Annotated in this window: 52 protein-coding genes (1 of these 52 cut by a window edge); 36 read left to right on the forward strand and 16 right to left on the reverse strand. The window is 72.7% G+C overall.

The genetic code is table 11. The features are described 5' to 3' along the window. Positions 1-89: 89 nt before the first annotated feature. Positions 90-1,217: a hypothetical protein gene (locus ACFVFQ_RS26255; protein ID WP_383420279.1), complete on the reverse strand. Its 1,128-nt coding sequence runs from the start codon at positions 1,215-1,217 to the stop codon at positions 90-92. Positions 1,218-1,393: 176 nt separating this feature from the next. Here ACFVFQ_RS26255 and ACFVFQ_RS26260 point away from each other — a divergent pair, with 176 nt between their 5' ends. Continuing rightward, complete coding sequence (locus ACFVFQ_RS26260) at positions 1,394-2,554, forward strand: cystathionine gamma-synthase (protein WP_383420281.1); 1,161 nt, start codon at positions 1,394-1,396, stop codon at positions 2,552-2,554. 168 nt (positions 2,555-2,722) lie between these two features. Here ACFVFQ_RS26260 and ACFVFQ_RS26265 read toward each other — a convergent pair whose 3' ends face one another. The 3 genes from ACFVFQ_RS26265 to ACFVFQ_RS26275 all read right to left on the reverse strand — a co-directional run bounded on the left by ACFVFQ_RS26265 (position 2,723) and on the right by ACFVFQ_RS26275 (position 4,409). Beyond that, on the reverse strand, positions 2,723-3,100 hold the full coding sequence (locus ACFVFQ_RS26265; RefSeq protein WP_383420283.1) for a hypothetical protein: 378 nt from the start codon (positions 3,098-3,100) through the stop codon (positions 2,723-2,725). After that, positions 3,097-3,558 carry a sigma factor-like helix-turn-helix DNA-binding protein gene (locus tag ACFVFQ_RS26270; RefSeq protein WP_383420285.1) on the reverse strand — a complete coding sequence of 154 codons (462 nt, stop codon included), beginning with the start codon at positions 3,556-3,558 and terminating at the stop codon, positions 3,097-3,099. Before ACFVFQ_RS26270 ends, ACFVFQ_RS26265 begins: the two co-directional genes overlap by 4 nt. Positions 3,559-3,905: 347 nt before the next feature. After that, on the reverse strand, positions 3,906-4,409 hold the full coding sequence (locus ACFVFQ_RS26275; RefSeq protein ID WP_383420287.1) for a MarR family winged helix-turn-helix transcriptional regulator: 504 nt from the start codon (positions 4,407-4,409) through the stop codon (positions 3,906-3,908). A 160-nt stretch (positions 4,410-4,569) separates the two neighbouring features. Between ACFVFQ_RS26275 and ilvA the strand changes: the two genes are divergently transcribed. From ilvA to ACFVFQ_RS26295, 4 genes are all read left to right on the forward strand, one after another. Then, positions 4,570-5,844, forward strand: a complete 1,275-nt coding sequence (ilvA, locus tag ACFVFQ_RS26280; protein WP_383420289.1) for a threonine ammonia-lyase — start codon at positions 4,570-4,572, stop codon at positions 5,842-5,844. Between the two features lie 303 nt (positions 5,845-6,147). Beyond that, positions 6,148-7,161 carry an ATP-binding cassette domain-containing protein gene (locus tag ACFVFQ_RS26285; protein WP_383420291.1) on the forward strand — a complete coding sequence of 338 codons (1,014 nt, stop codon included), beginning with the start codon at positions 6,148-6,150 and terminating at the stop codon, positions 7,159-7,161. After that, entirely contained in the window at positions 7,158-7,385 is a 228-nt protein-coding gene (locus tag ACFVFQ_RS26290) for an integral membrane transport protein (RefSeq protein ID WP_383420293.1), read from the forward strand. The genes ACFVFQ_RS26285 and ACFVFQ_RS26290 overlap by 4 nt, the downstream gene beginning before the upstream one ends. After that, positions 7,382-8,185: an ABC transporter permease gene (locus ACFVFQ_RS26295; RefSeq protein ID WP_383420298.1), complete on the forward strand. Its 804-nt coding sequence runs from the start codon at positions 7,382-7,384 to the stop codon at positions 8,183-8,185. Before ACFVFQ_RS26290 ends, ACFVFQ_RS26295 begins: the two co-directional genes overlap by 4 nt. Positions 8,186-8,269: 84 nt before the next feature. On the opposite strand, the gene greA is transcribed toward ACFVFQ_RS26295, so the two are convergent. Both greA and ACFVFQ_RS26305 read right to left on the reverse strand, forming a co-directional pair. Further along, positions 8,270-8,767, reverse strand: a complete 498-nt coding sequence (greA, locus tag ACFVFQ_RS26300; RefSeq protein WP_383420301.1) for a transcription elongation factor GreA — start codon at positions 8,765-8,767, stop codon at positions 8,270-8,272. 246 nt (positions 8,768-9,013) lie between these two features. Beyond that, the gene (locus tag ACFVFQ_RS26305; protein ID WP_383420303.1) at positions 9,014-9,430 is read right to left on the reverse strand and encodes a DUF4307 domain-containing protein; all 417 of its coding nucleotides are present in this window, start codon (positions 9,428-9,430) and stop codon (positions 9,014-9,016) included. A gap of 132 nt (positions 9,431-9,562) precedes the next feature. Between ACFVFQ_RS26305 and mca the strand changes: the two genes are divergently transcribed. Beyond that, positions 9,563-10,435, forward strand: a complete 873-nt coding sequence (mca, locus tag ACFVFQ_RS26310; RefSeq protein WP_383420305.1) for a mycothiol conjugate amidase Mca — start codon at positions 9,563-9,565, stop codon at positions 10,433-10,435. Positions 10,436-10,439: 4 nt separating this feature from the next. Then, entirely contained in the window at positions 10,440-10,688 is a 249-nt protein-coding gene (locus ACFVFQ_RS26315) for a hypothetical protein (protein ID WP_383420307.1), read from the forward strand. Between the two features lie 153 nt (positions 10,689-10,841). On the opposite strand, the gene ACFVFQ_RS26320 is transcribed toward ACFVFQ_RS26315, so the two are convergent. Beyond that, on the reverse strand, positions 10,842-14,123 hold the full coding sequence (locus tag ACFVFQ_RS26320; protein ID WP_383420309.1) for a tetratricopeptide repeat protein: 3,282 nt from the start codon (positions 14,121-14,123) through the stop codon (positions 10,842-10,844). A gap of 221 nt (positions 14,124-14,344) precedes the next feature. Between ACFVFQ_RS26320 and ACFVFQ_RS26325 the strand changes: the two genes are divergently transcribed. The 4 genes from ACFVFQ_RS26325 (at position 14,345) to ACFVFQ_RS26340 (ending at position 19,443) form a co-directional block, all read left to right on the forward strand. Continuing rightward, positions 14,345-16,393: a thioredoxin domain-containing protein gene (locus ACFVFQ_RS26325; protein ID WP_383420311.1), complete on the forward strand. Its 2,049-nt coding sequence runs from the start codon at positions 14,345-14,347 to the stop codon at positions 16,391-16,393. Positions 16,394-16,501: 108 nt separating this feature from the next. Continuing rightward, positions 16,502-17,506 carry an MDR family NADP-dependent oxidoreductase gene (locus ACFVFQ_RS26330; protein ID WP_383420313.1) on the forward strand — a complete coding sequence of 335 codons (1,005 nt, stop codon included), beginning with the start codon at positions 16,502-16,504 and terminating at the stop codon, positions 17,504-17,506. Positions 17,507-17,659: 153 nt separating this feature from the next. Continuing rightward, positions 17,660-19,003 (forward strand): amidase, encoded by a 1,344-nt coding sequence (locus tag ACFVFQ_RS26335; RefSeq protein ID WP_383420315.1) that lies wholly within the window; start codon positions 17,660-17,662, stop codon positions 19,001-19,003. 29 nt (positions 19,004-19,032) lie between these two features. Beyond that, on the forward strand, positions 19,033-19,443 hold the full coding sequence (locus ACFVFQ_RS26340) for a MerR family transcriptional regulator (RefSeq protein WP_383420317.1): 411 nt from the start codon (positions 19,033-19,035) through the stop codon (positions 19,441-19,443). On the opposite strand, the gene ACFVFQ_RS26345 is transcribed toward ACFVFQ_RS26340, so the two are convergent. Next, a complete protein-coding gene (locus ACFVFQ_RS26345) occupies positions 19,440-20,066 on the reverse strand; it encodes a TetR/AcrR family transcriptional regulator (protein WP_383420319.1) in 627 nt (208 codons plus the stop codon). The two genes, ACFVFQ_RS26340 and ACFVFQ_RS26345, sit on opposite strands and share 4 nt — an antisense overlap. A 356-nt stretch (positions 20,067-20,422) precedes the next feature. Continuing rightward, the gene (locus ACFVFQ_RS26350; RefSeq protein WP_383420321.1) at positions 20,423-21,148 is read right to left on the reverse strand and encodes a hemolysin III family protein; all 726 of its coding nucleotides are present in this window, start codon (positions 21,146-21,148) and stop codon (positions 20,423-20,425) included. 237 nt (positions 21,149-21,385) lie between these two features. Here ACFVFQ_RS26350 and ACFVFQ_RS26355 point away from each other — a divergent pair, with 237 nt between their 5' ends. Then, positions 21,386-23,203, forward strand: a complete 1,818-nt coding sequence (locus tag ACFVFQ_RS26355; RefSeq protein WP_383420323.1) for a phosphoenolpyruvate carboxykinase (GTP) — start codon at positions 21,386-21,388, stop codon at positions 23,201-23,203. A gap of 200 nt (positions 23,204-23,403) precedes the next feature. Here ACFVFQ_RS26355 and ACFVFQ_RS26360 read toward each other — a convergent pair whose 3' ends face one another. From ACFVFQ_RS26360 to ACFVFQ_RS26375, 4 genes are all read right to left on the reverse strand, one after another. After that, positions 23,404-23,820, reverse strand: a complete 417-nt coding sequence (locus tag ACFVFQ_RS26360; protein ID WP_383420325.1) for a hypothetical protein — start codon at positions 23,818-23,820, stop codon at positions 23,404-23,406. An 84-nt stretch (positions 23,821-23,904) separates the two neighbouring features. Next, a complete protein-coding gene (locus ACFVFQ_RS26365) occupies positions 23,905-25,116 on the reverse strand; it encodes a pyridoxal phosphate-dependent aminotransferase (protein WP_383420327.1) in 1,212 nt (403 codons plus the stop codon). A gap of 122 nt (positions 25,117-25,238) precedes the next feature. Next, positions 25,239-26,873 carry an amidohydrolase family protein gene (locus tag ACFVFQ_RS26370; protein ID WP_383420329.1) on the reverse strand — a complete coding sequence of 545 codons (1,635 nt, stop codon included), beginning with the start codon at positions 26,871-26,873 and terminating at the stop codon, positions 25,239-25,241. Between the two features lie 232 nt (positions 26,874-27,105). Beyond that, positions 27,106-28,395: an amino acid deaminase gene (locus ACFVFQ_RS26375; RefSeq protein ID WP_383420331.1), complete on the reverse strand. Its 1,290-nt coding sequence runs from the start codon at positions 28,393-28,395 to the stop codon at positions 27,106-27,108. Positions 28,396-28,627: 232 nt separating this feature from the next. Here ACFVFQ_RS26375 and ACFVFQ_RS26380 point away from each other — a divergent pair, with 232 nt between their 5' ends. The 5 genes from ACFVFQ_RS26380 (at position 28,628) to ACFVFQ_RS26400 (ending at position 33,984) form a co-directional block, all read left to right on the forward strand. Beyond that, positions 28,628-29,896 (forward strand): sugar kinase, encoded by a 1,269-nt coding sequence (locus ACFVFQ_RS26380; protein ID WP_383420333.1) that lies wholly within the window; start codon positions 28,628-28,630, stop codon positions 29,894-29,896. A gap of 91 nt (positions 29,897-29,987) precedes the next feature. Continuing rightward, positions 29,988-30,755 (forward strand): IclR family transcriptional regulator, encoded by a 768-nt coding sequence (locus tag ACFVFQ_RS26385; protein WP_383420335.1) that lies wholly within the window; start codon positions 29,988-29,990, stop codon positions 30,753-30,755. Between the two features lie 20 nt (positions 30,756-30,775). Next, positions 30,776-31,186, forward strand: coding sequence for a RidA family protein (locus ACFVFQ_RS26390; protein ID WP_274913613.1), 411 nt, complete (start codon positions 30,776-30,778; stop codon positions 31,184-31,186). A 139-nt stretch (positions 31,187-31,325) separates the two neighbouring features. Further along, positions 31,326-32,840 (forward strand): GntP family permease, encoded by a 1,515-nt coding sequence (locus ACFVFQ_RS26395; protein ID WP_383420337.1) that lies wholly within the window; start codon positions 31,326-31,328, stop codon positions 32,838-32,840. Between the two features lie 265 nt (positions 32,841-33,105). Continuing rightward, positions 33,106-33,984 carry a serine protease gene (locus ACFVFQ_RS26400; RefSeq protein ID WP_383420339.1) on the forward strand — a complete coding sequence of 293 codons (879 nt, stop codon included), beginning with the start codon at positions 33,106-33,108 and terminating at the stop codon, positions 33,982-33,984. A 153-nt stretch (positions 33,985-34,137) separates the two neighbouring features. Here the strand turns inward: ACFVFQ_RS26400 and ACFVFQ_RS26405 are convergent, their stop codons facing one another. Then, a complete protein-coding gene (locus ACFVFQ_RS26405) occupies positions 34,138-35,169 on the reverse strand; it encodes a chitinase (RefSeq protein WP_383420341.1) in 1,032 nt (343 codons plus the stop codon). A gap of 315 nt (positions 35,170-35,484) precedes the next feature. Between ACFVFQ_RS26405 and ACFVFQ_RS26410 the strand changes: the two genes are divergently transcribed. From ACFVFQ_RS26410 to ACFVFQ_RS26475, 14 genes are all read left to right on the forward strand, one after another. After that, a complete protein-coding gene (locus tag ACFVFQ_RS26410; protein ID WP_383420343.1) occupies positions 35,485-36,828 on the forward strand; it encodes a hypothetical protein in 1,344 nt (447 codons plus the stop codon). 122 nt (positions 36,829-36,950) lie between these two features. Continuing rightward, on the forward strand, positions 36,951-37,670 hold the full coding sequence (gene cpaB / locus ACFVFQ_RS26415; RefSeq protein WP_383420345.1) for a Flp pilus assembly protein CpaB: 720 nt from the start codon (positions 36,951-36,953) through the stop codon (positions 37,668-37,670). A 13-nt stretch (positions 37,671-37,683) separates the two neighbouring features. Then, entirely contained in the window at positions 37,684-39,126 is a 1,443-nt protein-coding gene (locus ACFVFQ_RS26420; RefSeq protein WP_383420347.1) for a CpaE family protein, read from the forward strand. 3 nt (positions 39,127-39,129) lie between these two features. Continuing rightward, positions 39,130-39,564, forward strand: coding sequence for a TadE family protein (locus ACFVFQ_RS26425; RefSeq protein ID WP_383420349.1), 435 nt, complete (start codon positions 39,130-39,132; stop codon positions 39,562-39,564). Continuing rightward, complete coding sequence (locus ACFVFQ_RS26430; protein ID WP_383420352.1) at positions 39,561-40,052, forward strand: TadE family protein; 492 nt, start codon at positions 39,561-39,563, stop codon at positions 40,050-40,052. Before ACFVFQ_RS26425 ends, ACFVFQ_RS26430 begins: the two co-directional genes overlap by 4 nt. Beyond that, on the forward strand, positions 40,049-41,389 hold the full coding sequence (locus tag ACFVFQ_RS26435; RefSeq protein WP_383420354.1) for a CpaF family protein: 1,341 nt from the start codon (positions 40,049-40,051) through the stop codon (positions 41,387-41,389). The genes ACFVFQ_RS26430 and ACFVFQ_RS26435 overlap by 4 nt, the downstream gene beginning before the upstream one ends. Beyond that, positions 41,386-42,333, forward strand: a complete 948-nt coding sequence (locus ACFVFQ_RS26440; protein ID WP_383420356.1) for a type II secretion system F family protein — start codon at positions 41,386-41,388, stop codon at positions 42,331-42,333. Before ACFVFQ_RS26435 ends, ACFVFQ_RS26440 begins: the two co-directional genes overlap by 4 nt. Positions 42,334-42,391: 58 nt before the next feature. After that, positions 42,392-43,285, forward strand: a complete 894-nt coding sequence (locus tag ACFVFQ_RS26445) for a DUF5936 domain-containing protein (RefSeq protein WP_383420358.1) — start codon at positions 42,392-42,394, stop codon at positions 43,283-43,285. A 419-nt stretch (positions 43,286-43,704) separates the two neighbouring features. Continuing rightward, positions 43,705-43,872: a hypothetical protein gene (locus ACFVFQ_RS26450; RefSeq protein WP_274913598.1), complete on the forward strand. Its 168-nt coding sequence runs from the start codon at positions 43,705-43,707 to the stop codon at positions 43,870-43,872. A gap of 17 nt (positions 43,873-43,889) precedes the next feature. Further along, positions 43,890-44,576, forward strand: coding sequence for a pilus assembly protein TadG-related protein (locus ACFVFQ_RS26455; protein ID WP_383420361.1), 687 nt, complete (start codon positions 43,890-43,892; stop codon positions 44,574-44,576). Between the two features lie 92 nt (positions 44,577-44,668). After that, positions 44,669-45,253: a hypothetical protein gene (locus tag ACFVFQ_RS26460; protein ID WP_383420363.1), complete on the forward strand. Its 585-nt coding sequence runs from the start codon at positions 44,669-44,671 to the stop codon at positions 45,251-45,253. Positions 45,254-45,263: 10 nt separating this feature from the next. After that, a complete protein-coding gene (locus tag ACFVFQ_RS26465; protein ID WP_383420366.1) occupies positions 45,264-45,866 on the forward strand; it encodes an OmpA family protein in 603 nt (200 codons plus the stop codon). A gap of 76 nt (positions 45,867-45,942) precedes the next feature. Then, a complete protein-coding gene (locus ACFVFQ_RS26470) occupies positions 45,943-46,527 on the forward strand; it encodes a TetR/AcrR family transcriptional regulator (protein WP_383420368.1) in 585 nt (194 codons plus the stop codon). 153 nt (positions 46,528-46,680) lie between these two features. Further along, positions 46,681-47,883 (forward strand): Cmx/CmrA family chloramphenicol efflux MFS transporter, encoded by a 1,203-nt coding sequence (locus tag ACFVFQ_RS26475; protein ID WP_383420370.1) that lies wholly within the window; start codon positions 46,681-46,683, stop codon positions 47,881-47,883. On the opposite strand, the gene ACFVFQ_RS26480 is transcribed toward ACFVFQ_RS26475, so the two are convergent. Next, positions 47,880-48,239, reverse strand: a complete 360-nt coding sequence (locus tag ACFVFQ_RS26480; RefSeq protein ID WP_383420372.1) for a DUF192 domain-containing protein — start codon at positions 48,237-48,239, stop codon at positions 47,880-47,882. The two genes, ACFVFQ_RS26475 and ACFVFQ_RS26480, sit on opposite strands and share 4 nt — an antisense overlap. 133 nt (positions 48,240-48,372) lie before the next feature. Here ACFVFQ_RS26480 and ACFVFQ_RS26485 point away from each other — a divergent pair, with 133 nt between their 5' ends. Then, positions 48,373-49,110 (forward strand): prepilin peptidase, encoded by a 738-nt coding sequence (locus ACFVFQ_RS26485; RefSeq protein WP_383420374.1) that lies wholly within the window; start codon positions 48,373-48,375, stop codon positions 49,108-49,110. Positions 49,111-49,637: 527 nt separating this feature from the next. On the opposite strand, the gene mgrA is transcribed toward ACFVFQ_RS26485, so the two are convergent. After that, positions 49,638-50,672: an L-glyceraldehyde 3-phosphate reductase gene (mgrA, locus tag ACFVFQ_RS26490; RefSeq protein ID WP_383420376.1), complete on the reverse strand. Its 1,035-nt coding sequence runs from the start codon at positions 50,670-50,672 to the stop codon at positions 49,638-49,640. Positions 50,673-50,810: 138 nt separating this feature from the next. Here mgrA and ACFVFQ_RS26495 point away from each other — a divergent pair, with 138 nt between their 5' ends. The 4 genes from ACFVFQ_RS26495 to ACFVFQ_RS26510 form a co-directional block, all read left to right on the forward strand. Beyond that, positions 50,811-51,590, forward strand: a complete 780-nt coding sequence (locus ACFVFQ_RS26495) for an isoprenyl transferase (RefSeq protein WP_383420378.1) — start codon at positions 50,811-50,813, stop codon at positions 51,588-51,590. 740 nt (positions 51,591-52,330) lie between these two features. After that, positions 52,331-53,668: a PhoH family protein gene (locus tag ACFVFQ_RS26500; RefSeq protein ID WP_383420380.1), complete on the forward strand. Its 1,338-nt coding sequence runs from the start codon at positions 52,331-52,333 to the stop codon at positions 53,666-53,668. Between the two features lie 410 nt (positions 53,669-54,078). Next, on the forward strand, positions 54,079-54,774 hold the full coding sequence (locus ACFVFQ_RS26505; protein ID WP_383420382.1) for a transglycosylase SLT domain-containing protein: 696 nt from the start codon (positions 54,079-54,081) through the stop codon (positions 54,772-54,774). Between the two features lie 126 nt (positions 54,775-54,900). After that, positions 54,901-56,350, forward strand: partial view of an AI-2E family transporter gene (locus ACFVFQ_RS26510; RefSeq protein ID WP_383420384.1) — the 5' portion only. The gene runs 185 nt beyond the window's last position; only the first 1,450 of its 1,635 coding nucleotides appear in the window; it begins with the start codon at positions 54,901-54,903; the stop codon falls past the right edge of the window.

Below are 56,350 nucleotides of genomic sequence, written 5' to 3' on the forward strand. Positions count from 1 at the left end.
CATAGCTCCGCTATGAAGCCATCCCGGCGCCTTGCGATCGCACGCACCAGACGCCGCTCCTTCCTCCACGGAGATCCGTCAGAAGCGCCCTAGCCCTGGGCGCGGAAGTTGGCCGAGGTGCCGCCGAGTTGTTCCCAGCCGGCGATGGCCAGGGCGCGGTAGGCGGCGTACTCGGCGGCCGGGCTGCGGCCGTAGGACCAGGGGACGGCCCCCACGTGGCCGTCGACGAGTCGGAGCTGCTCCATCGCCTCGGCGTAGCGCTCCGCGCGAACCAGGAACCAGACGAGCAGGTGGCGGACGTGCGGCGCCATGGGGTGGTCGGCGGGGGCCTGTTGGAGGGCGAAGTGGGCGCCCTCTATGGCGCGTTCGACGACGGCGCTCTGGAAGAGACTGCGGACCATGTTGGCCTCGGGCAGGTGCTCGTAGACCGCGAAGAGCGGGAGGGCCGGCAGCAGGCTCTTGGCCGGGGCCGCGGCGGCCGCGCGCGCGGCGAACTCCTCGGCCTCCTTACGGGAGCCGTGCCACTTCTGCGACCAGTACGGGAGCGCCGCCAGGTGCGCGCCCATGTGGTGCGGCGCCCGTCGGTGGACCTCGGCCCACAGCTCCTCGTAGTCGGCGGCGCGCTCGCCCAGGCCGCGGGCGACGGCCAGCTCCGTGATGTGGGCGATCGGGCTGCCGGGCGCCAGCAGTGCGGCCTCCCGGCAGACCGTACGGGCCTCCTCCAGGATCATGCGGAAGTCCTGCGAGCCGGGGTCGCGCAGCGCCTGGAGGACCAGGAACTGGGCGTGTGTCTGCGCGCCACCGGGGTCCTTGGGGGCCTCCGCGCGCCAGGTGCGCAGCCAGATGCCGCCGGTCCGCGCGCCCCCGGCGGTGGCCTGGGCGCTCTCCGCCAGCTCGAACGCGGCCGCGCCGGCCAGCGTCTGCACCCGCTGCCAGCGCAGCTCCCAGTCGTCGCCGGTGGACCGGAGCAGCTCGGCGGCCGGGCGCCAGTCGTGCGTCCGGCGGACCTCGTCGAGCGCCCGGGCCAGCTCCTCGTCGGGGCCGGGCAGCCGGACGTCGAGCTGTTCCAGGGGGACGAAGCCGTAGCCGGCCATCGGGTCGGTGGCCACCGTCAGGCCCCGCTGGGTGTGCGCCGCGGCCCGCCGGCGCCGCATCCACGGCAGGAAGACCAGACCGCCGAGCGCGATCGCGGCGAAGAGAAGCAGCAGAGCGTCCATGTGGTGTGTCCCGGTTGGAGGGGCGGGTGGGCGGAGGGGAGGCCGTCGACGGCGGGTGGTCCGTGGGTCGGGCACCGGTCGCCGGGGCGATCTCCGTCCTCTCCTACGTATCCACTATCCAGCGAACCAGAAAGTTCCGGAAAGTTCGGCCGTGGGGCCAGCTACCCTCAGAAGATATGAGCGATCAGCGCGAGACGCGCCACCAGCACTTCGAAACCCGTGCCATCCACGCAGGTCAGGAGCCCGACCAGGCCACCGGCGCGGTGGTACCGCCCATCTACCAGGTCTCCACGTACAAGCAGGACGGAGTGGGCGGGCTGCGCGGCGGCTACGAGTACAGCCGCAGCGCCAACCCGACCCGCACCGCCCTGGAGGAGAACCTCGCCGCCCTCGACGGTGGCCGTCGCGGCCTCGCGTTCGCCTCCGGCCTCGCCGCCGAGGACTGCCTGTTGCGCACCCTGCTCGTCCCCGGCGACCACGTCGTGATCCCCAACGACGCCTACGGCGGCACCTTCCGGCTGTTCGCCAAGGTCGTCGAGCGGTGGGGCGTGGAGTGGTCGGTGGCCGACACCTCCGACCCGCAGTCCGTACGGGACGCGCTGCGGCCCCGTACGAAGGCGATCTGGGTCGAGACGCCCAGCAACCCGCTGCTCGGCATCAGCGACATCGCGGCGCTCGCCGGGATCGCCCGGGACGCCGGGGCCCGCCTGGTGGTCGACAACACCTTCGCCAGCCCCTACCTCCAGCAGCCGCTCGCCCTCGGCGCGGACGTGGTGGTCTACTCCACGACCAAGTACATGGGCGGCCACTCCGACGTGGTCGGCGGCGCGCTGGTGGTGAACGACGACGCCCTCGGCGAGGAACTGGCCTACCACCAGAACGCGATGGGCGCGATCGCCGGGCCGTTCGACGCCTGGCTGGTCATGCGCGGCATCAAGACGCTGGCCGTCCGGATGGACCGGCACAGCGCCAACGCGGCGCGCGTGGCCGAGCTGTTGACCTCGCACGAGAAGGTCACCCGGGTCTACTACCCGGGCCTGTCCGAGCACCCCGGCCACGAGGTCGCCGCCAAGCAGATGCGGTCCTTCGGCGGCATGGTGTCGTTCCAGGTGGCCGGCGGCGAGGCGGCGGCGGTGGAGGTCTGCAACCGCGCCAAGCTGTTCACCCTCGGGGAGTCGCTGGGCGGCGTGGAGTCGCTGATCGAGCACCCGGGGCGGATGACGCATGCCTCGGTGGCCGGTTCGGCGCTGGAGGTCCCCGCGGACCTGGTGCGCCTCTCGGTGGGCATCGAGTCCGTCGAGGACCTGCTGGCCGACCTCACGCAGGCGCTGGGCTGAGCCGGCTCCCGCTCGACGGACGGCCGCGGTCCGGCCCTCGACGGTCGGCTGTGACCCGTCGTCGGTGGTCGGCTGCGACCCGTCCTCGGCGGCCGGTTGAGGCGTGTTCCCGGTGGTCCGCCCCCGGCCCGTTCGGTCCTCGGTACGGGGTCGGTGCCCCGCCGTGGGTCAGTACCCCGCTACGGGAGGGGTGGTGCGGGCCGGTGGCGGGCGCCAGGGCTGCTCAACTCCCGCCCAGATGAGGAGAGTCAGCAGCGCCGCCAGGGCGAGCAGCGCCCCGGTGCGGTGCAGCAGGCGGTGCCGCAGCAGCAGCCGGCGGCCCCGGGCGGCGGCCCGCCCGCCGAGGTCCGGCGGCACCGGCGGATACGGTCCGGCCCGCAGCATCCGCCGGACCTCGCTCTCCTTCCGGTCGGGCGCCCGGGAATCCGGCCGCCCGGTCTCCTGGGGCGGGGTGCTCCAACGGGCCCCGGCCGATGGACCGTTACGGCCGCCGGACGGCGTGCCGGTCTCCGGGGCGGTCCGCTCCTGACCCTCCCGCGGGTTCACGGCAACGCGGGATGCGCGTCCGGGCGGCTGCGCAGTGCGCAGACGGCGTGCCGGCACAGGGTGCGCACCCGCTCGGCGGGGAGCCCGAGTTGGGCGGCGATCTGCTCCTCGGCGACGTCCTCGTGGAGGCGCAGCACCAGCACCAGCCGTTCGCGCGGGGTCAGGCGGCCCAGCGGACCGCCCCGCGGCCGGCGATGTCGTCGGGCGGTGCGCGCGAACCCCGCGGCCAGCTCCCGGCGGGCCCGTTCGTAGGGGTCCTCGCCGCGCAGCCGCTCCCAGCCCGCGTACGTCCGGGCCAGCGCCGTGAGCAGCAACTCCTCGGCGGCGGGGGCCGGTTGGTCCGCCACCTCGCCGGTCAGCAGTACGGCGGCGTGCAGCAGCCGCCCCGCCGCGCCCGCGGTGAACGCCGCGAACTCCCGGGCTCGGCGTCGCTCCCGTTCCTGTTGCCGCTCCCCCACCGCGCCTCCCGGATGCCGGGCGGCCGACGCCCCGGCCCCTGGGGCGGCACCCCGGCGCCGAACGGGCCAGCCCCCTGGCCCCTATTGGCACGGCAGCTCGGGGCCGGGTCAAGAGGGGCGACGCGACCGCGCGACGCCTGCGCGGCGGGCGCCCCCCGATCCGCTCACGCGAGGACGACGCCCCGTGGGCGTCACCTCACGTGGAGCCCGCCACCTCACGTGGAGCCCGCCACCTCACGTGGAGCCCGCCACCTCGCGTGGAGCCCGCCACCTCGCGTGGCGAACGCCTCCCCACGTAGCGAACGCCTCCCTACGCAACGGGGCACCCCAACACGTGGCGAAACGCCTCAAGAAGCGGCCGGCGGACCGCTCGGCGACAGTGCCGTGATGTCGGCAAGGGAGGTGTTGAAGCGCGTCAGGAGCGTGGTGAACGCCGTGCGCTCCTCCTCGCTCCACTCCTCCGTCACCATCGCCATCAGCGCCCGTCGCGAGGCCCGCACCTCGTCGAGCCGGGCGTGCCCCCGCTCGGAGAGTTCGAGGACGACGGCGCGACCGTCCTCGGGGTGGGTGGTGCGGCTGACCAGTCCGGCGTCCACCAGCGGCGCGACCTGCCGGGTGACGGTGGAGGAGTCGATGCCCATCCCACACGCCAGGGCCTTGACGCCCATCGGGCCTTCCTGGTCCAGGCGGTTGAGGAGCAGATAGGCGGCGCGGTCCATGGAGTTGCGCGCCTGCCCGACGCCGCCGAGCCGGCTCTGTTCGGCGCGGCGGGCGAAGACGGCCACTTGGTGCTGCAGCGCGTCGAGAAGGGCGGTGTCGGTGTGGGTCGTCATGTCCGGAGAGGTGGGCATGGCCGGGGCTCGCTTAATCGGGGCGGGTAATTGGGAAGACAGCGTACGCGGCGCCGGCGCCGGCCGTACCTGCCCTGTCGTGAGCGGGGTCGGCGGCACACCGGTGTCCGCCATCCGGCCGGAAAAGCCCCGTCGGTGGCCGAACTGCGACACTGACCGCATGGCCGACCACACGTCGCACGCGTCGCACCGGCCCACGGGTTCCGCACCCACCACACCGGCGGGCCCCGGGGAGATCACGGTTGACGACGTGCGCGAGGCGCAGAAGCTGCTGTCCGGGGTGTCGCGGGCCACCGCGCTGGAGGGCAGCCGCTACCTGTCGGAGCGGGTGGGCGCCCCCGTCCACCTCAAGTGCGAAAACCTCCAGCGCACCGGCTCGTTCAAGATCCGCGGCGCGTATGTGCGGATCGCCCGGCTGTCGGCACAGGAGCGGGCGGCCGGCGTGGTGGCGGCGAGCGCCGGCAACCATGCACAGGGGGTGGCGCTGGCGGCGTCCCTGCTGGGGGTGGCCTCGACGGTCTTCATGCCGGTCGGTGCCCCGCTGCCGAAGGTCGCCGCGACCCGCGAGTACGGCGCCGAGGTGCGGCTGCACGGCCAGGTGGTGGACGAGACGCTGGCCGCGGCCCAGGAGCACGCGCGGCGGACCGGGGCGGTCTTCATCCACCCCTTCGACCACCGCGACATCATCGCGGGCCAGGGCACGGTCGGCCTGGAGATCCTCGAACAGTGCCCGGAGGTGCGGACCATCGTCGTCGGCGTGGGCGGCGGCGGGTTGGCGGCGGGCATCGCCGTCGCGGTCAAGGCGCTGCGGCCGGACGTGCGGGTGGTCGGGGTGCAGGCGGCGGCCGCGGCCTGTTATCCGCCGTCGCTGGCGGTGGGGCGGCCGGTGGCGATCGAGCCGCTGACCACGATGGCCGACGGGATCAAGGTGGGGCGGCCCGGGGACGTGCCGTTCGAGATCGTGCACCGGCTGGTGGACGGCGTCCGCACGGTCACCGAGGACGAGTTGTCCGGCGCCCTGCTGCTGTGTCTGGAGCGGGCGAAGCTGGTGGTGGAGCCGGCGGGGGCGAGCCCGGTGGCGGCGCTGCTGTCTTCGCCCGGCTCGTTCGAGGGCCCGGTGGTCGCGGTGCTCTCCGGCGGCAACGTCGATCCGCTGCTGATGCAACGGATCCTGCGGCACGGCATGGCCGTCGCCGGCCGCTACCTCTCCCTCCGGCTCCGCCTCACCGACCGCCCGGGCGCGCTGGCCACCCTCCTCGGCGTCCTGACGGTGGTGGACGCCAACGTCCTCGACGTGGGGCACGTCCGCACCGATCCCCGGCTCGGGCTCACCGAGGCCGAGGTCGAGCTCCATCTGGAGACCAAGGGGCCCGAGCACTGCGCCGAGGTGCGCGCGGCGCTGCGCGAGGCGGGGTACGACGTGGTCGCGGTCTGAGCCGGCGGTGCGCGGGCGCGCATCGGGGGTAAGCGGGGTGGTGGCCGAGCGGCTGCCGCTCCGCTGCGTTGCGTCTGGGCGTCTGGGCATCGTAAAAATCCATAACGCGATGTATCGCGTCTGGAGTAGCATCGGTGGCCCGCGGGGGCGCTGCGCCACGCTGTGCCGCCGCGGAAGCGCGCTGCACCGCAGCCCTGACATCACGCGAACCACCGCAAAGCAGGGCGAACCGAACTGTTCTCCGTACCATTCGGCTCATCCGCCGTATCGACCTGAATCGACCCAAGCCATGGGGGTACCCACATGCCAGGCGCCATTTATGCCGAAGGGCTGGTGAAGACCTTCGGCGAGGTGAGGGCGCTGGACGGCGTCGACCTCGACGTCCCCGAGGGAACCGTCCTCGGATTGCTCGGCCCGAACGGTGCCGGCAAGACGACCGCCGTGCGCGTCCTGACGACCCTGCTGCGCCCCGACCGGGGCACCGCGCGGGTCGCCGGCATCGACGTCCTCGCGCACCCCGACGCGGTCCGCCGCGCCATCGGCCTCTCCGGCCAATTCGCCGCTGTCGACGAGTACTTGACCGGCCGGGAGAACCTGGTCATGGTCGGGCGGCTCTACCAGATGGGCGGCCGCGAGGCCAAGCGCCGGGCCGACGAGCTCCTGGAGCGGTTCAACCTCGCCGACGCCGCCGACCGCACCGCCAAGACCTACTCCGGCGGGATGCGCCGCCGGCTCGACCTCGCCGCCGCGCTGGTCGTCAGCCCGCCCGTGATGTTCATGGACGAGCCGACCACCGGCCTGGACCCGCGCAACCGCCAGGCGCTGTGGGACGTCATCCAGGAACTGGTCGCCGGCGGCACCACCCTGCTGCTCACCACCCAGTATCTGGAGGAGGCCGACCGGCTCGCGCACGACATCTGCGTCGTCGACCACGGCCGGGTCATCGCCCGCGGCACCTCCGACCAACTCAAGGCCCGCACCGGCGGCGAGCGCATCGAGGTCGTGGTGCACGCCGCCGAGCACCTGCCGGCGGCCGAGGGCGTCCTGCGTGCGGTCGCCAAGGGCGAGGGCACGGTCGAGTCGCACACCCGCAAGCTGACGTTCCCGGTGACCGGCGGCGCCAAGCTGCTCGCCGAGGTCATCCGCGAACTGGACTCCCGCGGCGTGGAGATCGACGACATCGGGCTGCGCCGCCCGACCCTCGACGACGTCTTCATCGCCCTGACCGGGCACGCCGCCGAGACGGCGGAGAACGGCAACGGACGCGCGGACCGGGACCGGCCCGACGCGCAGACCACGAAGGAAGGTGTGCGATGAGCGCGGTCGATCACGCGGCCGGTCAGGCCCCCGCCCGGAACCCCCGGTCGCGCGGCGGCCTCACCCGTTCCGTGCGCGATTCCCTGGTCGTCGCCCAGCGCAATCTGATCCGGATGCTGCGCATCCCGAATCGTGTTCGCCCGTCTCGACTAGGTTTCATCTCGCTGCGCGGCCGAGACCTGAACGTGAGTGGGTTGGGAGCCCGGAAGGAGCTGGCGAAGTGAGCGGCATCAGTGACTCCCTGGTCATTGCCCGCAGGAACGTCACGCGCATGCTGCGGATTCCCGAAGTGCTCGTGTTCGGGCTCATCCAGCCGATCATGTTCGTGGTGCTGTTCAGCTACGTGTTCGGCGGCTCCATCAGCGTCCCAGGTGCGGGCATCAGCCCCTCCGGATACCGAGAGTTCCTGATGGCCGGGATCTTCGCCCAGACCGTCACCTTCGCCACCGCCGGAGCAGGCGCGGGGATCGCCGACGACATGCACAAGGGCCTGATCGACCGGTTCCGCTCCCTGCCGATGTCCCGCGGCGCCGTCCTCACCGGCCGGACCCTGGCCGACCTGGTGCAGACCGCGCTGACGCTGGTGGTGCTGGCCGTGGTCGCGCTGATCATCGGCTGGCGCGTCCACGAGAACGTGGCAAGCGTGCTGGCCGGCTTCGCCCTGCTGCTCCTGCTGGGTTACGCGTTCTCCTGGATCGGAGCACTGATCGGGTTGAGCGTGCGCACCCCTGAGGCCGCCACCTCCGGCGGACTGCTCTGGCTCTTCCCGCTGACGTTCATCTCCAACGCCTTCGTGCCCAGCGCCAACATGCCAACGGTGCTTCGGTACTTCGCCGAGTGGAACCCCTTCAGCGCCACCGTGCAGGCAGCAAGGGACCTGTTCGGCAACCTTCCCAAGGGCTATCCGGTGCCGGACGCCTGGCCTATGCAACACCCGGTGCTCGCCTCGGTGCTCTGGTCCGTCCTGATCATCGCGATCTTCCGGACGCTCGCGGTCCGCAAGTACCGCTCGGCGACCGTCTGAACCACCCGCCCACACCGACGAGAAGCGGCCCGGAGCCGATTGCTCCGGGCCGCTTTCGCGTGAGGCTTCGGGGTGCCTCGCGGCTCAGCCGTTGTACGGCTTGGCGTCGAGGATCTTCACCGACGCGGTCTTGCCGTTGGGCAGCTCGTACTCCGCATCGGCGCCGACCTTCTTGCCGTTCACACCCGACCCCAGCGGCGACTGCGGGGAGTAGGTCTCGATGTCCCCGCTCGCGTACTCCCGCGAGGCCAGAAGGAAGGAAAGCGTGTCGTCCGGGTCCCCGTCGAACGCGATGGTGACGACCATGCCGGGGGCGACCGTGCCGTTGGCCTCAGGGGCTTCGCCGACCTTCGCCGACTCCAGCAGCTGCTTGAGCTGACGGACGCGCAGCTCCTGCTTGCCCTGCTCTTCCTTGGCCGCGTGGTACCCGGCGTTCTCCTTCAGGTCACCTTCCTCGCGGGCCGCCTGGATCTTCTCGGTGATCTCGGCGCGTGCGGGACCAGACAGGTACTCCAGCTCGGCCTTGAGCTGGTCATACGCCTCCTGGGTCAGCCAGGTGACGTTCTCGCTGGTCTGGGTCACAGGTGCTCCTCGTCGGTACTGGGGATAAATCAAACGCCCTACCTGGAAGGTTTGCGCCTTCACCGGTGGGCGAAACCACGAGCCTAACAATTCCGGCACAAAAGGGGGAAGAGGAATTTCACAGTGACCGGACAGGAACGCATCGCCGCTGATCAGAGGCGATCGGGCGGTGCTCAGGGCTCGTCCGAACGTGTCACCGGGGAGCCGTCGGTACCGTCGCGCGGCCCCGATCCGGGCGCCCCGGGGTCAGCTCTTGCCGGCCGCCGAGCGCGTGCAGCCGACGAGCACGGCGTTGGTCGCGCGCTTCGTCGTCCGCACCGAGACCTCGGTGTCGACCTGGCCCGAGCGCTGGTCGATGGCGACGTCCTTGCGGCCGACCTCGGAACCGTCGATGGCCTGCGAACGCAGCGTGCACACCCCGGTGTCGCCCTTGTCCTTGACCACTTCGAGGTGGACCTTGACCTCGTGGTCGGAGACCGCTTCCCAGGTGATGATCCGGCCGCTGAGGTCCTGCCCGGAGATGTAGGAGGCGCCCAGCCAGCCGACCACGCCGAGCAGCACCGCGCCCAGCACCGCGCCGACGATCTTGAGGGTGCGGTCGGCGCGCTGGTCGGCGGAGCGTCCGTAGCGTCCGTCCGGCAGCCCTTCGCGCACCGCGGCCATGATCCATCCTCCTGGTAGGGGACCGGGAACCAGCAGACCCCCGGGGGGGTCCCCGCCCCAGGGAATACAGCGCCCCCTCGCTTCGGTCACTATAGGAGGCATCTTCTCCGGCGCTTCACTGAGGATCGAGTCTTGACTGAGCAGCTGCGATTGATGGCGGTTCACGCCCACCCCGACGACGAGTCGAGCAAGGGGGCGGCCACCATGGCCAAGTACGTGTCCGAGGGGGTGGACGTGCTGGTCGCCACCTGCACGGGGGGCGAGCGAGGCTCCATCCTCAACCCCAAACTCCAGGGGGACCCGTACATCGAGGAGCACATCCACGAGGTGCGCAAGAAGGAAATGGACGAGGCCCGGGAGATCCTGGGCGTCAAGCAGGAATGGCTGGGTTTCGTCGACTCCGGCCTCCCCGAGGGCGACCCGCTGCCGCCGCTGCCCGAGGGCTGCTTCGCCCTCCAGGACGTCGACGTCGCCGCCGGGCGCCTGGTGGAGCTGATCCGCACGTTCAAGCCGCAGGTGATCACGACCTACGACGAGAACGGCGGCTACCCGCACCCGGACCACATCATGACCCACAAGATCACGATGGTGGCCTTCGATGCGGCCGGCGACCCGGAGAAGTACCCGGAGGCCGGCGAGCCCTGGCAGCCGCAGAAGCTCTACTACAACCAGGGCTTCAACAAGCCGCGCACCCTCGCGCTGCACGAGGCGCTGCTGGCGCGCGGCCTGGAGTCGCCCTACGGCGAGTGGCTGGAGCGCTGGAAGCAGTTCGAGCAGCGCGAGCGCACCCTGACCACCTATGTCCCGTGCGCCGACTTCTTCGAGATCCGCGACAAGGCGCTGATCGCCCACGCCACCCAGATCGACCCCGACGGCGGGTGGTTCCGGGTGCCGATGGACATCCAGCGCGAGGTCTGGCCGACGGAGGAATACGAGCTCGCGAAGTCGCTCGTGGACACTTCGCTCCCCGAGGACGACCTCTTCGCGGGCATCCGCAACAATTGACGCCATGATGAGCGCGACCAGCACCCTCGCCCTGACGCACTTCGTCACCCTTGCCGACAGCTTTGACAAGGACAAGGTGACGCCCGGCGTCCTCGGCTTCATCGTCTTCGCGGTCATCGGCGGTGCCGTGTGGCTGCTGATGAAGTCCATGAACAAGCACATGCGGAAGGTGGACTTCGAGGAGCCCGCCGAGGACGGTCAGGGCGGCGCCACCGCCCAGGCCGCCGCGGCCCCGGAGCCCAAGACCAGCTGACGGCCCGGTGCGCCGGAGCTCGGCGCACCGGTGCGAGGACCGGGTGACGGTCATACGGACCGGCCGTCTGGCAGCGGTCGGCCGACCGGCCCGGCGGCTCGCCGGTCCAAGCGGTCGGCGAGCCGTGCCGTGGGCCGGACGCCCGCCGGCCCGCTAGCCCGCGGTCGCCGGCTCCGTCGGCACGCCCATGACCTCCCGGGCGTGCCGGTCCGGCACCATGCCGAGCCGCCACGCCTGCCAGCCCGTCTCCGGCTCCACCCCGCGCTCCAGCAGCAGCGCGAAGGTCCCCGCGCAGTCCTCCAACTTGGCGTCCCGGCCGTCGTGCCGCTCCCGGACCAGCTGCGCCAGCTCCTCCTGCGCCACCGCCGTGCCGACCACCGAGCCGCCCGGCGACGCGAACGGCAGCAGCGTGCAGCGCAGGAACCGGGCCCAGTCCTCGCCCCGCCGGTCGCCGTAGCCGACGAAGAGCCGTGCGGCCTCGTCGGCCAGCTCCAGCGCCTGGGCCGCGCGGCCGTTGCCGGCGTCGACGACCACCAGCTCCAGCACCGACCACGCCTCGCCGTGCGCCACCCCGATCCGCTGGAAGTCCTTCCGGGCGTCCTGGAGGAGCTGGCGGGCGAAGCCGCTGTTGCGCAGCGAACCGGTCTGCTCGGCCCGCAGGTCCCGGGTCACCCGGCCCGCATGGTGCCGGGCGCAGGCCAGGCCGTAGCCGTCGTGCATCCGGCTGAACAGATTCCGCGAGCGCTCCAACTGCCGCAGCGCCTCGTCGCGCTCGCCGCGCTCCTCCAGCGCCTGGCCCAGGTAGTACATCGTCCACGCCTCGCCGCGGGCGTCCTCGTGCTGGCGGTGCAGCGGCAGCGCCTGACGGAGCTGGTCCACGGCGGGCCCCGGGTCGCCGGCCACCAGGCGGGCCCGGGCCAGCTGCGTCATCGCCCAGGCCGTACCGCGGTCGTCATGGGTACGGCCGTACAGCTCCAGCGCGGAGGACAGCGCGGCCTCGGCCTGTGGGACGTCGCCCCGCCGCAGATGGACCTGGCCGAGCTGGAAGTGTGCCCACGCCTGGCCGTGCAGGCTCTCGCTCTCCTCATGGAGCTCCACCGACTCGCGCAGCATCACGAGCGCCTCGGCGAGCCGGGCCCGGTCCCGCTCGACGGCCGCCAGCGCATGCAGCGTCCACGCCCGGTCGCCGCGCATCTCCGGGCCGGACTGGAGCTGGAGCGCCTCCCGCAGCTTGGCCGCGGCCTCGGTGAGATTGCCCTGCTGCTGGAGCGTGATGCCCAGGTCGCGCAGCGCGCGGGCCGCGCCGACCGGGTGCTGCGCCTCGAAGTAGAGGTCGACGACGGACGACAGGGTCGTCCGGGCCCGGTCCAACTCGCCGAGCTGGCGGGCCGCGACGCCGGTGCGCCACTGCACCGAGCGCACCAGCATGCCCTGGCCGGCCGCCCGGGTCAGCTCGCTCAGCTCGCCGAGGCGGTAGAGGTCGCCGCGCAGCAGGCAGTAGTCGCACAGCGCGCCCAACAGGTGCGCGACGGTGTCCTGGTCGACGTCCTGGTCGGCATGGCGCAGCGCGGCCGTGATGAAGCTGGTCTCGTCGTCCAGCCAGGCCAGGGCGGCGTCCAGGGACGCGAAGCCGTGCGGGCCGAAGCGGTCGGCGCGGGTGGAGGTGTTGCCGTCGACCAGCCGGATCACCGCGTCGGCCAGCTCCGCATAGCCGCGGATCAGCCGCTCCTGGGCCGCGGCGCGCTCGGCCGGCTCCTCCTCGGTCGCCAGCCGGTCGTGCGCGAAGCGGTGCACCAGGGGGTGCAGGCGGTAGCGCTCGCCGCGGACGTGCTCGATCAGCCCGGCACCGGCCAGCGCCGTCAACTGCCGCTTCGCCTCCGCGTCCGGGAGGCCCAGCAGCGCCGCCGCGGCGGCCACCCCCAGGCTCGCCCGGCCCACCAGGGCCAGCCGCCGCAACAGCTGCCGGGCCGGTGGCGATTGGTCGGCGTAGCGCAGCGCCAGGGCTCGGGCTACCGGGGCCGGCTCCTCGACTGCCGCCAACTCCCGGGCCAGCTCGGCGGGGGAGCGGTCGCCCAGCGCGGAGCCGACGACCCGCAGCGCCAGCGGCAGCCCGCCGCACAGCTCGGAGATCCGGTCGATGGACTGCGCGTCGTACGGGCCCGCGCCGGCGGCCGGCTCCTCGGCGGAGGCGGCCGCCGCGCGCAGCAACTCCTCGGTGCCCACGGTGTCCAGCGCGGCCAACGGGAGCTGGTGCACATGCGCCTCCAGGTCCGCGGGGAGATCGAGCGGCGTACGGGCAGTGACCAGGACCAGGCTGTCGGAGCCGTCCGGCACCAGGGCGCGCACCTGCTCGGCGTCGGAGGCGTCGTCCAGCAACACCGTCACCGGCAGGTCCGCCAGGTGCTGGTGGTAGAGCTCGGTGAGCCGCCGGACGTGCTGCTCCTGGGAGGGACGCTCGCGGAACAGCAGCTGCTCGCGGGGCGCGCCCAGGCGGTTGAGCAGGTGCAGCAGCGCGTCCCGGGTCGGCAGCGGCACCTCGCCCGGGGTGTCCCCGCGCAGGTCCACCAGGCACGCGCCGCGGAACTGGTCGCGTAGCTGATGCGCCGCCCGCACCGCCAGCGCCGTCCGCCCCGAGCCGGGCTCGCCGTGCAGCACCACCACGATCGGCCGGGTCTCCGTGCTCGCCCGGCCGGCCTGCACCCACTGGGCGAGCTGCGCCAGCTCCGCCCGGCGGCCCGCGAACCGCCCCGCGGGCTGCGGGAGTTGCGCGAACGACCGCTCCAGGACCGACCGCCGGCGGGCCGCCGCACTGCGGTCCGCACCGCGCAGCTGCGGCCCGCGGGAGCCCTTCCCCGCCGGCCGGGCGGTGGCCGCGGAGCCGCCGCGGGCGGCCGCGGTCAGCATCCGCTGCTGATCCAGGAACGGCCGGATGCCCCGCACCTCCAGCGCCGTCAACCACTGCAACCGCAGCTGCTCGGGGCCGCCGGGCTGGCCCTGCATGCCGGCCTGCCGGTGCGCCGCCGGGAGGTGGCCGGCGGTCAGCTTCACGACCGTGGCCGCCGCGCCGGCCACCAGGGCCGCGGCGCCCGCGCCGAGCGCCGGCCCACTGCCCGTGCCGTACGCGAGGTCGGCGCCGAACGCGGCCGCCGCGGCCACCACCGCCGTCACCGCCGCGGTGCTCAACTCCTTGCGCGTCAACCGCTCCGACAGCGGCCGCCGGCCGGCCGCCGCCTCGTCCAACGCGCGGACGTAGGCGCCGTACTCCTCCTTGGCGGGGGCGGCCAGTTCGTCCAGTGCCGCCCGCGCTCTGCTCAGCAGCGCCGGCCCGTCGAGCCGGCCGCCCGAGCGGCGCACCTCCTCCGTGACGGTCCGCTCCAGCAGCGCGTCGGCCTCCTTCCGGTGCCCTGCGCGCAGTCCGACCAGTTCGCCCGGCATGCCCGTCCCCCTCCAGCAGTCGCCAGGAGCCCTGGCGGTCAATCCAGCAGTCCCTCGGCGGATCCCCCGTGCGGCCGGTGCGTGCCCGCGCCGTCGCGGCCCCGCCCCGGCGTGATCACCGCCGTACGCACAGTCTTCCGTCTCCAGGCGAAATCCGGCAGGGCTGTGGACAACTCCCGCCTCTCCCGGCACCGGAGGCCCCCTTGGGAGAGGATGACCCCATGCCGAACCGCCTGGCTCATGAGACTTCCCCATATTTGCTCCAGCACGCAAACAATCCGGTGGACTGGTGGCCGTGGTCCACGGAGGCGTTCGAGGAGGCCCGCCGGCGCGGCGTGCCGGTGCTGCTCAGCGTCGGCTACAGCTCCTGCCACTGGTGCCACGTCATGGCCCACGAGAGCTTCGAGGACCCGGCGCTCGCCGCGCTGCTCAACGAGCACTTCGTGGCCGTCAAGGTCGACCGCGAGGAGCGCCCGGACGTCGACGCCGTCTACATGGAGGCGGTGCAGGCCGCCACCGGCCAGGGGGGCTGGCCGATGACCGTCTTCCTCACCCCCGACGCCGAACCCTTCTACTTCGGCACGTACTTCCCGCCCCAGCCGCGGCACGGCATGCCCTCCTTCGGGCAGGTCCTCGAAGGGGTCCGGGGCGCCTGGGCCGACCGGCGCGACGAGGTCGGCGAGGTCGCCGGCCGGATCGTCGCCGACCTCGCGGGCCGGTCGCTGGCCGAGTCGCTGCCCGAGGGGGAGCAGCGGCCCCCGCGCCCCGAGGAGCTGGCCGCCGCCCTGATGGGGCTGACCCGCGAATTCGACGCGGTGCATGGCGGGTTCGGCGGCGCGCCCAAGTTCCCGCCGGCCATGGTCCTGGAGTTCCTGCTCCGCCACCACGCCCGGACCGGCTCCGCCGGCGCCCTGGAGATGGTCGAGGCGACCTGCGCGGCGATGGCCCGCGGCGGGATCTACGACCAGCTCGGCGGCGGTTTCGCCCGCTACTCCGTGGACCGGGAATGGGTCGTTCCGCACTTCGAGAAGATGCTTTACGACAACGCCCTGCTGTGCCGCGCCTACGCCCACCTCTGGCGCACCACCGGCTCCGACCTGGCCCGCCGGATCGCCCTGGAGACCGCCGACTTCATGGTCCGCGAACTCCGCACCGACCAGGGCGGCTTCGCCTCCGCGCTGGACGCCGACAGCGACGACGGCACCGGGCGGCACGCCGAGGGCGCGTACTACGTGTGGACGCCGGAGCAACTGCGCGCCACCTTGGGGGAGAAGGACGCCGAGTTCGCCGCCACGTATTTCGGCGTCACCGAGGAGGGTACCTTCGAGGAGGGCGCCTCTGTCCTCCAACTCCCCGACACCGGTGAGCTGGTGGACGCCCAACGGGTGGCGTCGGTGCGCGAGCGGCTCCTTGCGGCGCGCGCGCAGCGGCCCCGCCCCGGGCGGGACGACAAGATCGTCGCCTCCTGGAACGGGCTGGCCATCGCCGCGCTCGCCGAGACCGGCGCCTACTTCGACCGCCCCGACCTCGTCCAGGCCGCCACCGACGCCGCCGACCTGCTCGTCCGCGTCCACATGGACTGGCAGGCCCGGCTGCACCGCACCTCCCGGGACGGCACGGCCGGCACCAACGCCGGTGTTCTGGAGGACTACGCCGACGTCGCCGAGGGCTTCCTCGCGCTGGCCGCGGTCACCGGGGAGGGCGTCTGGGTGGAGTTCGCCGGCTTCTTCCTGGACACCGTGCTGGTCCAGTTCACCGCCGCCGACGGCACCCTCTACGACACCGCCGCCGACGCCGAGCGGCTGATCCGCCGCCCCCAGGACCCGACGGACAACGCCACGCCCTCCGGGTGGAGCGCCGCGGCCGGGGCGCTGCTCTCGTACGCCGCGCTGACCGGCAGCGCGCTCCACCGGGACGCCGCGGAGCGCGCGCTCGGCATCGTCACCGCCCTGGGCGGCCGGGCGCCCCGCTTCATCGGCTGGGGGCTGGCCGTCGCCGAGGCCGCCCTGGACGGGCCGCGCGAGGTCGCGGTGGTCGGCCCGGCGGACGACCCGGCGACCCGCGCGCTGCACCGCGCGGCGCTGCTGGGCATCGCCCCGGGCGCGGTGGTGGCGCTGGGCGCCCCAGGGGCGGACGAGGCCGCCGAGGTGCCGCTGCTGATGGCCCGCCCCCTGGTCGACGGCGCGCCGGCCGCCTACGTGTGCCGGCACTTCACCTGCGAGCGGCCGACGACGGACCCGGAGGAACTCGCGGAGCGGCTGCGCAACTGAGGCGGCGCGGCGGGGCCGTGGCCCGTTTACCGGCCCGGCCCCGCCTCAGGTCCTAGGACCAGCGACCGGATTGAACTTGACGCGCGCGTCAAGTTCTAGCCTTCGGGCATGACGAACCGCACGCACCACGAAGTCCGCCTGGCCGCCCGCCCCACGGGGCCGGTCACCGACGACCTCTTCGAGCTCGTGGAGGTCCCCGTTCCGGAACCGGCACAGGGTCAGGTACTCGTACGCAACACCCTCATGGCGGTCGCCGCCGTGATGCGCACCCTGATGGACGAGGACACCGGCATCCCGCTGCCGTCCTTCCAGGTCGGCGAGGCGCTCAACGGGCCCGCCGTCGGCGAGGTGGTCGCCGCCCCGGGGACCGACCTCAAGCCCGGCGACCTGGTGGAGCACCACTTCGGCTGGCGCGAGTACGCCCTGCTGGACGCCGGCGACGTCCAGCGCCACGACGCCGCCGAGCTGCCCGACCCGGCCGGCTACCTCTCCCAGGGGCCCACCGCCCTGATGGGCATCGACGCCGGCGCCGAAGTGCGTCCCGGCGACACGGTGTTCGTCACCGGCGCGGCCGGCGGCGTCGGCTCGCTCGCCGGCCAGCTCGCCAAGCTGCGCGGCGCCACCCGGGTCATCGGCAGCACCGGCTCGAGGGAGAAGGCCGACCGGCTGGTCAAGGAGTTCGGCTACGACGCGGTGGTCCTCCGCGGCGCCGGGCCCATCGAGGAGCAGCTGCGCGCGGCCACCCCGGAGGGCGTCGACGCGGTCTTCGACAACGTGGGCGGCGAGCAGCTCCAGGCCGCGATCGCGGTGGCCAACCGGGGCGCCCGGATTGCCCTGGTGGGCGCGCTCTCCAGCCAGCTCGCCAACGGGGGCGCCGGCGCCGTCCCGATCGACACCCTCTCGCTGCTCGCCCGGAGCATCACGATGCGCGGCGTGGCCCTCTACGACCACCTGGACCTGATCCCGCGGTGGAACGAGCTGTTCGGCAAGGGGCTGCGCGACGGCACCCTCACCTTCCCGCACGCCCGCCTCCAGGGCATCGCCCAGGCCCCGCGGGCCCTCCAGGAGCTGATCGCGGGGAAGCATCTGGGCGCCGTACTGGTGGAGTTGTAGGGGCGGACGGTCATACGGACCCGATCCCCGGGGGAGGGGAGCGGGCCCGTAGGGGCGCCTCGGAGCTGCCGCACGCGAGGGCATGCGGTGGGCCCAGGGCGCCAACTGGTTAATTCTTCCGGGGGGTTTGTGGCCCGGAGGTAGCCTGCAAGGGTGACGACCTTGCTCGGGTGCCGCCCCCTCGTCCAGGAGGCCGCGGCGCTGCGCTCCGGTGCGGACGACCCCGCAGGCGCGGTGCGCCGCACCTGCGACCGGATCGACGCCGTGGACGGGCGGGTCCGGGCGTTCCTGCCCGAGCCGGGACGGCGCGCCCGACTGCTCGCCGCGGCCCGTGAGTTGGCCGCGATCGACCCGCGGGGGCCGGGCGGGCGGCCCGTCCTGTACGGCGTACCGATCGGGGTCAAGGACATCGTGCACGTCAACGGGCTGCCCACCCGGGCCGGTTCGGCGCTGCCGCCCGAGGAGCTCGCCGGACCGCAGGCGACCGTCATGGACAGGCTGCGGGCCGCGGGCGCGCTGATCGCCGGCAAGACCGTCACCGCGGAGTTCGCGGTCACCGCGCCGGGACCGACCCGGAACCCGCACAACACGGCGCACACGCCCGGGGGTTCGAGCAGCGGCTCGGCCGCCGCGGTCGCCGCCGGGATGGTCCCGCTGGCCATCGGGACGCAGACCGTCGGCTCGATGATCCGGCCCGCGGCCTACTGCGGGGTGGTCGGTTTCAAGCCGACCTACGGGCGGATACCGCTCGCCGGGGTGATCCCGAACGCGGTCAGTTTCGACACCCTCGGGTGTTATGCGACGGATGTGGCGGGCATCGCGCTGACCGCCCCGGTGCTCTGCGACGGCTGGCGGACCGCGGCCGGGCCGGGGCGCCCGCCGGTGCTGGGTGTACCGGTCGGGCCCTATCTGGACCGGGCCGGCGACGAGGCGCTACGGGCCTTCCACGCCCAGCGCCAGGCGCTGACGGCGGCCGGCTACGAGGTGCGCGAGGCGCCCGTGATGGCCGACTTCGCGGGGATCGTCGAGCAGCTCTTCACCATGAACCGCTACGAGGTCGCGCGGGCCCACGTCCGATGGTTCGCCCGGCACGGCGCCCGCTACCGGGAGCAGACCGCCGCCGCCCTCCGCGCGGGTCAGTCGATCGGGGACGCTGCCTACCAGGAGGCCCGGGAGCGCCGCGCCGCCTTCAGGGAGCGGCTCGCGGCGGACGCGGCGGGCGCCGGGATCGACCTGTGGATCGCGCCGGCCGCCACCGGGCCCGCGCCCGCCGACCTGACGACCACGGGCAGCTCGATCATGTGCCTTCCGTGGAGCAACGCCGGGCTGCCGTCGCTGAGCCTGCCCGCCGGCCGGGCCGCCAACGGGCTGCCCCTGGGGCTCCAACTGGTGGGCCGGTCCGGCGCGGACGAGGAGCTGCTGTCCTGGGCGGCCGACATCGAGCGCGCGCTGAACGGGGCGGCCGGGGAGCGCCGCGGCCCAACGGCCGGAAACTAGCGGGAAGTACGGGACGGGGGGAACGGCCGGTGCGGATCGGGGACGCGGCGGCGGCAGCCGGGCTGACGCCGCGGGCGCTGCGCTACTACGAGCAGCAGGGGCTGGTGACGGCCCGCAGGACGCCGTCGGGCCACCGGGAGTACGACGCGGAGGACGTCCGCCGGCTGCGGGCGGTCCGCGAACTGCGCGAGGCGGGGCTGACGGTGGGCGACGTCCGGGCCTTCGCGCACCTGCTGCAGACCCTGCCGCCGGAGGGCGTACCGGACCTGATCGGGACCGAACCGGGGGCCGGGCGGTGCGCGGCCGCCGAGGAGGTGGCCCGGCGCCGGCTGGCCGAACTGGACGGCCATATCGCGCGGTTGACCCGGTTGCGGGCACGGTTGGCCGCGCGGCTGGGGGAGCCGGACGGGCGACCCGGTGGCCGGGAGCGCGCGCGTTAGAGAGTGAGCCCGCGGGCCAGGACGTCCATCGCGCGGTCGATCAGTTCCTCCGGGTCCGTCGCCCGGGTGTCCTCGGCCCAGTGCAGCAGCGCCTCCTGGAGGGCGGCCAGGGCCGCCGCGCCGACGACCCGGATACCCAGGTCGTCCGCCGGCCGGCCGGTGCGTTCGGCGAGGGCGGCGCTGATGAGGTCGAGGTGCCCGGCGGTGAGCTCCGCGGTGCGGCCCCGGACGGCGGGCACCTCGCGGATCAGGCGGATGCGCTGGACGAGTTCGCCGCGGTCGGCGGCGTCGATGCCGCGCATGATCCCTACCGTGACGTGCCGCAGCGTCTCGACGAGCGGTTCGCCGGCCGGGCGGGCGCGGATCCCGTGCTCCAGCAGGGCACCGTACTCGTCGGTGAGGACGATGTCCTCCTTGGCGGGGAAGTAGCGGAAGACGGTACTGGGGGAGACCTCCGCGGCCTCGGCGATCCGGTCAACGGGCGTTGCGTCGTAGCCCCGTTCGGCGAAGAGCCGGAAGGCGGCCCGGCGGATCGCCTGGCGGGTCCGGAGCTTCTTCCGCTCGCGCAGTCCGGGCTTCGACTTCCGGGGCGGTGCGGCGGCGGGGGTGCGTGCGGAGACCATGCGACCCATTGTCCCCACCCGTCGCGGGACCGATGCCTGGCGGATTGACAGCCCCCTGACTGTCAGTGGGGTGTGTCACGCTGTGACGCGGGAATGGTTACTAACAGTGACGTTCGGAGGGAGGCGTGACGATGCGACCTGCGATCCATGGATACGCCGCGTTCGCCGCGGCGCTGTGCGTGGGCGGCTATCTGCTGGGCGGCGGGCTGCTGGTGACGGCCCTGGTGCTGGCCGGGGTGACGGTCCTGGCGTGGCAGGTGGCCGCGGCCTCGCGGCCGCGGCCGGGCTGGCGCGGGGTGCTGGCCAAAAGGCCGGTGGGCAGACCCGGGGCGTCGGCCGCCCGGGTCCGGCCCGCCTCAGGGATGCGAATACGCGACCAGCGAGATGCCGACGTAGTGCACCACGAAGGCCGCGAGGGTGAAGGAGTGGAAGACCTCGTGGAAGCCGAACCACCGCGGTGACGGGTTGGGGCGCTTGATGCCGTAGATCACGCCGCCCGCGCTGTAGAGCAGTCCGCCGACGATGACGAGGACGAGGACGGCGATGCCGCCGGTGCGCAGGAAGTCGGGGAGGAAGAAGACCGCCGCCCAACCCATCGCGATGTAGCAGGGGGTGTAGAGCCAACGCGGAGCGCCGACCCAGAAGACCCGGAAGGCGATGCCGGCCAGTGCGGCCGCCCAGACCGCCCAGAGCAGTATCTGTCCGTGGGTGCCGGGCACCAGCAACAGCGTCAACGGCGTATAGGTACCGGCGATGATCAGGAAGATGTTGGCGTGGTCGAGGCGGCGCAGCACGCCGTCCATCCGCGGGCTCCAATTGCCGCGGTGGTACAGCGCGCTGACGCCGAAGAGCAGGCAGGCACTGAGGGTGTAGATCGCGCAGGCGAGGCGGCCGCGGGGGCTGTCGGCGAGCGCGGTCAGCAGGACGCCGGAGAGCAGGACGGCGGGGAACATCCCGGCGTGCAGCCAGCCGCGCAGCTTCGGTTTGAGTGGCGCGGCCGCGGCGGCGATCGCCGCGCCGGGCTCGATCTTGGGCGGCCCGGCGGGGGGTTGGCTTTCGGCGGCGTCAGGCGCGGAAGTCATGGCGCAATGCTACCTACGCAACCGTAGGTTACAGATCGTCCGGAAGTGGTGACGGTCACCACGGTGCCCCCTGGACAGAAGCGAATCAGGGTCGGATGATCAAATGAGTGCGGTCGGCACCGGATGAGCGGTCACGAAGCATCCGGGTCGCGGCCCCCAAGGGGCAAAACAGCAAAAGAAGCGGTTTTCTGGCTTTATGCATGGGAAGCCGACCAAACCCCTCATCTAGGAGCGATCGTGGCGCGCGACAACGCGGCTCCCACCCCGACCCGGCACCAGGGCCTGCGCGAGTGGGTCGAAGAGATAGCGGCGATCACCCAGCCCGACCGGGTCGTGTGGTGCGACGGCTCGGAGGCGGAGTACGAGCGGCTGTGCGAAGAGCTCGTCGCAAAGGGCACGTTCAAGAAGCTCGACCCGATCAAGCGGCCCAACTCCTACTACGCCGCGTCCGACCCGTCGGACGTCGCGCGCGTCGAGGACCGCACCTTCATCTGCTCAAAGAAGGAGGAGGACGCCGGTCCGACCAACCACTGGAAGGCGCCCGCCGAGATGCGGGAGATCTTCACCGGTGAAAAGGGCGTCTTCCGCGGCGCGATGAAGGGTCGGACGATGTACGTCGTCCCGTTCTGCATGGGGCCGTTGGGCTCCCCGCTCTCCGCGATCGGTGTGGAGATCACCGACTCCGCGTACGTCGCGGTGTCGATGCGCACCATGACGCGGATGGGTCAGCCGGTCCTCGACGAGCTCGGTGAGGACGGCTTCTTCGTCAAGGCCGTGCACACCCTCGGTGCCCCGCTGGCCGAGGGTGAGCAGGACGTGCCGTGGCCGTGCAACTCCACCAAGTACATCTCGCACTTCCCCGAGGACCGGGAGATCTGGTCGTACGGCTCCGGTTACGGCGGCAACGCCCTGCTCGGCAAGAAGTGTTACGCGCTGCGGATCGCCTCCGTCATGGCCCGCGACGAGGGCTGGCTGGCCGAGCACATGCTCGTCCTCAAGCTGACCCCGCCGCAGGGCGAGGCCAAGTACGTCGCCGCGGCGTTCCCGAGCGCCTGCGGCAAGACCAACCTGGCCATGCTGGAGCCGACGATCCCGGGGTGGACGGTCGAGACGATCGGCGACGACATCGCCTGGATGCGGTTCGGCGAGGACGGCCGGCTCTACGCGATCAACCCCGAGGCCGGCTTCTTCGGCGTCGCGCCCGGCACCGGCGAGCACACCAACGCCAATGCCATGAAGACCCTTTGGGGCAACTCCGTCTTCACCAACGTCGCCCTCACCGACGACGGCGACGTGTGGTGGGAGGGCATGACGGAGGAGACCCCGGCGCACCTGACGGACTGGAAGGGCAGCGACTGGACGCCGGAGTCGGGCGTTCCGGCCGCGCACCCCAACGCCCGGTTCACCGTGCCGGCATCCCAGTGCCCGACCATCGCACCCGAGTGGGAGGACCCCAAGGGCGTGCCGATCTCGGCGATCCTCTTCGGTGGCCGCCGGGCCAGCGCGGTGCCGCTGGTGACCGAGTCGCTGAGCTGGCAGCACGGCGTCTTCCTGGGTGCCAACGTGGCGTCCGAGAAGACCGCCGCGGCCGAGGGCAAGGTCGGCGAGCTGCGCCGGGACCCGTTCGCCATGCTGCCGTTCTGCGGCTACAACATGGGCGACTACATGGCGCATTGGCTCAAGGTCGGCGCCGACAAGGACCAGGCGAAGCTGCCGCGGATCTACTACGTCAACTGGTTCCGCAAGGACGACGCGGGCCGCTTCGTGTGGCCGGGCTTCGGCGAGAACAGCCGGGTGCTCAAGTGGATCGTCGAGCGGCTGGCGGGCACGGCCGAGGGCGTCGAGACGCCGATCGGCGTGCTGCCCACCAAGGAGGCGCTGGACACCGAGGGCCTCGAACTCTCCGAGAGGGACCTGGAGTTGCTGCTCACCGTCGACAAGGACGTCTGGCGGGAGGAGGCGGCGCTGGTCCCCGAGCACCTCAACACCTTCGGTGATCATGCGCCGAAGGAGCTGTGGGACGAGTACCGGGCGTTGGTGCGACGGCTCGGCTGACGGTGCCTGCGGCCCACGTTGTCGGCTGTCCCGCCGTGGGGGTTGCTGTCTTTGCGCCTGCGGCGCGGGGCTGTTGGGTGCGGTGACGGGTCTCCGGGGCCGATGTGCAGGACTGCTTCGCTTTACGTCCTGCACACCGGCCCCTCCGGCCCGTCCCCTCCCGTTGTGGGTGGGGGAACTACGGGGCGGTGCTGGTGGTTTCAGGCGGTGGCGAGGTCGGGGCTGTCCGCGGTGTGGGCGGCCAGTTGGTCCTCGGCGAGCTTGATGGCGTCGGCGTCGTCGCGTGTGGTGGCGACGGCCAGGGCGTTGCCAGCGAGGGTGCGGGCGCGCTGGCGGAGGGCCGGTATCCGGGCCGGGTCGCCGCCGGACGGCTCGGCCCGCAGCGGGAGTTGGCCGCTCAGCCGGGTGACCTCGGCGGCGATGCGCTCGGCCGCGGAGGCCAGCGCGGCGCGCTCCGCGGGGCACCCGGTCAGGGCGTGCAGCTCGTCGGTGACGGTGAGCAGGGCGGTCAGCTGCCCGGCGAGCCGGATGTCCAGCTCCTCCTCGCGGGACCGGTGCGGGATCCCCTGGGCGACGGCCATGCTGTGGACCGACTTGGTGCGGATCGGTTCGTACATGGGATGGCCTCCTGAAAAAGTCCAGGAGGCCATCCTAGCTTAGACTCTGTCTAAAGTTGTGGTCTGTATAGAAGTCGCGGTGCGTCAGTACTGTCCGTAGCCGTCGAGGAAGGAGCCGATGCGGGTGACGGCGTCGGTCAGATCGTCCTTGTTCGGCAGTGTGACCAGGCGGAAGTGGTCGGGCTCGGGCCAGTTGAAGCCGGTGCCGTGGACGATCATGATCTTCTCGGCGCGGAGCAGGTCCAGCACCATCTCCCGGTCGTCCTTGATCTTGTAGACCTTCGGGTCGAGCCGCGGGAAGGCGTAGAGCGCGCCCTTGGGCTTGACGCAGCTGATGCCCGGTATACGGGTCAGCAGCTCGTAGGCGGTGTCGCGCTGCTCCAGGAGCCGGCCGCCGGGGAGCACCAGGTCGTTGATCGACTGCCGGCCGCCGAGGGCCGTGGCGACCGCGTGCTGCGCCGGCATGTTGGCGCACAGCCGCATGTTCGCCAGGATCGTCAGCCCCTCGATGTAGGAGGCGGCGTGCGCCTTCGGGCCGCAGACCGCCAGCCAGCCGCTGCGGTAGCCGGCGACGCGGTACGCCTTGGACAGGCCGTTGAAGGTCAGCGTCAGCAGGTCGGGGGCGAGCGCGGCGAACGGGGTGTGGGTGACGCCGTCGTAGAGGATCTTGTCGTAGATCTCGTCGGCGCAGACGATGAGGTTGTGCCGGCGGGCGATCTCGGCGATGCCGCGCAGCAGTTCGTCGTCGTAGACGGCGCCGGTGGGGTTGTTGGGGTTGATGACGACGATGGCCTTGGTGCGGTCGGTGACCTTGCGCTCGATGTCGGCGAGGTCCGGCATCCAGTCGGCCTGCTCGTCGCAGCGGTAGTGGACGGCGGTGCCGCCGGAGAGCGAGACCGAGGCCGTCCACAGCGGGTAGTCCGGGGCCGGGACCAGTACCTCGTCGCCGTCGTCCAGCAGTGCCTGCATCGACATCTGGATCAGCTCGGAGACGCCGTTGCCCAGATAGACGTCGTCGACGGCGAGCTCGATGCCCTTGGTCTCGTAGTGCTGGACCACCGCGCGGCGGGCCGAGAGCAGGCCCTTGGCGTCGCCGTAGCCGTGTGCGGTGCCCACCGAGCGGAGGATGTCTTCCAGGATCTCGGGCGGGCATTCAAAGCCGAACGCCGCAGGGTTGCCGGTGTTCAGCTTGAGGATGCGGTGACCCGCTGCCTCCAGCCGCATGGCCTCCTCAAGGACCGGGCCGCGGATTTCGTAGCAGACGTTGGCGAGCTTCGTTGACTGGATCACCTGCATGACCGCCACTCTACGGGGGCGTACCGACACCCGCCGGGTGGCTTTCGCCACGTGGTGAGCGGAGGGTGAGGGTGCGTCGCTGAGTGTGAGGGGTGGGGTGGTGCGGGATCCGTGGTGGGGCGCTAGCCGCGCGGGCCCGGGGTGCGGCGGATGGCGCGGCCCGCCAGGGTGTCGGTGCGGTGGCCGTCCTCGATGACGAAGCGGCCGTCGATCAGGACGTGCGGGATGCCGACCGGTGGGGTGCGCGGGGCGTCGAAGGTGGAACCGGCGGCGACCGTCTCGGGGTCGAAGAGGACCAGGTCGGCGCGGTACCCCTCGCGGATCAGGCCGCGGTCGGGCAGCCGCAGCCGGGCTGCGGGGCGGGAGGTCAGGTGCGCCACGCACTCCTCCAGGGTCAGCACGCCCAGTTCGCGGACGTACCGGCCGAGGTACTGGGGGAAGGTCCCGTACGCCCGCGGATGCGGCTTGGCGCCCTGGAGGATGCCGTCGCTGCCGCCGGTGTGGACCCGATGCCGCATGATCTGCCGGACGTTGTCCTCGTGGCCGACGTGCTGGAGGATCGTCGGGCCCAGCCGGTCGGCGATCAGCAGGCGGCGGGCGGCGTCCCAGGGGGACTGGCCGCGGTCGGCGGCGCCGCGGGCGACGGTGTGGCCGACCCAGTCGGCCTGGGCGGGGTCGGTGACGCCGGAGATCTCGATGGCGTCCCAGTCGATCGGGACGCCGTGGCAGCCGTCCGAGCCCGTGACCTCCAGGGCGTGCCGGATCGACTCGGCGATGGCGTCGTCCGCGAGCCGCGCCAGGATCGCCTCCGGGCCGCCCTCGCTGGCCCAACTGGGCAGCATCGCCACGAGCGTGGTGCAGCCGGGGGTGTACGGATAGGTGTCCAGGGTGATGTCGGCGCCGGCGTCCAGGGCGTCGTCCAGGAGGGCCAACAGCTCGGGCGCGCGGCCCTTGTTGACGCCGAAGTTCATGGTGGCGTGCGCCAGGTGCAGGGCGCAGCCGGCCTCGTGGGTGAGGGCGACCATCTCCGCGTACGCCTGGAGGGCGCCGGCGCCGTAGGAGCGGTGGTGCGGGCAGTAGTAGCCGTCGTAGTGCGCCACCACCCGGCACAGTTCGGTCAGTTCGGCGTCCGAGGCGTACATGCCCGGGGTGTAGGTGAGGCCGGAGGACAGGCCCACCGCGCCCTGTTCCAGGCCCTCGGCCACCAGGCGCCGCATCCGGGCCAGTTCGGCGTCGGTGGCCGGCCGGTCGTCCCAGCCGAGGGCGAGCATCCGGACCGTGCCCTGGGGGATGAGGTAGGCGGCGTTGACGGCGATGCCCTCGCCGTCGAAACCGTGGTCGAGGCGGTCGAGGTACTCGCCGACGGTGCGCCAGGTGAAGGCGAGGGAGTCGTCGTCCGGGCCCCCGCCGTTCCAGCCGGCGATCTGGGCGCGGACCGCGGTCAGCGTGCGGTCGTCCACGGGGGCGTAGGACAGGCCGTCCTGGCCGAGGACTTCGAGGGTGACGCCCTGGGCGGCCTTCGCGGTGTGCGCCGGGTCGCGCAGCAGCGCCAGGTCGCTGTGGGCGTGCATGTCGATGAAGCCGGGGGCGAGCGCGAGGCCGGCGGCGTCCACGGTGCGGGTGGCGGACGGGCGGGGGCCGCCGGCCCCGGCGCGGTGCACGGCGGTGATCCGGCCGTCGGCCAGGGCGACGTCGGCGCGGTAGGAGGGGCCGCCGGACCCGTCGATGACGCGTACGTCGCGGAACACGGTGTCCATGGCGGGCCGCCTTTCGTCAGTCCGTCCCGGCCGTCCGCGCGGGCGAGTTGGGGCCGGTGGCGGCGCGCACGGTCGCGGGGTCGGGGACGGGGTCGGGGGTGACCCTGGGATCTCTCGGGGGTGGTCGATCGGGGGTCGGGTCAGGGAGTGATCAGGGGGTTCTCGGGGTGCGCCGGGGCGAGTTGCGCACCCGGCGCGGGTAGCACAAGAACATGCAGAACGATCAGAACGATCAGAAGAACGTGCGGATGAAGTCGACGACCGTCCCGTCCTGTTCGACCAGCGGGATCAACTGCCACTTGTCGAAGGAGGTGCACGGGTGCGACAGGCCCAGGGCGACCCAGTCGCCCACCTCCAGATCGCCGGCGTGCTCGGTGCGGACCCAGGCGTGCTGGTCGGACAGGCCGGTGACGGTGAGGCCGGTGGCCGGGCGCAGGGTGCCGTCCCGGCCGGAGCGCACGGCCTGCGCCGTCGGCAGGTCGAGGTCGTACGCGGCGTCCCGCTTGCCGGCGTTGAGGAACGCCTGCTCCGGGGTGGGCCGGGAGACCACCTGCGCCCAGAGCCGGAAGGCGGGCTGGAGGGCGCCCTCGTCCGGCAGCCGGTTGAAGGGGGTGAGGTGGTGGTAGTGCCCGTCGTCGTGCGAGACGTAGGCGCCCGAGCGCAGCAACTTGAGGACGGGCGCGGAGAGTTCGGGGAGATCGGCGAAGACCTCGGCCACGGCGTCGAACCACGCGCTGCCGCCGGCGCTGACCACGATCTCGTCGAGGTCGGTGAAGCGGCCGGAGGCGTCGAGCTCGGCGGCGAGCGCGACCAGCCGCCGCAGCCAGGCGGTGACCCGCGCATGATCCGCCTGCGGCACCTCGCCCTCGTAGCCGGCGACGCCGACGAGGCGGAGGGTGTCCACGCCCGCGATGGCATCGGCGAGTTCGCGGCACTCGGCCTCGGTGCGCGCGCCGGTCCGGGCGCCCTCGCCGGCGCCGAGTTCGATGACGACGTCCACGGGCCGGGTGGCCTCGGCGGCGCGCAGCGCGGCGTCCATCAGCTCGATGCCGCGCAGCGAGTCGACGTAGCAGACGAAGCGGAAGTCCGGGTCGGCGGCGAGTTCGCCGGCCAGCCAGCGCAGCGCGGCGGCGTCGACGAGCTCGTTGGCCAGGAAGATCCGCTGGATGCCGAAGTCCCGGTAGACCCGGGCCTGGTGGGGCACGGCCGCGGTGATCCCCCAGGCGCCGTGGGCCAGTTGGCGGGCGAAGAGCTGTGGGGCCATCGAGGTCTTGCCGTGCGGGGCGAAGGCCAGGCCGTGCCGGTCGGCGTAGGTCTCCAGGAGGGCCAGGTTGTGGTCGAGGGCCTCGGCGGAGAGGGCCAGGACGGGGGTGGTGAAGCCGTCGGTGAAGAGGTTGCGGCGTTCGGCGGCCAGTTCGCCGACGGTGCGGCCGGCGGCATCCGGGGGGAGTGCCTTGAAGCGGTGATCGACGGTGTCGTCCGCGAGGTGGGTGAGTTCCCGCGCGAGCCGGTCGCCGGCCATGGAGCCTCCTCGAAGAGTGCGTTGCATGCTCTGCAACGCTCATTGCGCATATCGCTTAGAGCTGTCTAACATCCGGGCCATCGCCCGGTCAATGGTCCGAAAACACCGGCAGACGCAGCGGGAAACGCGCCGCGGCGCCCGGCGAATCCGGCGGCGCGACGGGCGGGGACCGCCCGTCGCGCGGTACGACGGCCCGCCTCCCGGCGGCAGCAGCGAAGGAGCGCAAGCGATCGTGACCACGCCCTGGAACGTCAGCGACACCCCCGTCCCGGCGGCCGACGCCGCCCCGGACGTCGATGTCGTCTGCCTCGGCGAGTCCATGGTCACCTTCCTACCCACCGCTCCCGGCCGGCTTGCCGACGTCCCCGCCTTCCAACGGGCCATCGGCGGCGCCGAGTCCAACGTCGCCTGCGCCCTGGCCCGCGCCGGCCACCGCACCCGCTGGGTCTCCCGGGTCGGCGCCGACGGCTTCGGCGACCACCTCGTCCGGGAGATCGCCGGGCACGGCGTCGACACCCGCGCCGTCCGGCGCGACCCTGACCGCCCCACCGGCATCTACTTCCGCACCGCCGGCGACCGCGCCACCGACGCCCACGAAGTCGCCTACTACCGCGCCGGTTCGGCCGCCTCCGCGATGGCCGCGACCACCATGGACCTGGCCGCGATCCGCGCCGGCCGGGTGCTCCATCTCTCCGGGATCACCGCCGCGCTCTCCGCGGACTGCCTCGGCCTGCTGCGCGCCCTCATGGCCCACCCGTCACCCGACCCCCACCCCTCATCGCCGGCGCTGCGCGCCGACCGCGACTATCCGTCACCCGGCCCCCACCCCTCATCGCCGGCGCCCCGCGCCAAGGGCCACCGGCCGTCTTCCGACCTCCGCCGGTCATCCGACCCTCGCCCGGCGTCCGACCGCGTTGCCGGGGCCGGTCCCGGGCGGCCGTTGCTCTCCTTCGACGTCAACTACCGTCCCCACCTGTGGTCCGGCGCCCAAGGGCCGCGGGTCCTGCTCGATCTGGCGCGCGCCGCCGACGTGGTGTTCGTCGGCGCCGACGAGGCCCAGGCCGCCTGGGGGCTGCCCGATCCGAGGGCGGTCCGCGCCGCGCTGCCCGAGCCGGAGACCCTGGTCGTCAAGCTGGGCGCGGCCGGCGCGCTGGTCTTCCGGCACGCCCCCGACACCCCGGGCGCGGACGAGGAGCCCGCCGGCACCCTCGTCCCCGCCCCCATCGTCGACGTGGTCGCCGCGGTCGGCGCCGGCGACGCCTTCGCCGCCGGCTTCCTCTCCGCCGCGCTCCGCGGACTGCCGCTGCGCACCCGGGTCCGGCACGGCCATCTCTGGGCCGCCGCCGCCCTCACCGTCCCGGGCGACCTCGCCGCACCCCCGGCCCGCCCGCTGGCCGACCGCCTTGCCGCGCTCGACGACGCCTCCTGGGGGACACTGCACCTCGGCCCCGGCTGGACGCAGCCCACGGAGGCCGCGGACCAGGAGGTATCCACGTCATGAACGAGATCCCTGTCATGAACGAGCGCAGCCGGAGCACCCCCGACGGGCGCGTCCCCGGCGGAGGCCGGGCCGAGCCGGAGGGAGCGCGGGCATGAGCCAGACCGTCGACCGCGCGCTGAGCATCCTGCCGCTGCTCGCCGAGGGCCCCGCCGACCTCGGCCAGGTCGCCGACCGGCTTGGCGTGCACAAGTCCACCGCCCTCCGGCTGCTGCGCACCCTCCACGAGCACGGCCTCGTCTACCGCCAGCCCGACCAGCGCTACCGCCTCGGCGCCCGCCTGTTCGCCCTCGCCCAGGAGGCCGCGGAGCACCTCGACGTCCGCGGCATCGCCCACCCCCACCTCGTCGCCCTCAACGAGAGTTGCGGCCACACCGTCCACCTCGCCGTCTACGAGGAGAACGAGGTCCTCTACATCGACAAGGTCGAGAGCCGCTACCCGGTCCGGATGTACTCCCGGATTGGCAAGCCGGTGGCGCTCACCGTCGCCGCCGTCGCCAAGCTGCTCCTCGCCGACCTCCCCGAGCCCGAGCGCCGCGCCCTCGCGGCCCGGCTCGACTACCCCCGCTACACGTCCCGTTCGACACCCGACGCCGCGGCCTTCCTGGCCGAGTTGGCCAAGGTGCGCGAACAGGGCTGGGCCACCGACCTCGGTGGCCACGAGGAGTCCATCAACTGCATCGGCGCCCCGATCCGCGGCGCGGACGGGCGGGTCGCGGCCGCGATGTCGGTCTCCGCCCCGAGCGTCGTGGTCAGTGCCGAGGAACTCCTCACCCTGCTCCCGCTGGTGCGCCGCACCGCCGACGCCATCAGCCGGGAGTTCTCCGGCACCACCAGCCCCGGCCACGAGCCGGCCCCGTGAAGCACGTCTGAAGGACACCCATGAGCGAGAAGACCGCCCTCACCCCGGCCACCCACACCACCCCGCCCGCGAAGTTCTCGCACGGCGTCAAGAAGGGCAACATCCTCCAGGTCGCCGGCCAGGTCGGCTTCCTGCCCGCCGTCGAGGGCCAGGCCCCGACGCCGGCCGGCCCGACGCTGCGCGAGCAGACCCTCCAGACCTTCGCCAACGTCAAGGCCATCCTCGAAGAGGGCGGCGCCAGTTGGGACGACGTGATGATGATGCGCGTCTACCTCACCGACGTCGACCACTTCGCCGAGATGAACGAGATCTACAACGCCTACTTCGAGGAGCAGGGCCTCACCCAGCCGCCGGCCGCCCGCACCACCGTCTACGTCGGCCTGCCCAAGGGCCTGCTCATCGAGATCGACGCGCTCGCCGTCCTGAGCTAGAGGCTCAACCCCCCTTGCCGCTCCCGCCGTTAGCGCACCGCCGCGCTTCCCGCCCGCCGCACGGCACGGCGCCCCGTAAGACCGGGGCGCCGTGCCGCGGTCCCCCCTTGCCTGGACACCCCTGACAACGGAGTCACCCATGGTCCTCGCTGCAACGCCCTCCGCCCCACCGGCGCCACCCCACACCGGCGGGCTCCTGGCCCTGATACCGGGCACGCCGGGCCTGTTGACCGTCGCCGCCCTCGGCATCGCCCTGTTGCTCGTCCTGATCATGAAGGTCAGGCTCCAACCCTTCGTGGCCCTGCTCGGGGTCTCCATCGCGGTCGGCCTGGCCGCCGGCCTCTCCGTCACCGAACTCTTCGGCACGGTCCAGAAGTCCGACGCGGTCTCGATCATCGAGAGCGGCATGGGCGGCATCCTCGGCCACGTCGCCATCATCATCGGACTGGGCACCATGCTCGGCGCGATCCTCGAAGTATCCGGCGGCGCCGAGGTGTTGAGCTCCCGACTGCTCGCCCTCTTCGGCGAGCGGCGCGCCCCGCTGGCGATGGGCCTGACCGGCCTGATCTTCGGCATCCCGATCTTCTTCGACGTCGGCATCTTCGTGCTGGCGCCGATCGTCTACGCCGCCGCCAAGAAGAGCGGCAAGTCGATCGTGCTCTACGCCATGCCGCTGCTGGCCGGCCTGTCCATGACGCACGCGTTCCTGCCGCCGCACCCCGGACCGGTCGCCGCGGCCGGCCTGTTCAAGGTCGATCTGGGCTGGACCATCGTGATGGGCGTGCTGTGCGGGGTGCCCGCGGTGCTGGTGGCCTGGGGGTACGCCGCCTGGATCGGCAAGCGCCTCTTCGTGCCCGTCCCGCACGACATGGTCGAGGCCGCCGAGGAGGCCCGGGCCGCGGTCGCCGCCGAGCGGGCCGAGGGGGGTACCCCCTGCTCGGAGCTTGCCGGAGAGCTTGGGGAAGGGACCGCACCCCCGGAGAAGCCGGTCCCGCTGGGCACCGTCCTCGCCATCATCGGCACCCCGCTGCTGCTGATCCTGCTGGCGACCTTCTCCTCCATCGTGCTGGCGCCCTCCACGGGCCGCTCGGTCGTCGAGTTCTTCGGCCACCCCTTCGTCGCCCTGACCCTCGCGCTGCTGCTGGCGTACTACCTGTTGGGCGTCCGCCGCGGCTGGACCCGCGCGTCCCTGGAACGGGTCTCCACCGCCTCCCTCAAGCCGGTCGGCAACATCCTGCTGGTCGTCGGCGCCGGCGGGATCTTCGGCGCGGTCCTCAAGGGCAGCGGGGTGGCCGACGCGCTGTCGGACACCTTCCACCACGTCGGCCTGCCGGTGATCGTGCTGGCCTATCTGCTCTCGCTGGTGCTGCGGGTGGCGCAGGGCTCGGCGACGGTGGCGATCGTGACCACCGCCGGCATCGTGCTGCCGCTGGTCCAGTCCCAGGGGCTCTCCCAACCCGCCCTGGCCCTGGTCATCATGGCGATCTCGGCCGGCTCGATCTTCGCCTCGCACGTCAACGACGGCGGCTTCTGGATGGTCAGCAAGTACTTCGGGATCTCCGAGCGGGACACCCTGAAGTCCTGGACGGTGCTGGAATCGGTGCTGTCAGTCGCCGGCTTCGCGGTGGCGGCGCTGGCCAGCCTGGTCGTCTAGGGCCCGTCCGATGCGTCAGGCCCTGGGAGCGGGCGCGGGCCGCCCGTTGGGGAGGGGGGATCTCTCGTCAGCGGGTGGCCGGTGGCCCGTGCCGGGGTAGGCATCCACGACGCCGTTCCCGCGTTCCGAGGGCAACTTCCCCTCGATTCACGGAAATTCATTGCCGCGCGGCCGGCGTCGGCGAACAATGCGCGTGACAAAACCGGATCGGCGGACGGGAACCGTCGCCGTGGAACTCCGGACACACAGCTGAGAGGACCCCCACATGTCTCGACCTCTCGTCGGCACCCTGGCCACCGCCGTGTTGGGCGCGGCCGCCCTGGTGACCGCCACCCCGGCGGGCGCTGCCCCGGCCGGCGCCGCCGCGCACCTCAGGCCCGCGCCCCCGCACACCAAGGCCGTCGACTTCGCCGGCACGGTGGCGCTGGACGACTGCTCCGGCTCGATCGTCAAGATGCCCACCTCGCAGCCGAACGACCCGGCGCTGGTGATGACCAACGGCCACTGTCTGGAGAGCGGAATGCCCTCCCCGGGCAAGGTCATCGTCGACCAGCCCTCCAGCCGTGACTTCACCGTCCTGGACAAGTCGGCCGGCGAACTCGGCTCGTTGCAGGCGACCAAGGTCGTCTACGCGACGATGACCGACACCGACGTGACGCTGTATCAAACGGGCTCGACCTACGCGGAGATCGAGCAGAAGTACGGCATCAAGCCGCTGGAGCTGTCCACCGAGCATCCCGCCAAGGGCGCCGGGATAACGGTCGTCTCCGGGTACTGGAAGAAGACCTACACCTGCAGCATCGACGGCTTCGTCCCCACCCTGAAGGAGGGCGGCTGGAGCTGGAAGGACTCGGTCCGCTACACCCCCGAGTGCCATACGGTCGGCGGCACTTCGGGCTCCCCGGTGGTCGACAACCAGACCGGCAAGGTCACCGCCATCAACAACACCGGCAACGAGAACGGTGAGCGCTGCACGGAGAACAACCCGTGCGAGGTGGACGCGAACGGCAACGTCACCGTCCACAAGGGCACCAACTACGCCGAGGAGACCTACTTCATCCCCAAGTGCTTCGGCGCCGGCAACAAGTTGGATCTGAACGGCGCGGGCTGCACCCTGCCCAAGCCGTCGGGCGCCCGCCACTGACGACGCCGACCGGCGGTCGGTGAGCGTTGGCCGCCGCTCGGCACGCGGCCAGGTCCCGCGCACCGCGTGCACGGGACCTGGCCCTGGGGGGTGGCGTCTTGGGGGAGTGCCCTACGGGGCGCCCATTACGGAGTGCCGCCTACGGGCCGCCGGTTACGACATCCCGTGCACGTGCCCGCCGACCTGGCTGGCGAACGCCCCGCCGCCGGCCGCGTCCCAGTTCGTCGACCAGGCCATCGCGCCCCGCAGTCCCGGATAGGTCTTGGACGGCTTGAACGAGCCGCAGTTCTTGCCCGACGTCAGGCAGTCCAGCGCCGCGTTGACCACCGACGGGGCGACGTACCCGCTGCCCGCCGCGCTGGGCGAGGCCGGCACGCCCAGACCCACCTGCGACGGGTCGAGGCCGCCCTGCAACTGGGTGCAGGCGAGCGCGGTGAGGAAGTCCACCGACCCCTGGGAGTAGACCTTGCCGTCGCAGCCGTTCATCGAACCGCTGTTGTAGAACTGCGTGTTGACGACGGTCAGGAAGTCCTTGATGGCCAGCGCCGTCTTGAAGTACTCGTTCTGCGGCGACAGCATGTCGACGGTCTGCGGGGCCATGGTCACCACGACGTCCGGATGCTTGGCGTGCACCGCCTTCAACGCCTGCGTCATATAGGTGGAGTTGAGGCCGTTCTCCAGGTCGATGTCGACGCCGTTGAAACCGTACTCGTCCATCAGGCCGTTGATCGAGTCGGCGAAGTTCTGCGCGGAGGCGCTGTCGCTGACCGATACCGCGCCCTTCTCGCCGCCGACGGATATCACCACCGACTTGCCGGCCGCCTGCTTGGCCTTGATGTCGGCCTTGAAGTCCTTGTCCGAGGAGTAGCCGACGGCCGGGTCGAGGTGGAAGGTGACCGCGCCCGGCTTGTCGGCGGTGTCGGCGAAGGCCACCGCGATGATGTCGTAGGCGTCGTCGACGTCCTTCAACTTCTGCACCGTGGCGCCGTTGTTGAAGTTCTGCCAGTAACCGGTGACGGCGTGCTTGGGGACGGCCGCGGCGTGGGCCGCCGGGCCGCTCGCCGCGGCGGGGTCCGCGGGGCCGGCGGCGACCAGGCCGGCCGAGGCCAGCACGGCGGCGGCCAGCCCCGCCAGCAGGCGGCGGTGACCCGTCTTCGTCCCTCTTGTGATGCGTGCGCGAACCACTACTGCCTCCGTGTGGGGGGTCGTTGGGGGAGTGGTGCCGGTGCGCGCTCAGGGGCCCCTGGGCATGCCGTACAAGGTGGTCCAGACCAATAAACGGTGTCAAGGGCCGTGTCGGAAGCGGGTGTTCCGATGTTTGCCGCTTGAGGGGTATGCGGGGTTTCGCTGTGGACCAACGGGCAAGACGAGTAGCCCAGAACGTGTTCTCCGGGACGTATCTCTGTGGATAAAGTGCAGAGCGTATGGCGCCGATGGCGCAGAGCTGTGCCGATCCGCGGTCCCGGGAACGCCGGAGGCCGGAAGGAGTGGGGGAGCGACGTGCCGACCGCGATTGCAGTCACCAGCCCGGATCTCGCGCTGCCCTCGACCGACCGGCACACCCCCGCCGCGGTCGTCCTGCGCTCCCCGCAACTCCAGCCGCTGGACGAGGCCCTGACGGAGGCCAGCGCGGTCCTGGAACGCCACGGCCACCTCGTCGTCCTGTACTCCCACGCCTGCCCGCCGGAGCACGTCCGCCGGCTGCACACCCTGCGTGCCGTCCTGGAGAGCGACCGGATCGCGATCCTGCCCAGCGCCCTGCCGCCGCTCGGCGTCGCGGTACTCGCCCGCCAGCTGCGCCAGTTGTCGGTCTGCGACTTCAGTCCCGGCGTACTGGCCTGCGCCGCCCGGCTGCTGGCGCACTACGTGCACGCCGGCGCCCTGCTCGGCAGCGTCGCGGGGTTGGACCGGGTCGAGGTGGACCTGCGCTCGCACATGAAGTCCTGGCTGCCCGGCACCCACTTCGCGGTGCTGGCCACCCCGCAGCCGCAGTTACTCCACCTCGACCGGCACAGCACCCGCGCCGGGCTCCGCCCGCCCGGCTTCACCACCCAACTCGCCGTCGCCCGCGGTCAACTCGCCGCCGACTGGGTCACCTCCGCGCTCGCCCCCGCCTGGCAGGTGCAGGGCGTCTACGAGGCGCACCTGCCGACCGAGTCCGCCCGGTGGTGGGGCACCCAGAAGCTGATCGAGTTCGCCGCCGCCATCCCCGATCCCGCGCTGCTGTGCCGCCTGGTGGCGTCCGTGCGGCGGGCGGAGTGCACGTGGTGTGGGCAGGAAGTCATCGGCGAGCACTGCGCGTTCTGCGCGGCGCCGCTGGCCCGGGAGCGGTCCGGGGGCTCCTCCGGGCGGGAACCGGCGGCCATAGCCGGGGCGCCGCCGGCGCCCGCCCCCGCCGCGAGCGCGCCCAACGGCGGTGCGCCCGCCGCCCGTCCGGCCCCCGCGCCCGACCCGTCCGGCTCGCCGCTGCGGCAGCGCGGGCTGTCGCCGGTCGCGCCCGCCGGCGTCCCCGGGGTCGTCGGCATCACCGGCGTCCCGGAGCGCGCCGACGCCCCGCGCGGCACCGGTGCACCGCCCATCACCGGAGCGCCGCACGCCCCTGGTGCCCCCGGTGTCACCGGTGCCCCAGGACTTACCGGCTTCCGCGGCGGCGCCCCCGCCGGCCGTGCCGGAACCGGCCAACTCGATGTCCGCGGCCCCGCGTTCACGCCCGGCGGCGTCCCGCGCCCGGCCGGCCCCCCGCCGGCCGGCCTGCGCGGCCTGCCCGGCCACCCGGACGTGCCCGGCCACCCCGACCTGCGCCCCCGGCCCGGCGGCGCGCGGACGGCGGCCCCCGTGCGCTGACCCCGTCGACGCCCAAGCCCCCCTCGTCGCCCCGGAGCGGGCGGGCCCCGTAGCCCCGCCCGCTCCCGTTCCGCACCCCACCCCGACCGCCCCGCCCCCGTCCCGATCGAGGTCCCCCACCCATGAACTCACGCCAGCGCCGCGGAGTGATCCTGCTGCTCCTGTCCGTCCTCTGTGCGGTCGGCGCCTTCATCGGCGTGCTGTCGGTGATCAGGAACGTCGAGTCCAAGGTCGGGGCGGAGAAGACCGCCTACCGGCTCAAAACGGATGTGGCGGCCTATAAAACGCTGGATCCGGGGCAGTTCGAAGAGGTGAGGATCCCGCAGCGGTGGCTGCCGCCCACCGCCGTGACCCACCTCGACGCGGTCAGCGGCAAGATCGCGGTCACCCCCTTGAAGAAGGGGTCGCTGCTCCAGGACGACATGATCGTCGACCGGCCGGCGCTCCAGCCCGGCCAGCAGGAGATCGCCATCATGATCGACGCCGCCACCGGCGTGGCCGGCAAGATCAACCCCGGCTCCCGGGTGAACATCTACGCCACCTTCGACGGCCGCCGCCCCGAGGACAAGCCGGTCTCCAAGGTCATCGTGGCCGGCGCCCAGGTCATCGACGTCGGCAAGCTGACGCCCCTGGAGGCCAAGGACCCGGGCAGCACCTCCGCCACCAGCCGCCAGCCCGGCCAGGCCGTCCCGATCACCTTCGCGCTGGACACCCAGGACGCCCAACGGGTCGCCTACGCGGAGTCGTTCGCCTCCCACGTGCGGCTCGCCCTGCTGGCCCCCGGCACCCAGGCCGCCATCCCGCCCGGCGAGCGCACCTACACCCTCGACGGCGACAAGTGACCCGGAGGCCCAGGTGACCATCCGCATCCTCCCGGCAGTCGGCGACCCGGACGCCGCCCGGGCCCTGTCCGCCCTCCTTGGCCAACTCCCCGACGCCGAACCGGCGCCGGCCGTCGCCGACTCCACCACCCTGTTGAGCACCCTCGCCGGCGCCACCACACCGGGCGCCGCCCCGCCGCCGGCCGCCAACGGGCCCGCGCCCGCGCCCGCCGGGCCGGCCGCCGCCGTCCAGGCGCTCCCCGAAGTCGTCCTGGTCCACGAGCGGATCGGCCCGCTGCCCGCCCTGGAGCTGATCCGCGAGGTGGCGCTCCGCTTCCCCGCCGTCGGCGTCGTCCTGATCACCGCCGACGCCGGCCCCGCCCTGTTCTCCGCCGCGATGGACGCCGGCGCCCGCGGCATCGTCGGACTGCCGCTGAGCCAGGAGGAGTTGGCCGCCCGGGTGCAGGCCGCCGCCCAATGGGCCACCGGCGTGCGCGTCCACCTAGGGGGAAACCCGGACGCGCTGCCCGCGCCCACCGGCACGCTCGTCACCGTCACCGGCGCCAAGGGCGGCGTCGGCACCACCGTCACCGCCGTCCAACTGGCCCTCGCCGCCCGGGCCGCCGGCCGCCGGGTCGCCCTGGTCGACCTCGACCTCCAATCCGGCGACATCGGCTCCTACCTGGACGTCCAGTTCCGCCGCTCCGTCGTCGACCTCGCCGGCATCCAGGACCTCTCCGCCCGGGTCCTCAACGACGCGGTGCACGCCCACCACACCGGCCTGGGGCTGCTGTTGGCGCCCGAGGAGGGCGAGCGCGGCGAGGAGGTCGACGACCGGGCCGCCCGCCAGATCCTGACCGCGCTGCGCTCCCGCTACGACGTGGTGATCGCCGACTGCGGCTCCCAGATGCAGTCCGCCAACGCCGCCGCCGTCGAACTCGCCGACGCGGCCCTGCTGGTGGCCACCCCCGACGTGGTCTGCGTCCGGGCCGCCAAACGGCAGGTCCGGCTCTGGGACCGGCTGCGCATCCGCAAGGCCGAGGACACCACCACCGTCGTCAACCGCCTCACCCGCCACACCGAGATCCAGCCGTCGCTGGTCGCCAAGGCCACCGGCACCCGCATCGCCCGCACCCCCATCCCCGCCGCCTTCAAGGAGCTCCAACCCTGCGTCGACGCCGGCCGGATGCAGGATCTCGACGCCCGCTCCACCGTCAAGGCCGCCCTGTGGGCGCTCGCCGGCGAACTGGGCCTGGCCGGCGCACCGGCCGAACCCCCGCCCCGCGGCGGCCACCGCGCCCGCCCCATGCTCACCGGGCGCAAGCGCAAGGCCCTCACCACCGGGGCGGCTCCCGGACCCGGGACGGTTCAGGGGCCGACCCCACCCCCGGGCCCCGGCGCCCCCGCCACCGGCCGGTTCGGCGCCCCCGCCGCCCCCGGCCCGTACGACCCGGCCGCCCCCTACGAGGAGGGCTGAGCGATGCGGCGTCCCGCACGGCCCGGCCGGACGCCGGGCGCCCCCGGCCGCGACCGCGACCGCGACCGCGCCCGCGACCGCGGCCAAGTCACCGTCGAGTTCCTCGGGTTGCTCCCGCTGATCCTCGTCGCCCTGGTCCTGCTCTGGCAGTGCGCCCTGGTCGGCTACACCTACGTGCTGGCCGCGCACGCCGCCGACCGGGGTGCCCGGGCCGCCACCGCCACCGAGGCCGGCGGCCCCGGCGCCTGCACCACCGCCGTCACCCGCCAACTCCCGCGCGCCTGGCACGACGGCGCCAACACCGCCTGCACCGCCGAGGCGGGCCTGTGGAAGGCCACCGTGCACCTCAAGGTCCCGGTGCTCTTCCCCGGCGCCGGCACCTTCCCGTGGACGGTCACCGGCACCGCCGGAGCCGCCGAGGAGGCACCCGCCCCATGACCCGCCGACCCTCCCCCCGCCCTCGGGCGCGCGATCGCGGCTCCGCCTCCCTGGAGTTCCTCGGCGTCCTCCCGATCCTCCTGCTCGTCGCCCTCGCCGCCGTCCAACTGGGCCTGGCCGCCTACGCCGTCCAACAGGCCGGCACCGCCGCCCGGGCCGCCGCCCGCACCGCCGCCATGGACCCCGTCGACCAGCGGACCGACCCGACGTCCGCGGGCCGGGCCGCGATCAGCAGGTGGGTCGCCGACCGCGCCGCCATCACCGTCGGCGGCTCCGGCGACACCGTCAGCGCCACCGCCACCGTCCACATCCCCTCGATCCTCCCCGGCGCGGACTTCGGCTCCGCGAGCCGCAGCGCCACCATGCCCCGCCCCGCAACCGCACCAGCAGCCTTCGGAGCGCCGGCGCCACCATCCCGCACCGCACCAGGAGCGCCCGGAGCGCCGGTGCAACCATCCCGCACCGCACCAGGAGCGCCTCCGCGATGAGCCTCAAAGCCCGCATCGTCGCACCCGAACCGGCCGGCGAGGACCGTCAGGACGGCCACCTCGTCGCCGTCTACCGCGCCAAGCTGCTGGAGGAGATCGACCTCGCGGAGATGTCCGCGCTGACCGCCGCCGAGCGCCGCTCCCGGCTGGAACGCGTCCTGGGCCACCTCATCAGCCGCGAGGGCCCGGTGCTGTCCACCGCCGAGCGCGCCCAGCTCATCCGCCGGGTGGTCGACGAGGCCCTCGGCCTCGGTGTCCTCGAACCGCTCCTGGAGGACGCCTCGGTCACCGAGATCATGGTCAACGGCCCCGACCGGGTCTACGTCGAACGGCACGGCCGGGTCGAGGCGGTCCCCGTCCGCTTCGCCTCCCACGAGCAGCTGATGCAGACCATCGAGCGGATCGTCTCCACCGTCAACCGCCGCGTGGACGAGTCCCATCCGATGGTCGATGCCCGCCTCCCCACCGGCGAGCGCGTCAACGTCATCATCCCGCCGCTGGCCCTCGACGGCGCCACCCTCACCATCCGCCGCTTCCCCCGCGCCTACACCCTCGCCGAACTCATCGGCATCGGCACCCTCGACGAGCAGTTGCTGATGCTGCTGGCGGGGCTGGTGCGGGCGAGGTTCAACGTGGTGGTCTCCGGTGCCACCGGCGCCGGCAAGACCACCCTCCTCAACGCCCTCTCCGGGCTCATCCCCGACGGCGAACGCATCATCACCGTCGAGGACGCCGCCGAACTCCAGCTCCAGCAGAGCCACGTCATCCGCCTGGAATCCCGCCCGCCCAACGTCGAGGGCAAGGGCCGGATCACCATCCGCGACCTGGTCCGCAACTCCCTGCGGATGCGCCCCGACCGGATCATCGTCGGCGAGGTCCGCGGCGGCGAGACCCTCGACATGCTCCAGGCGATGTCCACCGGACACGACGGCTCGCTGGCCACCGTCCACGCCAACAGCGCCGAGGACGCCCTGATGCGCCTGCAGACCCTGGCCTCCATGTCGGACGTCGCCATCCCCTTCGAGGCGCTCCGCGACCAGATCAACAGCGCCGTCGACTGCCTGGTCCAACTCACCCGGCACGCCGACGGCACCCGCCGGGTCAGCGAGGTCGCCCTGCTGGACTCCCGCGGTCACCAGGACTACCGCCTGGTCACCGTCGGCCGCTTCGAGGCCGAACCGATGGGCGCCGACCGCGTCGTGCACGGCGCCTTCCGCTACTTCCCGCTGCCCCGCCGGGTCGCCGAACGCCTCTTCATGGCCGGCGAACCGGTCCCGCCCGCCTACGGCGTGGCCACCACCGACGACCAACTCGCCACCCGGAAGGCCACGTCATGACCGGCGGGAACCTCCTCGCCCTGCTCGCCCTCGTCGCCACCGCGCTGTGCGGCGCGCTCGCCGTCGCCGGCGTCCGTGCCTACGCCTCCGGACGCGCCCAACGCCAGGCCATCGTCGACCGGCTCGACGACACCGGCGCGCCCCCCGCCCCCGGCCGGCGCCGCCGCTTCCCCTCCGTCGACCGCACCCTGCGCACCACCCGCTTCGGCCGCCGCCTGGAACTCCGGCTGACCGCCACCGGATTGGACGTCACCCCCGGCGAGTTCTTCGTCGCCATGGTCGCCACGGTGATCGGCCTGTGGGTGGCCGCCCAGGCCGTCCTCGCCCCCTTCTTCGGGCCGATCGCCGCCGTCATCGCCGTCTGGGCCGCGTTCGCCTTCCTCAACTGGCAGCGGCAGAAGCGGATCGAGAAGTTCATCAACCAACTTCCCGAACTCTCCCGCATCCTCGCCAACGCCACCCAGGCCGGTCTCGCCCTGCGCACCGCCCTGGCCATGGCCGCCGAGGAGCTGGAGGCCCCGGCCGGCGAGGAACTGGCCAAGGTCGCCGGCAAACTGGCCGTCGGCCACTCCGTCGACGACGCCCTCGGCGAGCTCGCCGAACGCCTCCCCTCCCGCGAACTGGTCGTCCTGGTCACCACGTTGGTCCTCGCCAACCGCGCCGGCGGCACCGTCGTCGGCTCGCTGCGCAACCTCACCAAGACCCTGGAGGAGCGCAAGGAGACCCGTCGCGAGGTCCGCACCCAGCTCTCCCAGGTGCAGGTCACCGCCTACGTCGTTCCGCTGCTCGGCATCGGCACCCTGCTGCTGATGAACCGCATCGCCCCCGGCGCCATCGACCGGATGACCTCTTCCTTCCTCGGCCAACTCGCCGTCGTGGCGGCCTTCGTCCTCTACGGGCTCGGCTTCTTCCTCATCCGCCGGCTCTCCAAGATCGACGTCTAGGGCCCCGCAGTCCGCCGGAGACCGCCCCCGACGTCCAGGTACAGGTGATCGGTAACCCATGGCAATCGCAATCGTGCTGGCCCTCGCCCTCGCCCTGTCGGTCGCCGGCATCGCGTGCGGCATCGCCCTCTACCGCCGCGAGGCCCGCCTCCCGCCCGACCTCGCGCTCTCCCTGGAGGTCGGCGCCACCCGCACCACCGCCGTCGGCTCCGCCGTCGACCGCACCGGCATGCGCTACGCCCCGCTCGTGCTACGGCTGATGGGCGACAAGCGGGTGGCGAAGGTCCGCCGCCGGATCGACCTGGCGGGCAATCCCGCCGGCCTCACCGTCGACCGCTACGCCGCCCGCCGCGCCGTCTACGGCGCCCTGGGCTTCTTCGGCGCGCTGGTGATGTTCCTCAAGGGACAGCCGCTCCTCGGCGTCCTGATGGTCCTCTTCGGCCTCTTCTGGACGGAAGTGGGCATCTGGGCCGCCATCCGGCAACGCAAGGACACCATCGAGCGCACCCTTCCGGACTTTCTCGACGTGCTGGCCGTCGTGGTGAGCGCCGGACTCGGCTTCCGCCAGGCCCTGGACCGGGTCGCCGAGAAGTACGAGGGCCCCTGGGCCGACGAACTCCGCATCACCCTGCGCCAGATGGACATGGGCGTCAGCCGCCGCGCCGCCTTCGAAGAACTGCGCAAACGCAATGACTCCGAACAGGTCGCCCAGTTCGTCACCGCCCTCCAACAGGGCGAGGAGCTCGGCGCGCCGATCGTCGAGACGCTGATCCAGATCGCCGGCGACATGCGCCGCACCGACGCCCAGAACGCCCGCCGCCGGGCCGCCCGCGCGGTTCCCAAGGCCACCATGGTCGTCACCACGTTCATGGTCCCGGCCACGATGGTCCTGCTCATCGCCGGTTTCTTCCTCGGCTCCGGCACCGACTTCGGCTCCCTGATGGGCAGATGACCTACCGGGCCCGCCGCGCCCCGGTCCGGCCCGCTGTCGCCGCCCGGCCGGATGCGACCGGTCCCCGCCCGGGCAATCCCGTCAACACCTTCGCAGGCGCAACGAGTTGTGCCACAGTGGGAGCGCCGACCGGCCCGCCGCACCGCACCGCGGCCGCCGGTCGGACCGCATGGGCAGGCCGCCCCGCAAGGGGCGGCGATCCGGGGGGAGTCGGGAGGGGCGGGCGGTGGCCGAGGTGGCGTGCGATGGCCGAAACGTGGCGCCCGATCCCTCGTTGGTGGTTTCGGATGAGGTTCGGAATCCCTGTTCCGGGAAGGCCGTTCCGGCGTACTTTTCTCGTGTCCCGCGCGCGGACGGGCGCACCACGGGGACCAACCGGCCGGACCAGAGCGGAACGGCGGCCCACGGAGGGGAAGACCATGGCGAAGCGGATCGTGCGGAACGACGATCGGGGACAGACCTCGATCGAGTACCTCGGCATCATCGCGGTGGTCGTGGCGATCGTCCTGGTCCTGTCGACCACCGACTTCGGCAGCCAGATCGCCAACGCCATCGCCAACAAGATCTCCGACGTCGTCGGGATCTAGCCCCCCACACCCCGCCCGTGCCGGCCCCCACCGACGCGCGCCGCCACCGGCGCGATGCCGGGCAGACCCTGCCGATCTACCTCGTCGCGATCGGCGGCCTGCTCTTCCTCGCGCTCGCCTTCTTCGCCGTCGGCCAGGCGGCCGCCACCCGCAACGGCGCCCAGACCGCCGCCGACGCGGCCGCCCTGGCCGCCGGCCAGAAGTACCGCGACGAGCTGCGCAAGGGCGTCCTCGCCGGGCTGCGCGACGGCACCGACGCCACCGACCCGGCCGCCTGGGCAGCGCTCCTGGACGGCCGCGGCGCGCCCTCCGACACCGCCTGCCAGAGCGCCACCTGGTTCGCCGGGCGCAACGACGCCGCGGTGACGTCCTGCACCCCGGACTCCTGGCCGACCTCCTTCGCGGTCACCGTCACCTCTCGCCACGCCGTGGGCGATTCGGTCATCCCCGGCACCGGACGCACCCACGCCGCGGCCCGGGCCACGGCGATCGTCACCCCCCGCTGCACCCTCGCCCCGCCCGACGGCACCCCCTCCCCGCACCCCACCGCTCCCACCCCCACCCCCAGTTCCGGCGACGGCAAGGGCCACCCGCCCGCACCGCACACCCTCACCTGCGACGGCAAGGGCTTCCCGCTCGACCTCGACCACCTCCCGGAACTCCCCCCGGCCGCCGCCCTGTTCTCCGTCCGCCTGGCCCGGTAACCCCCACCCCCTCCCGGACCCCGCACCCCCCCACCGGACCTCGCCGCCCCCTGATCGACCTTCCGACCCCTCTCACCGAAGGAACGCATCCAATGAGCATTCGGCGCACCACGAAGGCCGCCAGGGGAGCGGCCGTCACGGCGAGCGCGGTCGGCCTGGCCCTCCTGGCGACCGGCTGCGGGGGCGGCGACAGCGGGGCGCCCGCACCGGACCACGACAAACCCGCCGCCCACAGCGCCACCCCCGACGGCAACGACCCGGGCACCCCCGCCGCCGACGCCAACAAGGTCATCGGCGAGATGAAGGGCCCCGACGGCGTCGACGTCACCCTGCACTCCGCCGCCCGCGACTCCGGCGGCTTCGTCACCGTCGAGGGCACCGTCACCAACCACGGCACCCGCGCCTTCAACGCCATCGACTGGCGCTCCAACGAGACCGAGCTGAAGTCCCGTTCGTCCATCTCCGGCGCCACCCTCGTCGACAAGGCCGGCAAGAAGCGCTACTTGGTGCTCCGCGACACCAACGGCGAATGCCTCTGTACGACGGGCCTGAGCGGACTGCTACCGGGCCAGAGCCGGCCCATCTTCGCGCAGTTCCCGGCCCCGCCCGCCAAGGTGACCGAGGTCGACTTCCAGCTGCCCACCATGCCGCCGGCCACCGTCAAGATCACCGATTGAGCCGCCCGCGATGACCGCCTCCCGAACGGCCGTTACGGCCACCGCCGCGCTCCTGCTGACCGTCGCCCTCACCGCCCCCGCCGCCCACGCCGACCCACCGGGCATCACCGAGGACACCGCCGCGCCGGTCCACATCGACCCCACCAACCCCCGCCTGCGGATGGTCCAGGGCGCCAAGCTGGCCCCGCCCAAGGTCCTCAACATCAAGTCCATCGTCGAGACCGACGACGGCTCCGAGCGCCGCCAGGACACCAACGACAACGTCACCTTCGCGCTCCAGGCCGAGGTCCTCTTCAGCAAGGACAGTGCCGCGCTCTCCACCGACGCGCTGGGCCGGATCAGCGCCATCGCCGACGAGGTCCGCAAGCAGCACGCCACCACCCTCAAGGTCTTCGGCTTCACCGACAACCTCGGCTCCGCCGCGCACGGCCTGGTCCTGTCCAAGCAGCGCGCCAACGCCGTCCAGCGCGAACTCGCCGTCGATCTCGGCTCGTCGGTCGGCTTCCAGACCCGCGGCTACGGCGAGCAGTACCCGATCGCCGACAACAGCACCGAGGCCGGCCGCCGCAAGAACCGCCGCGTCGAGGTCAGCTTCCCCCGCAACGGCGGCTGACCGGACGCCCCCCAGGGAACCAGCACCGGGCCCCCAGTATTGGACCGACCGATCCAATAAGTGTTAGCGTTCCCCCATGGCCCGACCCAGGAAGTTCGACGAGGGGCGGGCGGTCGACGCCGCGATGGAGGCGTTCTGGGCCGCCGGCTACGAAGCCACCTCCACCCAGGACCTGTGCGAGGCCACCGGCCTGGGGCGCAGCAGCATCTACAACACCTTCAAGAGCAAGCACGACCTCTTCGAGCGCGCCCTGTCCCGCTACATGGAGCGCAAGAACGCCGAGCTCGGCGAACTCCTCGACGACGACACCCGCACCGCCCGCCAGCGGCTCCGCGCCCTCCTCCAGCGCATCATCGACGAGGAGTTCACCCGCCACCCCGACGGCCGCGGCTGCCTCGTCGTCAACACCGCCATCGAGGTCGCCGCCCACGACCCCGCGGTGGCCACCACCCTCGAACGGGACTACGGTATCCGCCTGGAGATGATCCGCGCGGTGATCGAATCCGGCCAGCGCGACGGCGACATCGCCCCCGACAAGGACGCCCGCACCCTCGCCCACCTCCTCATCGCCGCCGTCGGCGGCCTCCGCGTCTCGGCCCGCGCCGGCGTCGACCGCCCCGCCCTGGAACGCGTCGCCGACGCCACCCTCACGGCGTTCTAGCCCGCCGGGCCAACACCTCAACTCCCCATCGCCGCACCATGGTTACCGGCGCACCCTCATTCTGCCTCAGTTTTGAACCAATCAATCCAAAACGAAAACGCACCTCCACAGCCACCGCACGCACCCCCAACCCTCAAGGAAATCCGGGATCCCATGCCCCTCGCCGTCCATCTGCTCGGCCTGGCGATCTTCGCCCAGGGCACCTCCGAGTTCATGCTCTCCGGCCTGCTCCCCAACATCGCCACCGACCTCGGCGTCTCCATCCCCGACGCCGGCCTCCTGGTCTCCGCGTTCGCCATCGGCATGGTCCTCGGTGCCCCCGTGCTCGCCGTCGCCACCCTCCGCGTCCCACGCCGCACCGCCCTCATCGCCTTCCAACTGGCCTTCGTCGCCGGCCATGTGATCGGCGCCCTCGCCCCCGGCTACGGCGTCCTGTTCGCCACCCGCATCGTCAGCGCCGTCGCCTACGCAGGCTTCTGGGCCGTGGCCGCCGCCACCGCCGTCGCCCTCGCGCCGCCCGAGGCCAAGGGCCGGGCACTCTCCGTCGTCGGCACCGGACTCACCCTCGCCACCGTCGTCGGCGTGCCCGCCGGCACGGTCCTCAGTCAACACGCCGGCTGGCGCGCCGCGTTCTGGGCGGTCGCCGCCCTCACCGTCCTCAGCGCCCTCACCCTCCTCGCCGTCCTCCCCGCCACCCGCACCACCCCCGACGCCGCCCCAACCCCCTCCATCCGCCGCGAGTTGACTGGCCTGGCCCGCCCCCAACTCTGGCTCTCCTTCCTCATCACCGCACTGACCTTCGGCGCCGGCGTGGTCACCTTCAGCTATCTCGCCCCGCTCCTCACCGACGTCACCGGGCTGCCCGCCGCCTGGGTCCCGGTCGTCCTCTCCCTCTACGGCATCGGCGGCCTGGCCGGCGTCACCATCGGCGGCCGCTACGCCGACACCGCACCCCTGCGCACCCTCGCCCTCGGCACCGCCGTCCTCACCCTCGCCTCCGCCGCCCTGGCCCTCACCGCCGACCAACTCCCCGCCGCCCTCGCCCTGGTCGCCGTCCTCGGCTTCACCGCCTACGTCACCAACCCGGTCCTGCAGTCCCGGGTCTTCCGCCTCGCCCCCGACGCCCCCACCCTCGCCCCCGCCGTCAACACCTCGGCCTTCAACGTCGGCATCACCCTCACCCCCATGCTCGGCGGCCTCACCATCAACGCCGGCCTCGGCCTGCCCTCCGTCGCCTGGGTAGGCGCCGCCACCGGCCTCCTCGCCCTCCTGGCCACCGCCTACGCCGCAACCCTCCAACGCCCCACCCGCACCACCCCGCCCACCCCCGCACCCCCCACCCTGATCGACGCCTAAGAACCACCAACCCCCCACACCCGAAGCTGCACATCCCGCCGAACCCCCCACCGCGCCAACGCCCCGGCCTCCGCCTCCACCACGTGCCGGGCCCGCCACCGCGGACGCCCCATCCGCCCCGGCCGCAGGGTGCACACGTCCACCACCACCAACTCCCGGTCCACATACGCCACATCGATGGCGAACCGCATCCCGAACGTGTGCACCCCGCTCGCCGGCGTCAGCCACAACGCCCCCACGATCCCGCCCCGCCCCAACAGCCCCCGCGTCCGCGCCCGATACGACGCCGCGACCTCCACCGGAACCTCGACGTCCGCCACCACCAGAACGCCCCGCCCGTCCACCCAACTCCCCATACCCGCAGTTGTATCAACCACCGCACCCAAGGACCCACGGGCCGCCACCCCCCCAAGAACCCCCCTATCAGGCCACTTTGGCACCTCACGATGCACCGCCCCAGACACCCGGGCCAGGCCCTAGGGTCGACCCGTGCCCGTCGCCCTGATCGCCCTCGCCGCCGCCTACGGAGCCGCCACCGGACTCCTCCTCCCGCGCCCCGCCCACCGGCTCTCCGTGACACCCGACGAGGACTGGCGCGCCCACTGCCCCGCCGGCCACGCCCTCACCGGCCCGGCCCGCGGCTGGCTGGGCCCCGCCCACTGCCCCAACTGCCGCGCCCCGTACGGCCCTTCCGCACTCCCCACCGCCACGGTCACCGCCCTCGCCTGCGCCGCCCTGGCCACCGCCACCGGCCCCCGCCCCGAACTCGCCGCCTGGCTCCTGCTCACCCCGGTAGCCGTCCTCCTGACCCTCGTCGACCACCGGGTCCGGCGCCTCCCCGACGTCCTCACCCTGCCCCTGGCCGCGACCGCCGCCCTCGCCCTCGGCACCGTCGGCGCCCTCACCCACACCCCCGAAACCTGGCTACGCGCCCTCCTGGCCGGCCCGACCCTCGCCGCCTGCTACCTGCTGCCCTGCCTCCTCAACCCCTCCGCCCTCGGCCTCGGCGACGTCAAGCTGGCACTCGGCCTGGGGACGGCCCTCGGGTGGTACGGCTGGCCCACCCTGATCACCGGCGGCGCCGCCGGCATCCTGCTCGGCGCCCTCTACGCGGCCTTCCTCCTCCTGGTCCGCCGCGTCGAGCGCCGCACGACCATGCCCCTGGGCCCCTTCATGATCACCGGAGCCTTCTGCGCCCTCCTCCTGGCCGCCCCCGCGGCCCCCTGAAGCCCTCCACCCCACCCCAAGCCACGCCGGCCACCCCACGATGCACAAACCACTCCTCCCGCGGGGTTATGGTGGAAGCCCCCCCCTCGGGCCGGTCCGTATCCCCCCCCACGGACCGGCCCGCTTTTCTTTTCCCCCAAGCCGCCACGGCGAAATGCAGAGGTTCGCGGCTGGAGCCGTCCGCCTCCCACCGGCGGAAAGTCGGCAACGGCGCGGGCCGGAGGGGATGTCCCGGGGTGCGCCCGCAGGATCTGGAGCAAAGCCCCGGGTATGCGTCATTTGACTGACCAGAGGCGCCCGCACCGCGGGGGCACCTCCCGGCCGAAGGCTGGGGGAGTACCCCGGGACAGCCCCTCCGGCCCCACCCACCGGGCAGAACCCGCGAAGCGCCAGCCCCCACCGGGCGGAACCCGCGGGCGCCGGGCGGAACCCACCAGGCGCTAACCCCCACCGGGCGGACCCGTCAGGCGCCAGCCCCCACCGGCCGGACCCCGCAACGCATCCGCACCCGCGGGCCAGGAGTCAGGTCAGCGGCGGGCCCAGATGTTCACGCCCTCGGTGGTGTGGGCGAGGGCGTCGAGCTCGGTCAGTTCGGCGTCGGTGATCGGGGGCGCGTCGAGGGCCGCGATATTGGCCTCCAGCTGGGCGACGCTGCTGGCGCCGATCAGGGCGGAGGTCATGCGGGGGTCGCGCAGGACCCAGTTCAGGGCGAGCTGGGCGAGCGACTGGCCGCGGCGGGCCGCGATGTCGTTGAGGCCGCGGAGGCGGCCCAGGACCTCGTCGGTGAGGAGGTCGGGGTCGAGGGACTTGCCCTGGGCGGCGCGGGAGCCCTGGGGGATGCCGTTGAGGTACTTGTCCGTGAGCATGCCCTGGGCGAGCGGGGCGAAGGCGATGCAGCCCATGCCCTCGTCGGCCAGCACGTCCAGCAGGCCGTCGTCCTCGATCCAGCGGTTGATCATGGAGTAGGACGGCTGGTGGATCAGGGGGCGGATGCCCATGTCGCGCAGGATGCGCACCGCCTCGCGGGTCTGTTCCGCGTTGTAGGAGGAGACGCCGACGTAGAGCGCCTTGCCCTGTTGGACGGCGGACGCCAGGGCGCCCATCGTCTCCTCCAGCGGGGTGTCCGGATCGAAGCGGTGCGAGTAGAAGATATCGACGTAATCGACGCCCATCCGCTGCAAGGAGGCGTCCAGCGACGAGAGCAGATATTTCCGGGAGCCCCATTCGCCGTAAGGGCCGGGGTGCATCAGATATCCGGCTTTTGTCGAGAGAATCAGCTCGTCGCGGTAGCCGCGGAAGTCCTGCGCGAAGATCTTTCCGAAGTTCAGCTCGGCGGATCCGGGCGGCGGGCCGTAGTTGTTGGCCAGATCGAAGTGGGTGACGCCCAGGTCGAAGGCGCGACGCAGAATGGCCCGCTGCGAGCTGAGGGTGCGATCGTCCCCGAAGTTGTGCCAGAGTCCGAGGGAGATGGCGGGGAGTTTGAGGCCGCTGCGGCCGGTACGCCGGTACTCCATGGACGCATAGCGGGAATCCGCGGCGCGGTAGTCAGTGCCAGTGGTCATGAAGCTCTCCCTATCACGTACTTGTGACACACCGATTGGGCTGCCGAGACAGCCGAGAAGTAAAGTTGCCCCCTTACGCGACGGGGCGATGGCCATCGGCACGGAGGGGCTGGACCACACATGCTGCGATCTTCCGGGATGCGCATCCCATATCCGCCGGCGCTGCGCGATCTCGTCTACCGGCTGTACGCACGCCGGGTGGAGGGTCGCCTGGACCACACCCAGGTGCCCAAGCACATCGGCGTCATCCTCGACGGCAACCGGCGCTGGGCCCGGGCCGACGGCCTGTCCACCGAGCAGGGCCACCTCGCGGGCGCGGCCAAGATCGACGAACTGCTGGGCTGGTGCGCGGAGACCGGCGTGGAGGTCGTCACGCTCTGGCTGCTGTCGACCGACAACCTCGACCGCCCGGAGTCCGAGCTGACCCCGCTGCTGGGGATCATCGAGAACACCGTGCGCAACCTCGCCGCGGACGGCCGCTGGCGGGTGCACCACGTCGGCAACCGCGACCTGCTGCCCGACGCGACCCAGCGGGTGCTCAAGGAGTCCGAGCAGGGCACCGTCGACAACAAGGGCGTCCTCGTCAACGTCGCGATCGGCTACGGCGGTCGGCAGGAGATCGCGGACGCGGTGCGGTCGTTGCTGCTGGAGCACGCCGAGCGCGGCACCAGCTTCGAGGAGCTGGCCGAGATCGTCGACATCGACCTGATCTCGGAGCACCTCTACACCCGTGGCCAGCCCGACCCGGACCTGGTGATCCGCACCAGCGGTGAGCAGCGGCTGTCGGGCTTCATGCTCTGGCAGAGCGCTCATTCGGAGTACTACTTCTGCGAGGTCTTCTGGCCGGCGTTCCGGAAGGTCGACTTCCTGCGGGCGCTGCGCGACTACGCGGCCCGCCACCGTCGCTTCGGCTTCTAGGGCCCTATTTAGCGGGGATGGGGGCGGATCGGCCGGCCCCCGCCCCAACTCCGGACCTCCGGACCTCCGGACCCAACCTCGGCAGACCGTCCGGGAGTTGAAGGTCGCAAAAGTCGTCGGGGGTTCCTTCGCTCCGTAGGGGCGGCCCAACGCCCGCCCCAGTGGCGCCGGGTTCGCCCATTCCCGGTCGGAGGCCGGTAGCGGAAGGATGACTTCCGGCCAGATTGCGGGGTGCGATCCGGCCAACTTTCGGGGTGGGTTCCGGCCATGGGCGGGTGGGGCGCGATGGCCTGGTCGTCGTCGGGATCGTGCCCCGGGGCGCGCCCTCAACGTGCTGACGGCGCCTTCCTGACGCCCCCTCCGTTGGGTGTCCGCCCGGGGTGCCTCCGGGCGCCGCGCTGGGGCCCGTTGTGTGGGGCGTCCGCCTTTTCGCCGGTCAGCGGGTACCCGTAACCAAAGGTTCATCGAGTGTGTGTCATATGCCGTGGCATGGGGGCGGGGGTTGGAGGGAATATCCCTGGCAGGTCGGTGCCCGGAACGAACAAGCCATGGGCGCCGGTTCTCAGCGGACGGCATGGGGTCGTCCGCCCGGGAGGCCCTTTGCGCATCACGGACGATCGTGCGTACCGCACGGACGACGCGGAGGGCCGGCGTTCGGCCCGCGCAGCGCGGCCTGAACCCGGTCCTGTCCCCGGCGACGTCGTCGCACCCCGACCTCATCCGAGGGGGTTCGTCCACCCGTGGTGAACAGCAAGAAGCGCCGTGAGAGCGACCGGCGCACCTATGTCCTCGACACCAGCGTCCTGTTGGCGGATCCGGCTGCCATGTCCCGCTTCGACGAGCACGAGGTGGTGCTCCCGGTCGTCGTGGTCACGGAGTTGGAGGCCAAGCGGCACCATCCCGAACTCGGGTACTTCGCGCGGCAGGCGCTGCGCCGGCTGGACGCGTACCGGGTGGAGTACGGGCGGTTGGACGCCCCCCTCCCCATCGGGGAGCTCGGCGGGACGCTCCGGGTCGAGCTCAACCACTCCGACCCGGGACTGCTGCCCGCCGCCTTCCTGAACGGGCACAGCCGGCTCGGCGACAACGACTCGCGGATCCTCGCGGTCGCCCGCAACCTCCAGGCCGAGGGGTACGACGTCACGGTCGTCTCCAAGGACCTGCCGATGCGCATCAAGGCGTCCTCGGTGGGGCTGGTGGCCGAGGAGTACCGCGCCGAGCTGGCGATCACCGACTCCGGTTGGACCGGCATGGCCGAACTCGCCCTGCCCGCCGAGCAGGTGGACGACCTGTTCGCCGCCGAGACCGCGCACATCGCGGGAGCGGAGGAACTGCCCGTCCACACCGGGCTGGTGCTCCAGTCCGAGCGCGGCAAGGCGCTGGGCCGGGTCACCCCGGAGGGCGGCGTCCGGCTGGTGCGCGGTGACCGGGAGGCGTTCGGCATCCACGGCCGCAGCGCCGAGCAGCGGGTCGCGCTGGACCTGTTGCTCGATCCGGAGGTCGGCATCGTCTCGCTGGGCGGCCGGGCCGGTACGGGCAAGTCGGCGCTGGCGCTGTGCGCGGGCCTGGAGGCGGTGTTGGAGCGCCGCCAGCACAGCAAGGTGATGGTGTTCCGGCCGCTGTATGCGGTCGGTGGGCAGGAGCTGGGCTATCTGCCGGGCTCCGAGGCGGAGAAGATGAGCCCCTGGGCGCAGGCGGTCTTCGACACGCTGTCCGCGGTGACGACCAAGGACGTCATCGAGGAGGTGGTGTCCCGCGGGATGTTGGAGGTGCTGCCGCTGACCCACATCCGCGGCCGGTCGCTGCACGACGCGTTCGTGATCGTGGACGAGGCCCAGTCGCTGGAGCGGAACGTGCTGTTGACCGTGTTGTCCCGGATTGGGGCCAACTCCCGGGTGGTGTTGACCCATGACGTCGCGCAGCGCGACAACCTCCGGGTCGGGCGGTACGACGGAGTGGTCGCCGTGGTCGAGAAGTTGAAGGGGCATCCGCTCTTCGCCCACGTCACGCTCAACCGCTCCGAGCGGTCGCCGATCGCCGCGCTGGTGACCGAAATGCTGGAGGACGGCAGGATCTGACCGGTTGTAAAGCGGTGCGCCGCCCGGCGAAGCGAAGGAGCTTAGCCGGGCGGCGCTGCTGTGCGCTCGGATATCCCCAAATCCCCAGGGACAAACGAGGTGTGAGCTTTCACACCCGGTGGGGAATTGCTTCCCGGCGGGCCGTTCGGGCAAAGTCTGGGTCCTGTCAGGCCCCGCATACGGCCCAGACGCGCCCTCCGGGGCGCATGGATGACCCGAATTTCATAGCGAGTTGCCGTATGCCGCCCGAGCATCACGCGGACCCCCGAGAGGGGGACCCACCGGGCCAGTGCCTCCCGTGACCAGCCGGCGCCTCCGCTCAACAGGGGCCGGAACAAGGGGAGGCCAGCGCCAGGGGCACGATTGCGTCCGCGAGGTCACCTATGCGGGCGATGCTGGAAGGAAAGCGTGTGAGCCGGATCTCGGTCCGGGGATTCGCAGTGGCGTCCGCCACCGCGGTCACCACCGTCGGCGCCGTGGTCGGCGTCGCATCGGGCAGCCAGGCATCGGTCAACAACACCGAGGCCACGGCAGTCGACGCGACGATCGCCGACATCCCCGCGGGCCAGCAGGCCCAGGTGCAGACGGCGTCGCTGACGCAGCAGGCAGACTCGGCGTCCACCCAGGCGGACGTGGCGGCACTCAAGTCCGCGCAGGAGTCGGCCCGTAAGGCAGCCGCGGAGACCGCGCAGAACAAGAAGGACGCCGCGGACAAGGCGAAGGCGGAGAAGGAGGCCAAGGAGCGCGAAAAGGCGCAGGCCGCCTCCCGTTCGGCCGTCCGCGATGCCACGGACTTCGTCGCCAAGGCTTCCTACACCATCGCCGAGACCCAGGCGATGGCCCGCCAGATGATCGCGTCCGACCAGTTCCAGTGCTTCAGCAACATCGTGACGCGGGAGTCCGGTTGGAACTACCGCGCCACCAACGCCGGTTCCGGCGCCTACGGACTGGTGCAGGCCCTGCCGGGCTCGAAGATGTCCTCCGCGGGCTCCGACTGGCAGACCAACCCGGCCACCCAGATCAAGTGGGGCCTGAACTACATGAACAGCCGGTACGGCAGCCCCTGCGGTGCCTGGTCGTTCTGGCAGGCCAACAGCTGGTACTAGGCCGTCCCCGGGCCGTACCCCAGCGCCGAGAAACCCCCGAACGCGACGCGTCGGGGGTTTCGCGCGTCCGGGCCCAGGTAACGTCGTGACGTCAGATGGCGGTAAGGGCGGGGAAGAGGAAGCGACATGTCCAGATTGCCTCAGTGGGTCGGCGGCCTGGGCGCCGGCCTGACGCGGCTCTCGCAGCGGCTGGAGGAACAGCGCCGCCGCGCGGAGGCCGCGGCGGAGGCCGCCGAACGGGAAGAGCTCGGGTACGCCGGGCACGTGGACCGGGACGTGCTGCGCACCCCGGTGGCCGGCGCCCCGACGGAGCACCCCGCGGGCGGTGACGCTCCGGGCGGGCGCACCGCGACGGCCACGTGGCCGCCGGAGGCGGTGCCCGCCGCGCCCGCCGCGCCCCCCATGCCCCTTGCGCCTCCTGCGACACCGCCCGTGACTCCCGCGGCCCCCGTGACCGTTGTGGACGACGTCGACGGTGGGCGTGCGGGCGGGCCTGACGTGCCGCGGCGGGAGGCGGAGGAGCCGGCGCCGGCCACCGCCGCCGTCCGGTCGCCGGGCGCGGTCCCCGCACCGCCCGCCTACGCGCCGGCCGTTGCCGCCCGCCCGGACCCGGTGGCCGCGGTGCCCTGGGGCGTGCGGGTCGCGGCCGAGGCCGGCTGGCGGCTTCTGGTGCTGGCCGGCACCGTGTGGGTGCTGGCGAAGGCGATCACCGCCGTCTCGTTGGTGGTGCTGTCCTTCGTCGCCGCGCTGCTGATCACGGCGCTGCTCCAGCCCACCGTGGCGTGGCTGCGCCAGCGCAACGTGCCGCGCGGGCTGGCCAGTGCGCTGACGTTCATCGGCGGCTTCGTGGTGATGGGCCTGGTCGGCTGGTTCGTCGTGTGGCAGGTCCAGGGCAACATCGACTCGGTGTCCAGCCGCATCCAGGAGGGCATCACCGAGCTCAAGGGCTGGCTGCTGAAGAGCCCGTTCCATGTGACCGAGAGCCAGATCAACCACATCGCCAAGAACCTCCAGGACGCGGTCGGTGCCAACACCGAGGCCATAACGTCCGCCGGGTTGGAGGGCGTCACGGTCGTCCTGGAGATGTTCACCGGCATCGTGCTGGCGATGTTCACCACGCTGTTCCTGCTCTACGACGGCCGGCGCATCTGGGAGTGGTTCCTCAAGCTGGTCCCGGCCGAGGCCCGTCCGGGGGTGGCCGGCGCCGGGCCGCGCGCCTGGCGGACGCTGACCGCATACATCCGCGGCACGGTCCTGGTCGCCCTGATCGACGCCTTCTTCATCGGCATCGGGCTCTACTTCCTCGACGTGCCGCTCGCCGTGCCGCTCGCCGTCTTCGTCTTCCTCTTCGCGTTCATCCCGCTGATCGGCGCGGTGGTCTCGGGCGCGCTGGCGTGCGTGGTCGCGCTGGTCGCGGGGCACGACGGGGTGTTCACGGCGCTGCTGGTGCTGGCGGTGGTGCTGGCGGTGAACCAGATCGAGAGCCATGTGCTCCAGCCGTTCATCCTCGGCCGGGCGGTGCGGGTGCATCCGCTGGCGGTGATCCTCTCGGTGGCCGCGGGCAGCCTGATCGCCG

Source organism: Streptomyces sp. NPDC057743, from assembly GCF_042798755.1.
In the GTDB taxonomy this organism is placed as follows: Bacteria; Actinomycetota; Actinomycetes; order Streptomycetales; family Streptomycetaceae; genus Streptomyces.

Coding starts and splice junctions, on each gene's coding strand:
- ACFVFQ_RS26475 (WP_383420370.1), top strand. CDS start 46,681: ATGCCCCTCGCCGTCCATCTGCTCGGCCTGGCGATCTTCGCCCAGGGC.
- ACFVFQ_RS26445 (WP_383420358.1), top strand. CDS start 42,392: ATGGCAATCGCAATCGTGCTGGCCCTCGCCCTCGCCCTGTCGGTCGCC.
- ACFVFQ_RS26350 (WP_383420321.1), bottom strand. CDS start 21,148: ATGACTTCCGCGCCTGACGCCGCCGAAAGCCAACCCCCCGCCGGGCCG.
- ACFVFQ_RS26345 (WP_383420319.1), bottom strand. CDS start 20,066: ATGGTCTCCGCACGCACCCCCGCCGCCGCACCGCCCCGGAAGTCGAAG.
- ACFVFQ_RS26290 (WP_383420293.1), top strand. CDS start 7,158: ATGAGCGCGGTCGATCACGCGGCCGGTCAGGCCCCCGCCCGGAACCCC.
- ACFVFQ_RS26450 (WP_274913598.1), top strand. CDS start 43,705: ATGGCGAAGCGGATCGTGCGGAACGACGATCGGGGACAGACCTCGATC.
- ACFVFQ_RS26275 (WP_383420287.1), bottom strand. CDS start 4,409: ATGCCCACCTCTCCGGACATGACGACCCACACCGACACCGCCCTTCTC.
- ilvA (WP_383420289.1), top strand. CDS start 4,570: ATGGCCGACCACACGTCGCACGCGTCGCACCGGCCCACGGGTTCCGCA.
- ACFVFQ_RS26440 (WP_383420356.1), top strand. CDS start 41,386: ATGACCGGCGGGAACCTCCTCGCCCTGCTCGCCCTCGTCGCCACCGCG.
- ACFVFQ_RS26255 (WP_383420279.1), bottom strand. CDS start 1,217: ATGGACGCTCTGCTGCTTCTCTTCGCCGCGATCGCGCTCGGCGGTCTG.
- ACFVFQ_RS26395 (WP_383420337.1), top strand. CDS start 31,326: ATGGTCCTCGCTGCAACGCCCTCCGCCCCACCGGCGCCACCCCACACC.
- ACFVFQ_RS26315 (WP_383420307.1), top strand. CDS start 10,440: ATGATGAGCGCGACCAGCACCCTCGCCCTGACGCACTTCGTCACCCTT.
- ACFVFQ_RS26465 (WP_383420366.1), top strand. CDS start 45,264: ATGACCGCCTCCCGAACGGCCGTTACGGCCACCGCCGCGCTCCTGCTG.
- ACFVFQ_RS26425 (WP_383420349.1), top strand. CDS start 39,130: ATGCGGCGTCCCGCACGGCCCGGCCGGACGCCGGGCGCCCCCGGCCGC.
- ACFVFQ_RS26305 (WP_383420303.1), bottom strand. CDS start 9,430: ATGGCCGCGGTGCGCGAAGGGCTGCCGGACGGACGCTACGGACGCTCC.
- ACFVFQ_RS26460 (WP_383420363.1), top strand. CDS start 44,669: ATGAGCATTCGGCGCACCACGAAGGCCGCCAGGGGAGCGGCCGTCACG.
- ACFVFQ_RS26385 (WP_383420335.1), top strand. CDS start 29,988: ATGAGCCAGACCGTCGACCGCGCGCTGAGCATCCTGCCGCTGCTCGCC.
- ACFVFQ_RS26365 (WP_383420327.1), bottom strand. CDS start 25,116: ATGCAGGTGATCCAGTCAACGAAGCTCGCCAACGTCTGCTACGAAATC.
- ACFVFQ_RS26260 (WP_383420281.1), top strand. CDS start 1,394: ATGAGCGATCAGCGCGAGACGCGCCACCAGCACTTCGAAACCCGTGCC.
- mgrA (WP_383420376.1), bottom strand. CDS start 50,672: ATGACCACTGGCACTGACTACCGCGCCGCGGATTCCCGCTATGCGTCC.
- ACFVFQ_RS26480 (WP_383420372.1), bottom strand. CDS start 48,239: ATGGGGAGTTGGGTGGACGGGCGGGGCGTTCTGGTGGTGGCGGACGTC.
- ACFVFQ_RS26435 (WP_383420354.1), top strand. CDS start 40,049: ATGAGCCTCAAAGCCCGCATCGTCGCACCCGAACCGGCCGGCGAGGAC.
- ACFVFQ_RS26285 (WP_383420291.1), top strand. CDS start 6,148: ATGCCAGGCGCCATTTATGCCGAAGGGCTGGTGAAGACCTTCGGCGAG.
- ACFVFQ_RS26330 (WP_383420313.1), top strand. CDS start 16,502: ATGACGAACCGCACGCACCACGAAGTCCGCCTGGCCGCCCGCCCCACG.
- ACFVFQ_RS26325 (WP_383420311.1), top strand. CDS start 14,345: ATGCCGAACCGCCTGGCTCATGAGACTTCCCCATATTTGCTCCAGCAC.
- ACFVFQ_RS26400 (WP_383420339.1), top strand. CDS start 33,106: ATGTCTCGACCTCTCGTCGGCACCCTGGCCACCGCCGTGTTGGGCGCG.
- cpaB (WP_383420345.1), top strand. CDS start 36,951: ATGAACTCACGCCAGCGCCGCGGAGTGATCCTGCTGCTCCTGTCCGTC.
- ACFVFQ_RS26390 (WP_274913613.1), top strand. CDS start 30,776: ATGAGCGAGAAGACCGCCCTCACCCCGGCCACCCACACCACCCCGCCC.
- ACFVFQ_RS26495 (WP_383420378.1), top strand. CDS start 50,811: ATGCGCATCCCATATCCGCCGGCGCTGCGCGATCTCGTCTACCGGCTG.
- ACFVFQ_RS26430 (WP_383420352.1), top strand. CDS start 39,561: ATGACCCGCCGACCCTCCCCCCGCCCTCGGGCGCGCGATCGCGGCTCC.
- ACFVFQ_RS26370 (WP_383420329.1), bottom strand. CDS start 26,873: ATGGACACCGTGTTCCGCGACGTACGCGTCATCGACGGGTCCGGCGGC.
- ACFVFQ_RS26470 (WP_383420368.1), top strand. CDS start 45,943: ATGGCCCGACCCAGGAAGTTCGACGAGGGGCGGGCGGTCGACGCCGCG.
- ACFVFQ_RS26360 (WP_383420325.1), bottom strand. CDS start 23,820: ATGTACGAACCGATCCGCACCAAGTCGGTCCACAGCATGGCCGTCGCC.
- ACFVFQ_RS26320 (WP_383420309.1), bottom strand. CDS start 14,123: ATGCCGGGCGAACTGGTCGGACTGCGCGCAGGGCACCGGAAGGAGGCC.
- ACFVFQ_RS26375 (WP_383420331.1), bottom strand. CDS start 28,395: ATGGCCGGCGACCGGCTCGCGCGGGAACTCACCCACCTCGCGGACGAC.